Source organism: Kitasatospora sp. NPDC004240, from assembly GCF_053603215.1.
Genome location: NZ_JBSGFD010000025.1, coordinates 1 through 56567, shown reverse-complemented (window position 1 = coordinate 56567; position 56567 = coordinate 1). Strand labels below are relative to the sequence as shown.

At 73.3% G+C, this 56567-nt stretch carries 47 protein-coding genes, 2 tRNA genes and 4 pseudogenes (1 of these 53 running past the window's edge); 24 read left to right on the top strand and 29 right to left on the bottom strand.

Annotation, left to right across the window (positions count from 1 at the left end; all coding sequences use genetic code 11):
- The 4 genes from ACWEQL_RS09805 to ACWEQL_RS09790 form a co-directional block, all read right to left on the bottom strand.
- Positions 1-1374, bottom strand: the 5' portion of a protein-coding gene (locus ACWEQL_RS09805) for an AMP-binding protein (RefSeq protein ID WP_452149671.1). Its footprint begins 294 nt before the window's first position; the window shows 1374 of its 1668 coding nt (coding positions 1-1374); its start codon is at positions 1372-1374; its stop codon lies beyond the left edge, outside the window.
- A 139-nt stretch (positions 1375-1513) separates the two neighbouring features.
- Positions 1514-2458, bottom strand: a complete 945-nt coding sequence (locus ACWEQL_RS09800) for an acyl-CoA thioesterase (RefSeq protein WP_452149670.1) — start codon at positions 2456-2458, stop codon at positions 1514-1516.
- Positions 2455-2940 carry a cupin domain-containing protein gene (locus tag ACWEQL_RS09795; RefSeq protein ID WP_452149669.1) on the bottom strand — a complete coding sequence of 162 codons (486 nt, stop codon included), beginning with the start codon at positions 2938-2940 and terminating at the stop codon, positions 2455-2457. Before ACWEQL_RS09795 ends, ACWEQL_RS09800 begins: the two co-directional genes overlap by 4 nt.
- Before the next feature lie 2 nt (positions 2941-2942).
- Entirely contained in the window at positions 2943-3776 is an 834-nt protein-coding gene (locus ACWEQL_RS09790) for a fumarylacetoacetate hydrolase family protein (RefSeq protein WP_452149668.1), read from the bottom strand.
- 152 nt (positions 3777-3928) lie between these two features.
- Here ACWEQL_RS09790 and ACWEQL_RS09785 point away from each other — a divergent pair, with 152 nt between their 5' ends.
- A complete protein-coding gene (locus tag ACWEQL_RS09785) occupies positions 3929-4345 on the top strand; it encodes a RidA family protein (RefSeq protein WP_452149667.1) in 417 nt (138 codons plus the stop codon).
- Between the two features lie 84 nt (positions 4346-4429).
- Here the strand turns inward: ACWEQL_RS09785 and ACWEQL_RS09780 are convergent, their stop codons facing one another.
- Positions 4430-4915 (bottom strand): cupredoxin domain-containing protein, encoded by a 486-nt coding sequence (locus ACWEQL_RS09780; RefSeq protein WP_452149666.1) that lies wholly within the window; start codon positions 4913-4915, stop codon positions 4430-4432.
- 237 nt (positions 4916-5152) lie between these two features.
- On the opposite strand from ACWEQL_RS09780, the gene ACWEQL_RS09775 reads away from it, so the two are divergent.
- The 3 genes from ACWEQL_RS09775 to ACWEQL_RS09765 are packed head-to-tail and all read left to right on the top strand — an operon-like array spanning position 5153 to position 6585.
- Positions 5153-5332 (top strand): ribbon-helix-helix domain-containing protein, encoded by a 180-nt coding sequence (locus tag ACWEQL_RS09775; protein WP_452149665.1) that lies wholly within the window; start codon positions 5153-5155, stop codon positions 5330-5332.
- Positions 5322-5720, top strand: a complete 399-nt coding sequence (locus ACWEQL_RS09770; RefSeq protein ID WP_452149664.1) for a VOC family protein — start codon at positions 5322-5324, stop codon at positions 5718-5720. Before ACWEQL_RS09775 ends, ACWEQL_RS09770 begins: the two co-directional genes overlap by 11 nt.
- Entirely contained in the window at positions 5713-6585 is an 873-nt protein-coding gene (locus tag ACWEQL_RS09765; RefSeq protein ID WP_452149663.1) for a class I SAM-dependent methyltransferase, read from the top strand. The genes ACWEQL_RS09770 and ACWEQL_RS09765 overlap by 8 nt, the downstream gene beginning before the upstream one ends.
- Here ACWEQL_RS09765 and ACWEQL_RS09760 read toward each other — a convergent pair whose 3' ends face one another.
- Complete coding sequence (locus tag ACWEQL_RS09760) at positions 6586-7365, bottom strand: glyoxalase (RefSeq protein ID WP_452149662.1); 780 nt, start codon at positions 7363-7365, stop codon at positions 6586-6588. It lies immediately after the preceding gene.
- Between the two features lie 308 nt (positions 7366-7673).
- Here ACWEQL_RS09760 and ACWEQL_RS09755 point away from each other — a divergent pair, with 308 nt between their 5' ends.
- From ACWEQL_RS09755 to ACWEQL_RS09740, 4 genes are all read left to right on the top strand, one after another.
- Complete coding sequence (locus ACWEQL_RS09755) at positions 7674-9371, top strand: ATP-binding protein (RefSeq protein ID WP_452149661.1); 1698 nt, start codon at positions 7674-7676, stop codon at positions 9369-9371.
- Positions 9368-10045: a response regulator gene (locus ACWEQL_RS09750; RefSeq protein WP_452149660.1), complete on the top strand. Its 678-nt coding sequence runs from the start codon at positions 9368-9370 to the stop codon at positions 10043-10045. The genes ACWEQL_RS09755 and ACWEQL_RS09750 overlap by 4 nt, the downstream gene beginning before the upstream one ends.
- 252 nt (positions 10046-10297) lie before the next feature.
- Positions 10298-11134: an ABC transporter ATP-binding protein gene (locus ACWEQL_RS09745; protein ID WP_452149659.1), complete on the top strand. Its 837-nt coding sequence runs from the start codon at positions 10298-10300 to the stop codon at positions 11132-11134.
- A gap of 38 nt (positions 11135-11172) precedes the next feature.
- The gene (locus ACWEQL_RS09740) at positions 11173-13740 is read left to right on the top strand and encodes an ABC transporter permease (RefSeq protein WP_452149658.1); all 2568 of its coding nucleotides are present in this window, start codon (positions 11173-11175) and stop codon (positions 13738-13740) included.
- A gap of 67 nt (positions 13741-13807) precedes the next feature.
- On the opposite strand, the gene ACWEQL_RS09735 is transcribed toward ACWEQL_RS09740, so the two are convergent.
- Positions 13808-14290, bottom strand: coding sequence for a DUF6194 family protein (locus ACWEQL_RS09735; protein ID WP_452149657.1), 483 nt, complete (start codon positions 14288-14290; stop codon positions 13808-13810).
- A gap of 98 nt (positions 14291-14388) precedes the next feature.
- Between ACWEQL_RS09735 and ACWEQL_RS09730 the strand changes: the two genes are divergently transcribed.
- From ACWEQL_RS09730 to ACWEQL_RS09705, 6 genes and pseudogenes are all read left to right on the top strand, one after another.
- Entirely contained in the window at positions 14389-15111 is a 723-nt protein-coding gene (locus ACWEQL_RS09730) for a MerR family transcriptional regulator (protein ID WP_452149656.1), read from the top strand.
- Positions 15112-15334: 223 nt separating this feature from the next.
- Positions 15335-15405, top strand: a tRNA-Gln gene (locus ACWEQL_RS09725).
- A gap of 113 nt (positions 15406-15518) precedes the next feature.
- A tRNA-Tyr gene (locus ACWEQL_RS09720) sits at positions 15519-15598 on the top strand.
- 171 nt (positions 15599-15769) lie between these two features.
- Positions 15770-16186: pseudogene (locus ACWEQL_RS09715) on the top strand (hypothetical protein); the annotation flags it as partial.
- On the top strand, positions 16169-17476 hold the full coding sequence (rho, locus tag ACWEQL_RS09710) for a transcription termination factor Rho (protein WP_452149676.1): 1308 nt from the start codon (positions 16169-16171) through the stop codon (positions 17474-17476). The pseudogene ACWEQL_RS09715 and the gene rho, both read left to right, overlap by 18 nt.
- Before the next feature lie 487 nt (positions 17477-17963).
- Positions 17964-19115 carry an ATP-binding protein gene (locus ACWEQL_RS09705; protein ID WP_452149655.1) on the top strand — a complete coding sequence of 384 codons (1152 nt, stop codon included), beginning with the start codon at positions 17964-17966 and terminating at the stop codon, positions 19113-19115.
- 221 nt (positions 19116-19336) lie between these two features.
- On the opposite strand, the pseudogene ACWEQL_RS09700 reads toward ACWEQL_RS09705, so the two are convergent.
- From ACWEQL_RS09700 to ACWEQL_RS09680, 5 genes and pseudogenes are all read right to left on the bottom strand, one after another.
- A pseudogene (locus ACWEQL_RS09700) lies at positions 19337-19902 on the bottom strand (IS30 family transposase); the annotation flags it as partial.
- Positions 19903-19935: 33 nt separating this feature from the next.
- A pseudogene (locus ACWEQL_RS09695) lies at positions 19936-20040 on the bottom strand (hypothetical protein); the annotation flags it as partial.
- 262 nt (positions 20041-20302) lie between these two features.
- Complete coding sequence (locus ACWEQL_RS09690; RefSeq protein WP_452149654.1) at positions 20303-20962, bottom strand: hypothetical protein; 660 nt, start codon at positions 20960-20962, stop codon at positions 20303-20305.
- A 1664-nt stretch (positions 20963-22626) separates the two neighbouring features.
- Complete coding sequence (locus ACWEQL_RS09685; protein ID WP_452149653.1) at positions 22627-26715, bottom strand: tetratricopeptide repeat protein; 4089 nt, start codon at positions 26713-26715, stop codon at positions 22627-22629.
- Positions 26716-26744: 29 nt separating this feature from the next.
- The gene (locus tag ACWEQL_RS09680) at positions 26745-27116 is read right to left on the bottom strand and encodes a hypothetical protein (protein ID WP_452149652.1); all 372 of its coding nucleotides are present in this window, start codon (positions 27114-27116) and stop codon (positions 26745-26747) included.
- A 550-nt stretch (positions 27117-27666) separates the two neighbouring features.
- On the opposite strand from ACWEQL_RS09680, the gene ACWEQL_RS09675 reads away from it, so the two are divergent.
- Both ACWEQL_RS09675 and ACWEQL_RS09670 read left to right on the top strand, forming a co-directional pair.
- Positions 27667-28644: a phosphotransferase family protein gene (locus ACWEQL_RS09675; protein WP_452149651.1), complete on the top strand. Its 978-nt coding sequence runs from the start codon at positions 27667-27669 to the stop codon at positions 28642-28644.
- A gap of 287 nt (positions 28645-28931) precedes the next feature.
- Positions 28932-30257 carry a WD40 repeat domain-containing protein gene (locus tag ACWEQL_RS09670; RefSeq protein ID WP_452149650.1) on the top strand — a complete coding sequence of 442 codons (1326 nt, stop codon included), beginning with the start codon at positions 28932-28934 and terminating at the stop codon, positions 30255-30257.
- Between the two features lie 44 nt (positions 30258-30301).
- Here the strand turns inward: ACWEQL_RS09670 and ACWEQL_RS09665 are convergent, their stop codons facing one another.
- On the bottom strand, positions 30302-30499 hold the full coding sequence (locus ACWEQL_RS09665; RefSeq protein ID WP_452149649.1) for a hypothetical protein: 198 nt from the start codon (positions 30497-30499) through the stop codon (positions 30302-30304).
- A gap of 256 nt (positions 30500-30755) precedes the next feature.
- Here ACWEQL_RS09665 and ACWEQL_RS09660 point away from each other — a divergent pair, with 256 nt between their 5' ends.
- The 3 genes from ACWEQL_RS09660 (at position 30756) to ACWEQL_RS09650 (ending at position 32330) form a co-directional block, all read left to right on the top strand.
- Positions 30756-31148, top strand: coding sequence for a nuclear transport factor 2 family protein (locus tag ACWEQL_RS09660; RefSeq protein ID WP_452149648.1), 393 nt, complete (start codon positions 30756-30758; stop codon positions 31146-31148).
- Positions 31149-31315: 167 nt separating this feature from the next.
- Positions 31316-31825 (top strand): hypothetical protein, encoded by a 510-nt coding sequence (locus ACWEQL_RS09655; RefSeq protein ID WP_452149647.1) that lies wholly within the window; start codon positions 31316-31318, stop codon positions 31823-31825.
- 193 nt (positions 31826-32018) lie between these two features.
- Positions 32019-32330 carry a hypothetical protein gene (locus tag ACWEQL_RS09650; protein WP_452149646.1) on the top strand — a complete coding sequence of 104 codons (312 nt, stop codon included), beginning with the start codon at positions 32019-32021 and terminating at the stop codon, positions 32328-32330.
- Between the two features lie 18 nt (positions 32331-32348).
- Here the strand turns inward: ACWEQL_RS09650 and ACWEQL_RS09645 are convergent, their stop codons facing one another.
- Entirely contained in the window at positions 32349-33023 is a 675-nt protein-coding gene (locus tag ACWEQL_RS09645; RefSeq protein ID WP_452149675.1) for a lipoprotein, read from the bottom strand.
- A 258-nt stretch (positions 33024-33281) separates the two neighbouring features.
- Here ACWEQL_RS09645 and ACWEQL_RS09640 point away from each other — a divergent pair, with 258 nt between their 5' ends.
- Positions 33282-33860: a hypothetical protein gene (locus ACWEQL_RS09640; protein ID WP_452149679.1), complete on the top strand. Its 579-nt coding sequence runs from the start codon at positions 33282-33284 to the stop codon at positions 33858-33860.
- A 5-nt stretch (positions 33861-33865) separates the two neighbouring features.
- Here the strand turns inward: ACWEQL_RS09640 and ACWEQL_RS09635 are convergent.
- The 4 genes and pseudogenes from ACWEQL_RS09635 to ACWEQL_RS09620 form a co-directional block, all read right to left on the bottom strand.
- Positions 33866-34104: pseudogene (locus ACWEQL_RS09635) on the bottom strand (mycothiol transferase); the annotation flags it as partial.
- On the bottom strand, positions 34104-34886 hold the full coding sequence (locus tag ACWEQL_RS09630; protein ID WP_452149645.1) for a hypothetical protein: 783 nt from the start codon (positions 34884-34886) through the stop codon (positions 34104-34106). The pseudogene ACWEQL_RS09635 and the gene ACWEQL_RS09630, both read right to left, overlap by 1 nt.
- Positions 34887-35004: 118 nt before the next feature.
- Complete coding sequence (locus ACWEQL_RS09625) at positions 35005-35496, bottom strand: HIT family protein (RefSeq protein ID WP_452149644.1); 492 nt, start codon at positions 35494-35496, stop codon at positions 35005-35007.
- A 47-nt stretch (positions 35497-35543) separates the two neighbouring features.
- Positions 35544-36374 (bottom strand): sortase domain-containing protein, encoded by an 831-nt coding sequence (locus tag ACWEQL_RS09620; RefSeq protein WP_452149643.1) that lies wholly within the window; start codon positions 36372-36374, stop codon positions 35544-35546.
- A 281-nt stretch (positions 36375-36655) separates the two neighbouring features.
- Between ACWEQL_RS09620 and ACWEQL_RS09615 the strand changes: the two genes are divergently transcribed.
- Entirely contained in the window at positions 36656-37171 is a 516-nt protein-coding gene (locus ACWEQL_RS09615; RefSeq protein ID WP_452149642.1) for a hypothetical protein, read from the top strand.
- Positions 37172-37217: 46 nt separating this feature from the next.
- Here the strand turns inward: ACWEQL_RS09615 and ACWEQL_RS09610 are convergent, their stop codons facing one another.
- From ACWEQL_RS09610 to ACWEQL_RS09600, 3 genes are all read right to left on the bottom strand, one after another.
- Entirely contained in the window at positions 37218-37850 is a 633-nt protein-coding gene (locus ACWEQL_RS09610) for a hypothetical protein (protein WP_452149641.1), read from the bottom strand.
- A 144-nt stretch (positions 37851-37994) separates the two neighbouring features.
- Positions 37995-38582 carry a lytic polysaccharide monooxygenase auxiliary activity family 9 protein gene (locus ACWEQL_RS09605; RefSeq protein ID WP_452149640.1) on the bottom strand — a complete coding sequence of 196 codons (588 nt, stop codon included), beginning with the start codon at positions 38580-38582 and terminating at the stop codon, positions 37995-37997.
- Positions 38583-38797: 215 nt separating this feature from the next.
- Positions 38798-39982 (bottom strand): FAD-dependent monooxygenase, encoded by a 1185-nt coding sequence (locus tag ACWEQL_RS09600; RefSeq protein ID WP_452149639.1) that lies wholly within the window; start codon positions 39980-39982, stop codon positions 38798-38800.
- 520 nt (positions 39983-40502) lie between these two features.
- Here ACWEQL_RS09600 and ACWEQL_RS09595 point away from each other — a divergent pair.
- Entirely contained in the window at positions 40503-41273 is a 771-nt protein-coding gene (locus ACWEQL_RS09595) for a hypothetical protein (RefSeq protein ID WP_452149638.1), read from the top strand.
- Between the two features lie 49 nt (positions 41274-41322).
- Here ACWEQL_RS09595 and ACWEQL_RS09590 read toward each other — a convergent pair whose 3' ends face one another.
- From ACWEQL_RS09590 to ACWEQL_RS09575, 4 genes are all read right to left on the bottom strand, one after another.
- The gene (locus ACWEQL_RS09590) at positions 41323-42747 is read right to left on the bottom strand and encodes a GH1 family beta-glucosidase (protein WP_452149637.1); all 1425 of its coding nucleotides are present in this window, start codon (positions 42745-42747) and stop codon (positions 41323-41325) included.
- 220 nt (positions 42748-42967) lie between these two features.
- Entirely contained in the window at positions 42968-44080 is a 1113-nt protein-coding gene (locus tag ACWEQL_RS09585; protein ID WP_452149636.1) for a DUF1996 domain-containing protein, read from the bottom strand.
- Positions 44081-44180: 100 nt separating this feature from the next.
- Positions 44181-46370: a discoidin domain-containing protein gene (locus tag ACWEQL_RS09580; protein ID WP_452149635.1), complete on the bottom strand. Its 2190-nt coding sequence runs from the start codon at positions 46368-46370 to the stop codon at positions 44181-44183.
- Between the two features lie 278 nt (positions 46371-46648).
- On the bottom strand, positions 46649-48862 hold the full coding sequence (locus ACWEQL_RS09575; RefSeq protein ID WP_452149634.1) for a discoidin domain-containing protein: 2214 nt from the start codon (positions 48860-48862) through the stop codon (positions 46649-46651).
- A gap of 185 nt (positions 48863-49047) precedes the next feature.
- Here ACWEQL_RS09575 and ACWEQL_RS09570 point away from each other — a divergent pair, with 185 nt between their 5' ends.
- Complete coding sequence (locus ACWEQL_RS09570) at positions 49048-50064, top strand: LacI family DNA-binding transcriptional regulator (protein ID WP_452149633.1); 1017 nt, start codon at positions 49048-49050, stop codon at positions 50062-50064.
- Positions 50065-50252: 188 nt separating this feature from the next.
- Here the strand turns inward: ACWEQL_RS09570 and ACWEQL_RS09565 are convergent, their stop codons facing one another.
- From ACWEQL_RS09565 to ACWEQL_RS09550, 4 genes are all read right to left on the bottom strand, one after another.
- Positions 50253-51623: a GH1 family beta-glucosidase gene (locus ACWEQL_RS09565; RefSeq protein ID WP_452149632.1), complete on the bottom strand. Its 1371-nt coding sequence runs from the start codon at positions 51621-51623 to the stop codon at positions 50253-50255.
- Between the two features lie 124 nt (positions 51624-51747).
- Positions 51748-52587, bottom strand: coding sequence for a carbohydrate ABC transporter permease (locus ACWEQL_RS09560; protein ID WP_452149674.1), 840 nt, complete (start codon positions 52585-52587; stop codon positions 51748-51750).
- 37 nt (positions 52588-52624) lie between these two features.
- The gene (locus tag ACWEQL_RS09555; RefSeq protein WP_452149631.1) at positions 52625-53620 is read right to left on the bottom strand and encodes a carbohydrate ABC transporter permease; all 996 of its coding nucleotides are present in this window, start codon (positions 53618-53620) and stop codon (positions 52625-52627) included.
- 14 nt (positions 53621-53634) lie between these two features.
- Positions 53635-54945 (bottom strand): ABC transporter substrate-binding protein, encoded by a 1311-nt coding sequence (locus ACWEQL_RS09550; RefSeq protein ID WP_452149630.1) that lies wholly within the window; start codon positions 54943-54945, stop codon positions 53635-53637.
- Positions 54946-55092: 147 nt separating this feature from the next.
- On the opposite strand from ACWEQL_RS09550, the gene ACWEQL_RS09545 reads away from it, so the two are divergent.
- On the top strand, positions 55093-56436 hold the full coding sequence (locus ACWEQL_RS09545; RefSeq protein ID WP_452149629.1) for an ROK family protein: 1344 nt from the start codon (positions 55093-55095) through the stop codon (positions 56434-56436).
- Positions 56437-56567 lie beyond the last annotated feature (131 nt).

The window sequence follows — 56567 nt, the reverse complement described above, 5'->3', positions numbered from 1 at the left end:
GGCGATGTTGTACCCGGAGGAGACGATCATGTTGTCGGTACGGGTGCGGTAGTGGAAGTAGCCGTCCTCGTCGCGGACGTAGGTGTCGCCCGTGACGTTCCAGCCGTCGACGACGTAGTCCTCCTGCCGTCGGTCGTCGAGGTAGCGGCAGCCGACCGGGCCGATCACGGCCAGCCGTCCCTCCACGCCGGGGCCGGCCTCCCGGCCGTCCGGGTCGAGCACGGTGGCGCGGTAGCCGGGCACCGCCCGTCCGGTGGCGCCGGGGCGGATGTCGTCCCCGGCGGCCGAGATGAAGATGTGGATCAGCTCGGTGGCACCGATGCCGTCGATGACCTTGATCCCGGTCAGCTCGTGCAGCTCCCGCCACAGCTCGACGGGCATGTGCTCCCCGGCGCTGACCGCCACGCGCAGCCCGCGCAGCCGCTCCGCCTTCCCGGCCCGCAGCATCTGCCGGTACGCCGTCGGCGCGGTCGCGAGGGCGGTGACCCCCTGCTCGGCGATGAGGTCGGCGAGCCCGGCGGGCGTCACCGCCTCGGTCAGCAGCGCGCAGGCGCCGGCGCGCAGGGCGCAGACGATCAGGATGCCGAGACCGAAGGTGAAGGCGAACGGCGCGGTGCACGCCACGAGGTCGTCGGGCCTCAGCCCGAGCGTGTGCCGGCCGAAGGTGTTGTCGATGGAGAGCAGGTCGCGGTGGAAGTGCGTGGTGATCTTCGGTACGCCGGTGCTGCCGGAGGTCGGGCCGAACAGGGCGACGTCGTCGGCGGCGGTGTCCACCGCGGTGTACCGGTCCGGCTTGCCGGCCGCCCGGCGGATCAGGTCGTCGGGGCCGTCGCCGCCGTACGCCACGATCACCAGCTCGGGCAGGACGGCGTCGCGGACCGCCTCGACCTCCTCGGTGTAGCGGTGGTCGACCAGGGCGAGGGCCGGCCGGGTCTTCTCCGCGATCGGGCCGAGCTCGCGGGCGCGCAGTGCGGCCATGGTGGTCACCACGATCCCGCCGGCCTTGAGCACGCCGAGCCAGACGGCCACCGTCCACGGGTTGTTCGGTGAGCGCAGCAGCACCCGGTTGCCGGGGGTCAGCCGGAGGTCGTCGGTCAGCACGTGGGCGATCCGGTCGGCGCGGCCGCGCAACTCCTCGTACGTCCACACCTCGCCGGTGGGTGTGCGCAGGGCGGGGCGGTCGGGGCCGAGGCGGGCGGCGGGGACGTCGATCAGCTCGGTGGCGGCGTTCAGGCGCTCGGGGTAGCGCAGCGGCTCGGTGGTGAACTCCAGGACCGGCCACAGGCGGCGCGGGGGGAGGTGGTCGCGGGCGAAGGTGTCCGGGTAGGCGGAGGGCGACAGGTCGGCCCGGTCGGGTGGTACCGGCTGCTCCATCGGGGGGTTCCTTTCCGCTGGCGGGGAGGGGCCGTGCGGGGGCCGCCGCGGCCCGGGGGTGGCGGGCCGCGGGGCCGAGGGGGGCGGGGCGCTGTGAGGGCCCGCGGCGGTCGGGGTCCTGTGCCGCGGGTGCCGCGGTTCAGGTGCCGCGGATCAGCCCTTCCTGGACGACGGTGGCGAGGTGGACGTGGTCGGCGGTGAAGAAGCGCCCGACCGCGAGCCCGCGCCCGCCGTCCGCGGCGACGGCCTCCTGCGCGTAGAGCAGCCACCCGTCCACCGGTCCGGGCCGGTGGAACCACATCGCGTGGTCCAGGCTGGCGGTCACCAGCCCCGGCCGCGCCCAGTCGAGGCCGAGCACCCGAAGCACGGGCTCCAGCACCGTGTAGTCGCAGACGTACGCCAGCGCGGTGAGGTCGCGCTGCTCGTCGGTGAGGCCGTCCACGGGGCGCAGCGCGTCGAACGGCCGTACCCAGACCGCCTGGTGGGGCACGTGCTCGCCCTCGACGGTGAGGTAGACCGGCCCGGGGACGTGCCGCATGTCGAAGCCGCGCCCGCCGCTCCAGTACTCCCGGGACGCGTCGGTCATCGTCCCCCGGGGCGCGGTGGCGGCGAGGTACGCGGCGGAGCCGGCCAGTTCCTCGGGGCCGGGCAGGCCGGCGGGCGGCTTGGCGGCGTACGTCCCGCCCTCCTCGCCGGCGGCGAAGCTGGCCAGGCAGGTGTAGACGGGCTTGCCGTTCTGGAAGCCGCGGACCTGCCGGGTGGCGTAGCCGCGGCCGTCGCGCAGCAGCTCGACCTCGTAGCGGACCTCGGCGCCGATGTCGACGGGCCGCAGGAAGTAGGAGTGCATGGAGTGCAGCGTCTTGCCCTCGACCGAGCGGATGGCGGCGGCCGCGGCCTGGGCGACCATGTCGCCGCCGTAGGCCTTGGGCCAGGGGCAGGGCTGGGTGGTGGCGGTGAAGGCGCGGTCGAAGTGCTCGGGTTCGGCGGGGGTGAGGGTGACGGCGGCGGTGAAGACGGCCGAGGTCGGCGCGGTGCGGGCGTCGGGGGTGGTGCGGGCGTCGGAGGTGGCGTGCACGTCGGTCACGGCCGCTCCCGCCAGTCGCGCAGGTCGGCGTCGGCCACCTGGGGCAGGTTGACCACGATGTTCTCCGGGGTGCGGGTGGTGAGCCAGGTCAGCGGCCGGTTGCGGTCGAGGTTGCACTCGACGTGCGGCATGAACGGGGGGACGAACACCCAGTCGCCCTCCGCCAGGTCCACGTAGTCCCGGAAGCCCGCGCCGAAGTAGATCCGGGCCCGGCCGGACAGGACGTACCCGCCGGTCTCGGCCTCGCCGTGGTGGTGCGGCACCGAGCGGTAGCCCGACTCGTTGCTGACCTTGCCGAACCAGAGCCGGGTGGCCGGGGTGTGCTGGGCGGAGACGCCGGAGATCCGGGTGGCGCCGTCGGACTGGCCGGTGGCGCCGGTCTCCAGGCCGCCGCGGGTGACGACCGGGACGACCAGGCCGGCCTCGTTCGCGTACATCGCGTTGTCGCCGTCGAGGACGTACCGGGGGAGATCTGGTCCCATGCTCAGCTCCTGGGGTCGGTGAGGCGGATGCGGTTGCGCAGGGTGCCGATGCCGGGGATCTCGGTCTCCAGCAGGTCGCCGTCGGCGAGGTAGCGCGGCGGCGACATGCCCGCTCCCACACCGCCGGGGGTGCCGGTCAGCAGGACGTCGCCGGGGTGCAGGGTGGTGAAGGTGGAGACGTAGGCGAGCAGTTCGGCCGCGTCGAAGACGAGGGTGCGGGTGTCGCCGCGCTGGCGCTCGTCGCCGTTGACCCGGCAGAGCACCTCCACACCGGCGACCGGGTCGAGTTCGTCGGGGGTGACGACCACCGGCCCGAGCGGGGTGGTGCGGTCCCAGGCCTTGCCCTGGAACCACTGCGGGGTGCGGTGCTGCCAGTCGCGCACGCTGAGGTCGTTGGCGACGGTGTACCCGGCGATCGCACGCTCGGCCGTCGGCCGGTCCGCGCCGCTGAGCCGGGCGCCGACGACCACCGCGAGTTCGGCCTCCCAGTCCACGTGCAGGCCGGTCGGGAGGAGCAGGTCGTCCTCGGGGCCGGTCAGGGTGTCGGCGTACTTGGCGAAGAGCGTCGGGTGGGCCGGCCGTTCGCGGCCCATCTCGGCGATGTGGTCGCCGTAGTTGAGGCCGCAGCAGATGACCTTGCGCGGCGCCGGCAGCGGCAGCACGGTGGCCGCGTCCGGCAGGCGCTCGCCGGAGAGGTCCGCGAGGTCCGCGAGGCGCTCGGGGGCGGTGGTGGCCAGCAGCGCGGAGAGGTCGTCGGCCGGCAGCCGGCGCCAGTGGCCGTCGTCGAGGACGGCGGCGGTGCTGCGGCCTCGGTGGACCACGGTGGCGAGTCTCATCGGCGTCCTCCCAGGGGGCGGCCGGCAGGGAGCCGCGGGCCGGCGTGGTGCGCGGCCGAGCGGCGGTATAGCGAGATTTTCACGACCGTCGAAAACCGTCAATAGATGCGTTACGCTGCCTGCATCCCGCCCTCCCGAGGAGGTTCGCGCCCATGACCCCGATCCCGGTCAACCCGCCCTCGCTCCCCACGCCGAGCGGCTACTCCCACGGCACACTGAGCGGAAACACCCTGTACCTGGGCGGGCAGACGGCGCTCGACGCGCGGATGCGGATCGTGCCCGGGGGCATCGTCGAGCAGTTCCGGCAGGCGTTCGGCAACGTCCTGACCACCCTGCGCGCCGCCGGCGGGATCCCCGGGGACCTGGTCAGCGTGACGCTGTACCTGACCGACATCCCCGACTACCAGGCGCACGGCAAGGAGATCGGCGAGGTCTGGCGCGAGCTCGCGGGCCCGGTCTACCCGGCGATGGCCGGCATCGGCACCACCGCGCTCTGGCAGCCGGAGGCGATGATCGAGATCCTCGGCGTGGCCGTGATCCCCGACGAGCGCCTCGTCCGGCCCGCCTGACCTGCCCGGCCCGACGCGCCCCGCCTGACGTGCCAGGGCGCCCCGCCTTCGCGGCGGGGTGCCTTTGTCGCGGGCGCCGGTCGGTCACTGGACGGTGAGCGTGCCCGTCATGTTCGGGTGCACGTCGCAGTGGTAGTCGTACGGGCCGGGCGCGGACGGCGCGGTGATGGTGGCCGACCGGCCCTGCGACAGCAGGCCGGTGTCGAACGCCCCGGCCGGGTTGATCGCGGTGAGCGTGTGCCCGGCGCTGTCCTCGTTGGTCACCGTGATCTTCGTGCCCGGCGCGACGGTCAGGGTGCTGGGGTGGAACAGGAAGTCCTTGATCGTCACGGTCACGGCGGCGGCCGCCGCCGAGGGGGACCCGGTGGCGGTGGCCGTCGCGGTCGCCGTGGCGGTGGGCGAGGCCGTCGCCGTGGCCGCCGGGGTGGTCGCACTCGCGGTGGCGGTCCCCCCGGGGACCTCGGGCGCACTCCCGTCGTCGGAGCAGCCGGCGGCGCCGAGCAGCAGCACGGCCGCCGCGCAGGCGGTGAGGGCGGTCCGCCAGGGGCGGGACGACGAACGAGGGGTCACGATGCTCCTCCGGCTCTGCGGCTGGGGTGACTCGGTGGTCGCGGCGGCTCTCCTGCCGGGGTGGCTCCGCGGCTGGGTGGCCCTGACCCCGGGGCCCGGGCCGGGGCGACGCGCCCACGCTAGATCCTGCCGGGCCGCGGACGGCTGAGCCGGAACCGCGGGTCACCCGAACGGCGGCATCGACGGTCCGTCAGAACTCCCGCGCCGTTAGCCATCTAGGGTGCTAGCATCCTATTCATGGCTGCCGAGAGAAACGTGAAGCAGTTCAACGTCTACCTGCCCGTCGACCTCATCCGCGAGGTCAAGCACCACGCCGTCGACACCGAACGGTCGCTGTCCGCGATCGTCGGGACGGCCCTGGCCGAGTACCTCGAGCGGATGGAAACCGCCCGGAAGGAGAACCCCCATGGCGACTGACGGCATCGAGGGATTCCTCGTCGAGACCCGCAACTACGGCGCGACCGCCGCGTTCTGGAAGTCCCTCGGCTTCGAGAACGTCATGGCCACCGACCACGGCTCCGGACACTGGCGCCACCCCGCCGGCGGCCCCTACGTGTTCATCGTCGAGCAGCACGACCGCGAGCCGGTCACCCACCCCGTGCTCACCGTCGCCGACGCCGAGGCCTTCGCCCCCGCGCGCACGCCCGACTACACCCGGCCGTTCACCCAGACCCACTGGGGCGTGCGGCAGGCCCTGGTCAACGACCCCGACGGGCGGACCGTCGCCCTGCAGACCCCGTTCACCGGCAGCACGTTCACCGACAGCGCGCTCACCGACAGCACGGAGGGGCACCACCATGACTGACCCCGCGCACCCCGCGGCCGGCCACGAGCCCGACCACACCGCGGTCCGGGTCGCCCTGTGGCGCGCCCTGCACGTCCACGCCGACGCCGCGCCCCACGTCCTCGCCGACGAGGTCGGGCTGGAACTCGCCGACCCCGGACCGGACTGGCGCCGGCGTGGTGACATGACGATGCCGGGCGTCGACGGCGTGCGGGCCTCCATGGTCGCCCGCGCCCGCTTCGTCGAGGACCTCGTCGCCGACCGCGCCGACGCCGGCGCCACCCAGTACGTCATCCTCGGCGCCGGCCTGGACACCTTCGCCCAGCGCCGCCCCGACCTCGCCTCCCGGCTCACCGTCTTCGAGGTCGACCGGCCCGGTACCCAGGCCTGGAAGCGCCGGCGCCTGGCCGAACTCGGCCGCGGCCTCCCGTCCTGGCTGACCCTGGTGCCCGTCGACTTCGAGGCCGGCGACTCCTGGTGGGACCGCCTGGCCGAGGCCGGGTTCGATCCCTCGAAGCCGACCGTCGTCGCCTCCACCGGCGTCAGCATGTACCTCACCGAGCAGGCCAACACCGCCACGCTGCGCCAGGCGGCCGCGCTCGCCCCCGGCTCGGTGTTCGCCTTCACCTTCCTGATGCCGCTCGACCTGCTCGACGCGCACGAGCGCCGGGTCCAGGAGTTCTCGATGCGCGGCGCGGCCGCCTCGGGCACCCCCTTCCGCAGCCTCTACGCGCCCGGGGAGCTGTGCCGCGCCGCGCTGGACGCCGGTTTCGACCGGGCCACCCACGTCTCGCCCGGGGAGCTGGACCGCCGTTACTTCGCCGGCCGCGCCGACGGTCTGCGCCTGCGGGCCGGCGAACAGTTCCTCCTCGCCGAGGTCGGATGATCAGTCCGGTCGGCCTCCCGTCGCGTCGGCGAGCCAGGAGTCCAGGTCCGCCGCCGCGCGCGACTCCCCGGCCAGCCGCTGCCGCTCGGCGTCGGACAGCCGCCCGGTGAGGACGCGCAGCTCCTCGGCGAGGGCGGCGATCCGCTCCCGCTCGTCCAGGGCGGCGGACAGCTCGATCAGCGCCGCGACGGCCAGCGCCCGCTCGACGACGGGCGAGCCTTCGCCGTGCCGGCGCAGGGCCGAGGTCAGCGCCCGGAACGCGGCGCGGTCGTCGTTCTTGAACTCGCGCAGGATGCGGGCGTTGTCGAGTGCCCTGGCCAGCGGCGTGAGGTCCCTGGAGCCGCCGTACTCCAGTTCCATCGGCTCGTCGCGCTGGATGAAGATCAAACTGTTGCCGGACGGGTCGACCAGGGTGAACCGGCTCGCGCCGGGCCGGTACCGGGTGATCCTGGGGGTGCCGGAGGCCAGGACCTTGCCGTGGGTCCGGCGCATCGCCGCGGTGAACGCCGCGTGGTAGGCCGCGACGGCGTCCACCAGCACCAGGCAGGTGGTGCCGTTCGCGCCGGCCTCCAGATCCTTGGGCGGCCTGCCGAAATGGAGCGCGAAGCCGCTCCACTCCAGGACGAGGTACAGGTAGGGCCGGCGCATCTCGTACGTGACCTCGAATCCGAGCGCACGGTAGAAGCCGATCGTGTCGTCCGCAGAGAGGCAGGGCAGGACGGGGACGGTCGTCTCGTTGGGCCGGACCGTGAGTTCGTGGGCGTCCTTCGTGCTCGACACCGGTGTGCCTCCATCGCTCGTCAGGGCAGGGGACTCTGGCGGACCGTCAGGAAGGGAGTGCGTCCGCGAAGACCTCCGGAAGGCTAGACCGGATCGCGTTCCGGCGCACATGAGGCCGATTCCGGAGGGTGTCGGCCTGCGGGCGCGCGGGTCCGGCCGGGATGCCCGGCGGGGGCTTGTGGGCGCGGGTCCGGCCCGGGCGCCCGGTGTGGTCGGATCGGACCCGCGGTTCCTCTGCCTTTCGGTAGAGGAGCGGATCGGTCGTGAGGCGCACGCCGAGGGCGGCTTCCGTATCGATACTGGTCAACGTGTTCCGTACCGCCGCGTGCCGCCGTCCCGTCCGTGTCCGTCCGCTCCGCAGGTTCCCGGGCGGCCCTGCCCTGCGCGAGGCGGCGCTGACGACCGCGGTGACGCTGGCCGGGCTGGGCGTGTGGGCGGCGGTCGCGGGCCTGGATCTGCTCCCGCGGCCGTACCCGCCGCTGCCCGCCCTGGCCGCCGGGGCCGCGCTGTTCCCGCTGCGCCGCCGCCATCCGGTGGCCGTGCTGCTCGGCCTCGCCGCGCTCACCGGAGCGGCGTTCTGCGTCGGCCCGGTGACCGCGGCGGCCGCGTACACCGTCGCGCGGCGGACCGTCCGGGCGCGCCGTCGGGCCCGGCCGCTGGCCGCCGCCGCGGGCCTGCTCCTGCTGTGCGCCACGGTGTCCGCGCCCTGGCTCGGCCCGGGGACCGTGCCGTACGGGCTGGCGCTCGGCCTGCTCCTCACCCCGACCGCCGTGCTCATCCCCGGCCTGGTCGGCACGGCGTACGGGCAGCAGCGGCGCCTGGTGCGGGCCCTGCGCGAGCGCGGGGACGAGGCGGAGCGGGCGCGCCGCCTCGCCGACAGCGAGGCCCGCATCCACGAGCGCGCCAGGATCGCCGCCGAGATGCACGACCTGGTCGGGCACCGGCTCAGCCTCATCTCGCTGCACGCCGGCGGACTGGAGCTGGCCCTGGAACGGGCCGACCCGGAGCTGCGCGAGGAGGCCGTCCTGGTACGGGGGGCCACCCGCGACGCGATGCGCGAGCTGCGGCAGGCCCTCGGCGTGCTCGGTCCGCTCGGCCGCGACACCGGCCCCGAGGCGCTCACCGACGCCACCGGCACCCGCGCCGACATCGAGACCCTGGTCGCCGGGTCCCGGGACGGCGGCATCGCCGTACGCCTCGACTGGACGGGGCCCGACCTCGACACCCGCCCGGCCGGCGTCCGCCGGGCCGTGCACCGGGTGGTCCGCGAGGCGCTGACCAACGTGCACCGCTACGCCGGTACGGCCCACGTCACCGTGACCGTGGCGCACGGCGGCGACACGGTCCGGGTCGCCGTCCGCAACGGCGCCCCGGCCGTCGGGACGACCCCGCCTGTCGCTGGCACGACCCCGTTCGGCCCGGTGGGCACCGGCCGCGGACTCACCGGCCTCGGCGAACGGGTGGGGCTGCTCGGCGGGACGTTCACCGCCGGCCCGCTGCCGTCCGGCGGCTTCGAGGTGGACGCGAGCGTCCCCGCCGATCCCGGCGACACCCCCACCCCCGCCCGGGCCATCCCGCCGCCTCCCGGCGCCGCCGACGGGGTGGTCCCCGCCCCCGAACCCCCCGCCGCGCAGACCCTCTCCCTCGCCCTCGGACTGGTGGCACTGAGCGCGCTGATGGCCCTCGGGGCCGCCTTCGCCTACGCCACCGCCCCACGGAGCGACGCCGGACCGCGCCCGCTGCCCCGGGTCGGCGCGACCTACGGCGACGTGACGGCGGCCGGCATCCAGGACAACGCGGCCGTGCGGGCCGCGGCCACCAGCCGTGAACCACCGCGCCCCGCCGGCACGGTGGGCTGCGTCTACCCGTTCAACGGCGCCACCGAGGCCCGCCCCGGCGGCCTGACCATCGCCCGCTACTGCTTCGACGCCGCCCAGCGGCTCATCGCCGTCGACCGCTTCACCGTCCCGTCGATCCGGGACGCCGCACCCTGGGAGTCCCCGTGACCGAGCCCGCCCGGCCGATCCGTGTCCTGCTCGCCGACGACGAGACGATGATCCGGCACGGAGTGCGCCTGATCCTCCGGCACGCCGACGGCATCGAGGTCGTCGGCGAGGCCCCGAACGGCCGGGAGGCCGTCGACCTGGCCACCGCCCACCACCCCGACGTGGTGCTGCTCGACATCCGCATGCCGGTCTGCGACGGGCTGGCCGCCATCGCCCCGCTGCTCGCCCTCGACCCCGCGCCGCGCGTGGTCATGCTGACGACCTTCGGCGACGACGACAACGTCGTCCGTGCCCTGCGCGCGGGCGCCGCCGGGTTCCTGCTGAAGGACGAGGGCCCGCAGGAACTGATCAGCGCGGTCCGGGCGGCCGCCGCCGGGGACGCCGTGCTCTCCCCGGGCGTCACCGGCGCGGTGATCACCCGGATGCTCGGCGCCGGCGACCCGCCCGAGGTGGGTCGCGCGCTGGCGGACGAGCGGATCGCCCGGCTCACCGGCCGGGAGCGGGAGGTCCTGGCGATGCTCGGCGAGGGCCTGTCCAACCAGGACATCGCGGCCCGGCTCGGCATCGGCACCGGCACGGTGAAGACCCATGTCGGCGCCATCCTGGAGAAGACCGGCTCGGCCGGCCGCGTCCAGGCCGCGGTGCTGGCCCACCGGGCGGGCCTCGTCGGCTGACGGGCCGTCCGCCCCGCCGCTTCTCCGCCACGTTCGCCGCCATGTTCTCTGTCACGTTCTCTGTCACGAGGTGGAGCCACCCGGCCGGGGCCTCTGCCGTTCGGCAGAGCCCGGCGGGGCGCCGCTGGCCTTCCGGCAGAGGCCAAGTACCGCCTACGGGACGACGTTTCCGCAGTTCAGGGCCGTGAGGATGGAGACGTCCACCGGCTCGCCGAACTCCTCGCGGGCCGCCGCACACCAGGCGGAGCAGCCATGTCACAGACGTTCCCTTCCCCGAGTCCCACGGCGACCGGGCCCACCACGGCTACCGGGCCGACCGCCATCGGGCCCACCGCGCCCGCCCCCGTCGTCGAGCCCGCCGCCCGGGCGTCCGCCCTCACCAGGACGTACGGGCGGGGCGACACCCGAGTCACCGCCCTGGACGCGGTGGACGTGGAGTTCGCGCGCGGCCGGTTCACCGCCGTCATGGGGCCCTCCGGCTCCGGCAAGTCCACCCTGATGCACTGCATGGCCGGCCTCGACCCGGTCACCTCCGGCTCGGCCCGCATCGGCGGCGTCGAGCTGTCCACCCTGAACGACCGGCAGCTCACCCGGCTGCGCCGGGAGAAGGTCGGCTTCGTCTTCCAGGGCTTCAACCTGCTGCCGACCCTCACCGCCCTGGAGAACATCACCCTGCCCCTGAGGCTCGCCGGACGCCGGCCCGACCCGGCGTGGCTGGACACCGTCGTCGCCACCGTCGGGCTCGGGGGTCGCCTCGCCCACCGCCCCGCCGAGCTCTCCGGCGGTCAGCAGCAGCGGGTCGCCGTCGCCCGTGCCCTGGTCTCCCGGCCCGAGATCGTGTTTGCCGACGAGCCGACCGGCAACCTCGACTCCCGCTCCGGCGCCGAGATCCTCGGTTTCCTGGGCGAGTCGGTCCGCGAACTGGGCCAGACCGTGGTGATGGTCACCCACGACCCGGTTGCCGCGGCCCACGCCGACCGGGTGGTCTTCCTCGCCGACGGCCGCCCGGTCGACGAACTGCACCGGCCGACCTCCGGCGCAGTCCTGGAGCGCATGCTCGCCTTCGAGGCCCGGGGCCGGACCTCCTGACCTGCCCGGCCCGCCCGCCCTCCCACCGAAAGCCCACCATGCTGCGAACAGCCCTGCGCAACGTGCTCGCCCACAAGGCCCGCCTGGCCATGACCACCCTCGCGGTCTGCCTCGGGGTCGCCTTCATCTCCGGCTCGCTCGTCTTCGCCGACTCCACCACCGCCGCCTACCGCGCCTCCATGGCGAGGAACTACACCGGCATCGCGGTCACCGTCGAGCCGAAGTACGTCCCCGGCGCCCCCGCCGACCAGCGCGACAGCGTCCTCGACGACGCGTTCGTGGCCCGGCTGGCCGCCGTCCCCGGAGTCGCCGCCGCCCGCCCGGCCGTCGACGGCTCGGTCACCCTGGCCGCCAAGGACGGCACCCCGATGCGCGCCGACAACGCCATGGGCAAGCTGGCCGCCGCGTACCTCCCCGGCCCCGACGGCAAGGACGCCCGCCACCCGCTGACGGCCGGTCACGCCCCGCGCACGGGGGACGAGGTGGCCCTCGACCGCGGCACGGCGACCGCCGGAGGGTACGCCCTCGGGGACACCGTCACCCTCGCCGTCGACGGGCCCGTCCGGCGGATGCGGCTGGTCGGACTGGTCTCCACCGAGGACACCCGGGTCACCTCCGGCGGCACCCTCGCGGTGTTCGACCGGGCCACCGCCCAGGAGTTGTTCGCCACCCCCGGCCACTACACCGGGATCGACCTCTCCGCCGCACCGGGCACCGACCAGTTCGACCTCGCCCGCCGCGTCGAGGCGTCGCTGCCGGCCGACCGCGCCGAGGTGACCACGGCGAGCGCCAAGGCCGCCCAGCAGTCCGTCTTCATCGACAGCAGGACCCGCGGCCACGCCCGGCTGCCCCTGGTCCTCGCCGCGGTCTCGCTGTTCATCGGCTCATTCCTGATCATCAACACCTTCACCATGCTGATCACCCGCCGCTCCCGGGAGATCGCGCTGCTGCGGGCCGTCGGTGCCACCCGCCGGCAGGTGGTCGGCTCGGTCCTCGCCGAGGCGGCCCTGGTCGGCCTGATCGCCTCCGCCGTCGGATTCGCCCTCGGCCTCGGGGTCGCCACCCTGCTGCCCGCCCTGCTCGGCACCGCCGACGACACCCTGCCCCGCGGCCCGCTGGTGATCGGCCCCGCCGCGGTGCTCGCCTCCTTGGCCGTCGGCATCGGCGTCACCGTCCTCGCGGCATGGCTGCCCTCCCGCCGGGCCGCCCGGATCGCTCCCGTCGAGGCCATGCGCACCGCCGAGCAGCCTCCCGCCGCCGGGCCGTCCCGCCTGCGGAGCGCGGCCGGTGCGGCGGCGCTCCTGCTGGGCGCCGGCCTGCTGGTCTCGCTCAGCGACGCGAAGGACGCCTCGGACGGCAACCTGCGGACCGCCGTGCTCGGGTGCGGACTTCTCGTGACCGGGCTGATCATGCTGGCCCCGGTGCTGGCCGGGCCGGTGATCCGCCTCGCCGGACGCCTCACGGCCCGCACCGGAGTGGTGGGCGGCCTCGCGCGCGACAACGCCCTGCGCGACCCCCGCCGGAGCGCCGCCACCGCCGTCGCCCTGATGCTCAGCACCGCCCTGGTTTCCGGACTCGCCGCCATCGACCACTCCTCCGGCCTGGCCCTGGAGTCCCAGGCCGCCGCCGGCCTGAGCGCCGACTACGTGATCAGCACCCGCAACACCACCACCGCCATCGACCCGGCCGCCGTCCGGCGCGTCTCCGCCCTCCCTGGCGTGACGACCGCCTCCGCCGTCGCCGACTCCACCATCTCCACCGGCGCCCTCGCCCGCCACGTCTCCGGCGTCGACCCACGGACCGTCGGCGCCGTCATGAAGCTCCGCTTCACCAGCGGCTCCGCCACCGACATCGGCCCGGGCCGGATCGCGGTCTCCAGCAGCTTCGCCCAGGAGCACCGGCTCGCCGTCGGCGGACGCCTCGACGCGAGCATCGGCCCCGGCCAGGGTGAGCGCGACCACCCGTACACCGTCGTCGGGATCTACCAGGACAACCCCACCGCCCAGGACGTGCTCGCCCACCGGGCCGACGTCCAGCAGCACGGCTTCCTGCGCGACTCCGTCCAACGCCTCCTCGTCACCACCGACCACCGCGCCACCGGCCCGGAGCAGGCGAAGCGTCTGCGCGCCGCCGTCGACGACAGCCCCCTGCTGAAGGTCCAGGACCGCGCCCAACTGGTCCGCGAACAGGCGGGCGTGGCCGGTGACCTGGTCACCCTGGTGATGGGCCTGCTCGCCATCGGCGTCGTCATCTCCGCCCTCGGCATGATCAACACGCTCGCCATGTCCGTCACCGAACGGACCCGCGAGATCGGCGTGCTGCGCGCCATCGGCATGGACCGCGCCGCCGTCCGCGGCATGATCCGCCGTGAATCCCTCACCGTCGCCGTCTACGGCACCCTGCTCGGCCTCGCCGCCGGCCTCTTCGGAGCCTGGCGCGTCAGCGGCCTCGCCAACGGAGCCATACCCCAGTACACCTTCACCCTCCCCTGGAGCACCCTCTCCCTCGTCATCGCCCTCTCCCTCCTCACCGGCGCCGCCGCGGCAACCCTCCCCGCCCACCGCGCCGCCACCCTCAGCCCCCTCCACGCCGTCGCCACCACCTGACCGGCCCGGCCACGGGCTCCCCGGGGCCCGGGAGCGCCCATGGCCACGCCCTCACGGGTCAGTACACCTAGGCCCCGGCGCGGCGCTCATGACGTGAGCGGGCCGCGCCGTGGGCCGCGCGCAGCAGGTCACGGACGGCGCCCCCGGTGCGCGGGCCCGGGTTGACCACCGCGAGCCAGCCGACCGTGCCGTAGACGGGGTGGGCGAGGACGGCGTCGGCCGTGGCGGGGGCGACCTCGGACGTGGCCGCCTCCCGCGGGGCGTGCCCCGTCCAGCGGACGAACGCGTCCCTCCCGGCGGCGATGTTCACCCGGAAGGCGTCCGGGCGGTCCAGCCGGGAGCTCACGTCCCCGGGGTAGTCCTTGGTGACGATCGTCGCGAACGGCTGGACGCCACTCGGGGCGACGCCGTCCGGGGCGACGCCGTCCGGGGCGTAGGAGAAGAAGGTGTCGCCCCAGCTGATCTCCGGCGAACCGTCGCCGGGAACCGGGCTGAGAACGTGGACGCCGCCGAGCCCGGTCACGAAGTCGATGATCTCGTCTACTGTCATGTGTTCCAGCGTGGCATTGAAGTGTTTGTGGAGACTTCGGCGCCGAAACCACCGGGAACCAAGGGGGTGTGAGGATGCCAGGTCTCCAAACAGCGGCCATGCGGACCATCGACGTCGCACGACGCGCCGGATGCTCCGTCCAGCAGGTGCGCAACCTCGAACGCGACGGCGTTCTCCCACCCGCGACACGTACGGCCACCGGGTACCGGGTCTACGGCGAACCGCACCTGCGCGGCGCGCTGGCCTACCGCGCCCTCGCGGCGGGCACCGGCCCGACCGAGGCGAAACGGATCGTCCGCGCCGCACACGCCTTCCCCGCCTCGCAGGACGTCCTGGTCCTGCTCGACGCCGCGCACGCCCGCCTCCACACCGAACGCGCGGAACTACGGCTGGCCGAGGAGGCCGCCCGGGCGATCTCCGGCGAGCCGATCGACGACATCCGCCCGTCCGACACGATGACAGTCTCCGAACTCGCCGACGCGCTGGGCGTCCGCCCCTCGACCCTGCGCCACTGGCACGCGGAGGGCCTGGTCGTACCCGACCGCGACCCGGTACGCGGCGCCCGCCGGTACGCACCCGACCAGGTCCGGGACGCGCGGATCGTCCACCAGCTGCGCCGGGCCGGCTACCGCGTCGAGCCCCTGCGGGCCCTACTGCCGCAGCTGCGCGACGCGCGCGGAACGGAGCAGGTCACCACCGCACTGGCGGCGCGCCGCACGGGCCTCGCGGCCCGCTCCAGGGCCCTCCTCGACGGGGCCGCCGAGCTGAGCGCACTGCTGGCACTGTCGGCGGCCGGGTCGGCGGACGGCGGCTCCGAATAATCGGTTGTCCGGCCCGACGGGCCTGCGGCAGAGTGTGCACATCGACACCGCACGCGGAACAGGGAGGAGAGCACGGTGAACGCCACGACCAGCCAGCCGTATCAGGCCCTCTCCCGCTATCAGCGTCACAGGGGATGTCCCGCAGCACGGTGACCGGTTGACCGGTCGAGCCGCCCGCGGGGGAGTCCCCGTACGGGCGGCTCTTTCGCATGCCGCCCCGCAGTGCCGGATGGTGCAACGGCAGCACGCCTGACTCTGGATCAGGAGATCGGGGTTCGAATCCTCGCCCGGCAGCACGGTACCGATCGCGGTACCCGAAGCGTCGACCGGAAGCTCACCGCGCCCCCGGGCCCACCCTCCGCGTTCGATCGGCGCACCCTCCGCACAACACACACGGTTCACCACAGGGGCGAGCTGGGCACCGGAGAGCCCAAGGGCCTGTAAAGCCCCCGCTTCGGCTGTGACGGTTCGACTCCGTCCTCGCCCACCCGAACCCCGATCGCCAAAACCACAGCGGCGTCGGCCTTCACCCTGCTCCGGCCGCTCGGCGCCCGCCATCCAGGATGCCGGATGGGCCGCTACGGCTCCATCCGACCTGGGCCGCTGAACCGGAGGATCCCGCCGAATCCCAAGGGCGCGATCGACAGGCCCTGCTATCATGGTCGGCAACGGAGCACTCCACTCCCTCCCGCGAACTGATCGCGGTCGAGAAATCGGCAGACGCACTTCCTGCCAGCGGAGACCGCACCGCAGATCACAGCGACACCGGCTTTCGGCGTCGCACCATGCGCAGGCCCAGGTCGCGTGGCGACACCGCGCCGACCATGCCGCAGCCGGCCCTGCCGGGACACCGACCCGTTCCGGCACGCCTGGAGCTGCACGGCCCACCTGGCCCTGCCGCCCTTCGACACCACCTCCAGGGGAGGACCCTCTCGTGAGCACCACGACCGAACCATCGACCACATCCCGAACCGCCCTGCGGGAACCGGCCACCGGCCACCCCGCGCTGGACGGCCTGCTGCGCGCCGAGCTCCACCAACTCGCCTCCACCCTCGGCATCCCGGGCGCCGCACGGCTTCGCAAGGGCGAGCTCGTCGATGCGATCACCGCCCAACGCGCCACCGCCCCTCCGGCCACGAACCCCCGGGCCGCCGGCGACGCCGGTCCCCGCACCTCACCGGACGTACCGTCACGGCGGACACCGGCCGGCCGCCGCTCGCGCCAGGCCGCGTCGACCCCGACGAGCGACCTCGTTCCGGCCGCCGGCGTGCTGGACATCCGCAACGACCACGCCTTCCTGCGCACCTCCGGCTACCAGGCCGGGCCGGAGGACCTGTACGTGTCCATGGCCCAGGTGCGCACCTTCGGCCTGCGCCCCGGCGACGTACTGACCGGAGCCATCGGAGCCCACCGCAACGGCGACCGCCGCCCGGCCCTGGCCCACATCGACACCGTCAACGGCCGAGCCGCCCGCCAGGCCCACGACCGCCCCGAGTTCACCAAGCTGACGCCGCTCCACCCGCAGCAGCGGCTGCGCCTGGAAACCGACCCGGGGCAGCTGAACGGCCGCATCATCGACCTGGTCGCCCCGATCGGCAAGGGCCAACGCGCTCTGATCGTCGCGCCGCCGAAGACCGGCAAGACGATGATCGTGCAGGCCATCGCGGACGCGATCACCCGAAACCACCCCGAGGCCCACCTGATGGTCGTCCTGGTCGACGAACGTCCGGAGGAGGTCACCGACATGCAGCGCTCGGTCAAGGGCGAGGTCATCTCCTCGACCTTCGACCGGCCCGCCCGCGACCACATCACCGTCGCCGAACTCGCCATCGAGCGCGCCAAGCGCCTGGTGGAACTCGGGCACGACGTGGTCGTGCTGCTCGACTCGATCACCCGGCTCGCCCGCGCCTACAACACCGCAGCCCCCGCCTCCGGCCGCATCCTCACCGGCGGCCTCGACTCCGCGGCGATCCACCGGCCGAAGAAGTTCTTCGGCGCCGCACGCAACATCGAGAACGGCGGCTCCCTGACCATCGTGGCCACCGCCCTGGTCGACACCGGCTCCCGCATGGACGACCTGATCTTCGAAGAGTTCAAGAGCACCGGCAACATGGAGCTGCGCCTGGACCGCAGGCTCGCGGACAAGCGCATCTTCCCCGCCGTCGACATCCAGGCCTCCGGCACCCGCCGCGAGGAACTCCTCCTCGGCCCCGCCTGCACCTCCGCAACCTGGACACTGCGCCGCGTGCTCAACGGCCTGGACACCCAGCAGGCGATGGAACTGCTCCAGGACCGGCTGAAGAAGACCATGAGCAACACCGAGTTCCTCCGCCAGGTGACCGCGACCCGGCCCCATGCCGGTTGACCGCTTCAGGTCGCTCCACCAACAGCGTCAGCGCCGGCTCCGCCGACGAACGCGTCAGGACGATGCCGATGCCCGCTCTCCTCGGCCGCATCGTACGGGGCCGCGCACGACCCGGTACGCCCCGGCCGTCGGTCTCGGTCCGACCGCCCTGGCTGGAGCGTCGCCGAGTGGAGGCAGTACGGGGGAGTAGTGATCGCCCAGGCGGCTGCGGAGCCGGCCGGTTCACTCGTCATCCACGACCACACCGGGCCGACGCGAAGAATTCTTGAAATTCGTGCCCCCGCAGCCGCCCGAAACGGTGCCACGGACGGCGCCCAGAGGGCCGCGGCGGCATTGCGGGAGCAGTGCGCACCGGCTCCCGGCCGGGTGCTCCCGATTGCCCCTCAGGAGCCCGTCGGTGACCTCGCCAAACTTGCTCTGACCTGGTGTTCTTTCGGAAATCTCCTAGGCTGGGGGAGCTTTGTCGAACACCCTCGGAGGGGGCATCATGAGCGAGGAAGCCAAGGCGTACGACGCCAGCACGATCGTGGTTCTGGAGGGCTTGGAGGCGGTTCGGAAGCGGCCGGGGATGTACATCGGATCAGTCGGTGAACGAGGCCTCCACCACCTGGTGTTCGAGGCCACCGAGCCGGCGCTGGACGAGATCCTCGGCGGCACCGCCAGCCATGTCGAGATCACCCTCACCGCCGACGGCGACGTCCGCATCGCCGACGACGGCACGGGCCTCCCGGTCGAGCACGCGGGCCACGGCGACGGCCCTTCACTGGAGAGCCGGTTGACCGTCCTCTGCTGCGGGGCAGAGCCTGCCAACCGGCGCTCGCTGTTCGGCGGCTACTCCGGCGTGGGACTGGCCGTCGTCAACGCGCTGTCGGACCGGCTGACAGCCGAGGTGCGAGGTGAGGGTGCCCACTGGGTCCTGGAGTACGAGCGAGGCGTCGCCGTCACGCCGCGCACCCACACCGGACCAGTCGGCGGCAGTGGGACCGCGATCACCTTCCGGCCTGACGCCGAAATCTTCCAGACGCTGGAGTTCTCGTTCGACACGCTGGCCGAGCGCTTCAGGGAACTGGCTTTCCTGAACCGAGAGTTGGACATCACCCTGATCGATGACCGCGACCCCGCGGTGCCCAGGGTCGTCCGCCTCCGCTTCCCTAACGGACCGAAGGACCACATCGCCGAGCAGAGCGCCCCCCTCCACCTGGACGTGATCGGCTTCGAACGCGAGTACCCCGAAATGGAGGGGACCATCGAGGTGGCCCTTCGCTGGTGCGACTCCCACGAGGAGCGAATCGCAAGCTACGCCAACAGCCGGCCGACCACCGGCGGCGGCACACACGAGCTCGGCTTCCGCGACGGCCTGGCCTCCGCGGTCAACGCCTACGCCCGGGAGCAACAGCTGCTCACCCTCTCCGACCCCGACCTCGCCCCCACCCAACTCGGCGCGGGCCTGGCGGCGGTCGTGTCGGTGAAACTCGATCATCCCGAGTTCGAGGGGGCCACCCGCGACCGACTGGGCAACGGCCCCGTCCGCGCCTGCGTCGCCGAGGCCGTCCGCGAGCACCTGACCGCCTGGCTCCACGCCAACCCGGCGCAGGCGGCCGCCGTCCTCGCCCGGATCTCGATGACCACCCGCCACTGACGGCATCACACCGCAGAGACCGAAGCCCAGGCGGGGATGGCCCCGGCCTGGGCGCTTTGGCGGGCACGGACGGTCTTCCCTGCATCGAACCCCCTGGTCGCCGCAGGCATCGTGTCGGCCGGTCCGGACGGGCCGGGAATCGATCAGGCCCGCGCTCGGCTCGGCGTTGCCCCGTTGCCCCGTTGCCCCGTCGCCCCGTCGGCCTGATGGCGATCGCGGACGTCCCAGGTGAGCGAGCGCACCAGGTGGCCGGGCAGGGTCTGCACGGTCTTCACGAGGGAGTCGCGCACGTGCTCGGCGGTGCGGCCGCCCGGCAGGTGCAGGAGCATCACATAGCGGGTGGCGCGCTCGACCAGCGTGCCGATCGCGAGCCGCCGTCCTTGCCGATGATCAGGTCGCCCTCCCAGTGGCCGGCCACGGCCCGGGCCTCCGCCTCGGTGGGGCGTTCACTGATCATGACCATCGGGGTGGCGAATCCGGGCCGGCGGCAGGCGCCCTGCCGGTTCGGCTTGCGCCGGGCTCTTCCGGTTCGCAGGGCGGCGGCCAGCTCGCGGCGCAACTCTCCGCGGCCCTGGATGGAGAGGGCCTGGTAGGCCGTCTCGTGGACCACGTGCATCTCCGGCCGCTCGGGGATGAAGTCCCGCAACTGCGGGTTCCGGCCGATCTTGCCGGGCTTGGGACGCGGCCTGCGGGCCTCGGCACGGGCGTGGGCGGCGTGGGGCCGGTAGTGCCGCCGGCTGCGGGGATTCACCGTGCTGTTGCGGCGTATCTCCCGGCTGACTGAGCTGCCCCGAGTTTCGTGGAGTCCGCGATCGTGTGATCAAGCGGTCTGCGGGACTTGCTCCAGTTGCGTCCAGTACGTCTGCTCGTATTCGTCGGGCGGGACGTAGCCCAGGGCGGAGTGGAGTCGTTCACCGTTGTACCACGCGACCCGCTGGAAGACGGCCCGCTCGACCTCGTCGAAGTCCCGCTACGGTCCCTGATGTTCGATCAGTTCGGCCTTGAAGGTACCGTTCAGGGCCCCATCCTCACAGTCGTGCGAATCGGCGACGGAGCCCACGGACGCCGACGCGCCGGCCGCGAGGGCCACGAGGACGACCGGGCCCAGGCCCCAGGACACTGCTCGGACGTCCTGCGGTGCGCCCGGCGCGGGACGGGGTGCCTCCGAGGGTTCGCGGACACCCATCTCACGGCGCCTTGTCGGCCGGCACGACGGTCACGGTGCCAAGCGGCTGCGGCGGTGTGATGGTGAACTTCACCGTCCGGGCCGGGCAGTCGGGCGTGGCCAGGGTGATCACCGTCGGGGCGGCTGCGCTGCCGCCGGTCTGCAGGGCCTGGAGGGTGTGAGCGGTGCAGCCGAGAGCCTTCTGGCCTGCGTCGTCGAGCGTCAGCGTCACCAGGCGGGGCAACTGTACGGTCTCCTTCGGCCTAGGAGCGAGGCCGAGTAGCGTGACCCCTCCGGCGATCATGAGCATCGAGGCGATCGCCGCGACCAGCGCCTGGCGGTACCGGCGGCCTACCACGTCGGTCGCCTTCAGTCGGTAGGCGTCGCGCCGAATGGCCTCCCGCCGTGATACCTGGTCCAGCCACACCGCCAGGCTGGTCTCCTCGGCCTCGGCCGCCCGCGCCTTGCCCGAGGCCAGGAGTTGCTTGTCGGTGGCGTTGGCGCGCGTCTCCTGGGCGCGGCGCCGGAGGACTTCGCTGTCCGGCGCTGCCGCTGCCGCCACTTCGGCTGCGGTGGCCACAGCCTCGGCCTGCTGGGCGTCTGCGTCGGCGGCGTTGGCCGCGCCGCAGGACTGCTTCGCCTTGAGATCCTTCTCGGCGGCGGCGGTACGCACCTTCTGCAAGTTCTCGTTGAGCTCCGTGAAGGTCGTGTAAGGCTGCCCCGGGATCCGGCTCAGCTTGAGGCCCCGGACCTTCGAGTCTTCCAGGGGGACGGGTGCGAGGACTCGCGCGAAGGCGAGAACTCCGACGAGGGCGCCGATCGCGGCCAGTAGGACGCCGAAGGTGAGCTTGCCCGCATCGAAGCCGGCGTCGCCGCGCCCGCATTGGGGACCAGCTGGGTGACGGTCCTCAGGTATTGGTGAAAGCTGTCGAGGGACGCGACGTCGAGCTCGTCCATGGCCGGGGCGTCCTCCGGGGCCGAGTTCGAGCGCATCGGGACCACGGGGATGCCACGGCATCGGACGTGGACGCGCCGCCCGTCGGCCCAGCGCACCTCCAGATTGAACGTGAGCGGCATGACCCACCGTGCCCTTCCGAGTTCCCGTGGTGGCTCCCAACAGCTCGGTTCTAGCCGGTTCCCGGAGGGCGACGCGTGGCGGCGCGGCGTTCGAGTGGCCCGTCGCAGAGCGCCGCTGCACCGCCAGCCGGGCCCGCCGCAGAGCGCCGCTGCACCGCCAGCCGGGCCCGCCGCCGGCCCGCAGTCCCGCCGTGCGGGCCTCGGCCGCTGGGGGAGCGTGTGCCCGTCTTGCCCTTGGTCCCGGAGCTCACGTTCCTGCGGTCCTTCGTCGGCTGCCCGGCTGCGCCGGGTCCCGCCCCCAGGCCCTACCAGCCGCCCCTTCACCGCCGGTGCTGGCGTCCGTCCACCCGGCGCCCGCCGCCGGTATCCGACCGCCGCCCGCCCAGGTTCCGACCGGTCGCCCGGCTGCGACCTCGTCCCGCCCGGCCGCCTGGCCGTGGCCCCGGCCCGGGCTGCTGCCCGGCCCGCATCACGGCGGTGGCGCCGTCCTCCCGCCGTCCTCGTCCGGTCTCGGCCGCGGTTCCGTCCTCGGGCCCGGCCAGCCGCTGCTGCCGAGCACACCCGCAGGACCCGGGCCCGTCTCGTCGGCTCGTCGTCGCCTGGCCGCCGGGCTGCGCCGCCCGCCGCCGGCCCTGCCACCCCCCGGGCCCGCCCCGGTCCCCGCCCTGCTGCGCTGTCGGGCTGCCGGCTCCCGGGGGCGGGGACAACGTTCGCTCACCTGTCGGCCGCCCCGACCCCGGCCTCGCGCCGCCCGCCGGACCTCTGCCGCCAACCCCGTACCGTCCACCGCCACACGCCCTGACCCCCGGTACGGTCACCAAGAGCCCGGCGAGCCGCGCCGCCGGGGCCCGCCCGGCGCCGCCAGCCACGGCTCAGTGGTGCGCGCCGCCCACCCGTCACAACTCACGGCATGCCGACCCTGTCCAGCACTTCCGGCTCCTGGAGCTCATTCCATCCGGATCGACCAGCCGGCCAGCCCTGCCGGGCCTCCCGACGGCCGGGCCGGTTTCCGCTCGTCGGCCGGCCGCCGTCCCGGGCCACCGCTGTTGGGCCGCCACTACCCCGACCCTGCCGCGGTCCTCAACGTCTCCGTCGCCCCGTCTTCTGGCCGTCCCGCCCCGCGGACCGGCCTCCTCGCGCGCCATCCGCGACCACCCGCGCAGACGCGGCATCGCGACCCGCTACGAGAAGACCGCCGCCATCTACCTGGCCGGGCTCCACATCGCAGGCATCTTCCTCTGGTCCGCCCGGTGATCCAAACGAAACTGCCTAGCGGGCGTGGTCCCCGGCTCCGTTGGCTTCGTTCTTCCAGTGTGCAAGGACTTGGCGGGCCTTGAGAGTGTAGGGGTGGTCCGCTCCATAGACCCGCAGCAGACTCGCCAGCTGTACTTGCATCACCGCGGCGGCACCTTCGGCGTCGCCTGCACTTCCTCGCCACCGGGCGAACTTGTGTCGGGTGTTCAGTGTGTCCAGGTGGTCTTCGCCCAGCACCCGCACCTGATCGGCGTGCAGGCCTTCCAGGTCTCTGACAGCAGTTGCGGGATCACCTGCCTCGCCCCGACAGTGCGCGAGGCTGCTACGAACCAACATGGTTACTCGATGGTCCGGGCCGAGCACGCGTGACTTAATGACGAGAAGGTCCTCGAGCACTGTAACCGCCTCGGACCAGGCCTCCGCCCTCTGCAGCCAGAGGGCGGTGTCGGCCAAGGCGTCTCGGGCGTCGATGTGGTCGGACCCCAGCACGCGGACGCGACCCGCGTGGAGGTCCCGGTAGGCCACGGCGGCCCCGGCCGCGTCACCGGCTTCCCCGCGCGCGTTGGCGAGCCCTTCGCACACCTCGAGGGTGTCGGGGTGATCGGGGCCGTTGAGCCGGAGCAGCTTGGCATGGAGGTCCCCGTAGACAGCAGCCGCGCCTGTCGCGTCGCCGGCGTTCCTGAGACACGAGGCCACGAACCCCTGAGTGGTCAGAGTATCGGGATGGGCCGGGCCAAGGAGGCGAGACTGCGCGTCGAGCAGTTCACCGAAGGCGGCAGCCGCTCCTTGGTCGTCACATGCCTTCACACGCCAGAAGGCGAGGTTCATTCGGGAGTGAAGGGTGTCGGGGTGGTCGGGACCCAGCACCCGCAGCCGGTCGGCCAGGACGCCCTGCATGGCGGCGGCCGCCCCTGTGTGGTCTCCGGAGTTCCCGTGCCAGTAGGCGAGGTTGTTGCGGGCGCTCAAGGTGCTGGGGTGATCGGGGCCCATGACATTCTGCTGGCTGACGCAGAGTTCCTCGAAGCGCAGGACCGCACCATCGACATCCCCGGCATCTCCCAGTGACGAGCCGAGGCGGCCCAGCGCTGCGAGGGTGCCAGGGTGGTCGGGGCCGTTGATCCGGACCCTGTCGGCGAGGAGCTCCTCGAAAGCGGCAGCCGCGCCCGCGGCGTCCCCCGCTTCCTGCCGAGCCGCGGCGAGATTGTGTCGGGCGGCGAGGGTGTGGGAGTGGTCGGGCCCGCGCACACGAAGCTGGGAGGTGACCACTCGCTCGAACGCGGCGACCGCCCCGGCGGCATTGCCGGAGGCGCTGATTGACCAGGCGAGTCGGTTGCACACGGAGATGGTGTCGGGGTGGTCGGGGCCGTTGACCCGGGTCTGGTCCGCAAGGAGTTTCTCGAAAGCGGCAGCTGCGCCTGCGGCGTCCCCCGCTTCCTGCCGAGCTGCGGCGAGATTGTTCCGGGCGGCGAGGGTGTCGGGATGGTCCGCTCCCAGGACGCGCAGCATGTCAGGAAGGAGCTCCTCGAAGGAGGCGATTGCCGCCCCCGGATCCCCCGCCTCCCCGCGGAAAATGGCGAGGCTGTTCCGGGTAATGAGTGTGTCGGGATGGTCGGCGCCGAGAACTCTCACATGGTTCAGGACCAGCTCCCTGAGGGCGGTGACCGCTCCAGCGGGATCACCGAGCTTTCCCCGCCAATGAGCGAGCTGGTTGCGGGTGCTGAGTGTGTCGGGATGGTCTGGCCCGAGCACCCGCAGCATGTCGGGTAGGAGCGCCTCAAGGTCGGCAACTGCTCCGGAGGCGTCCCCTGAGTCCCCACGTGAGCCCGCCAGACCGTGACGGGCGGCCAGGGTTTTTGGATCGTCCTGGCCATGGACCCGAAGCCGGTCCGCGAACAGTGCGTCGAACTCGGTTACAGCACGCTCGGCATCGCCGAGCTTGCCGCGCCATCGAGCGAGGCTTCCGCGAGTGGCCAATGTATGGGGGTGGTCGGGCCCCAACAGCCGCACCAGGTCGGGAAGCAGGCCTTCGAACGCGGCGAGCGCCCCGGCAGCGTCACCCGATTGCCCCTGCCAGAGAGCCAGATTGTGGCGGACCGTAAGGAGCTCGAGATGGTCCCCGTCCACTATGCGCAGCAGATCCTGGTGGAGTTCCTGGTATGCGGCAACTGCGCCTGTCGGGTCACCGGCCTCACCGCGACTGAAGGCGAGGTTGTTGCGCACGGTCCAGACGATCTCGTGGTCAGGATCGAACACGCGTGTCACATCGTGGAGGAGTTCTTCGTAGGCGGTGACCGCACCGGAGTGGTCGCCGGTCTTGCTTCGCCACAGGGTGAGGTTGTTGCGGGTGGACAGGGTGTGGAAGTGGTCGCGGCCGTGGACCCGCAACATGTCGACGAGCAGGTCGGAATGGCTGGCGACCGCGCCTGCGATGTTGCCGGAAGCGCCCTCACAGGTGGCGAGGTGGATGCGGGCGGTCAGCGTGTCGTGGTGGTCCGGTCCCAGGTGGCGCTCAGCGTCCTCGGCCACTTGCCGGAAGTAGTCGCGGGCGGCCACTGCTCGGCCGCTCTGCTCAAGGCTGTGGCCATGGCGGCCGAGCAGCGGGTGGATGGTGTCGGGGCGGTACAGGGCCTTGCCGGCGTGGTTGATCAGCACGGTGGCGTTGGTGCGCAGGGTATTGGCGAGGACGGTGTCATGGTCGACGTCGGGCCAGGACACGAGCAGCGCGTCGGCCACGGTCCGGGCGAGTTCGTGGCGTCGGTCGGGGCTGAGCGAGTCGAGGGTGGCGCGCTGGATGAGCTGATGGACTCGGACGGCGTGGTGTGCGGTCCTGGGCGTGAAGTCGATCAGGCTCAGCCGGTGAAGGGTGTACAGGGCGTCGACAGCCTGCTCTGCGGTCACCTCGGCGGGTTCGGAGCCGCTGTCCTTATAGAGGCCCACATGGGCCAGAGCCGGCGGGCCGGTGAACACGCTGCTCGGAATGCCACTGGGAGCGAGAGCGGAGGCGAGTTGGAGCAGTGGCCGTGCCAGTCCCCGGGGCTGCATCTGGTCGGCACGCTCCATGGAGAGCGACCAGGCGGCAGCCACCGAGATGGGGTAGTTGTCGACTTGCGCGGATTCGGGGAAGAGGTCGGCCAGGGAGCGGGCACGATCGGCGAGCCGGGTGCGGTAGTCGGCGATGTCGAGGCCGGCGGCGTCGACCAAGTAGGCGGAGGCCTGCGACAGAGCCAGCGGGAGGTGTCCCAGATCGGCGGCCAGGAGCTGGAGATCCTCGGCCGCGTCGCTGCGCTCGGCGGGCGCCATGGCGTCGCGGAGATAGGCAATGGCCTGATCGACGGTGAACATGCCGACGGGTACGAGACGTCGGCCTCTGATGAGTGAGGCGTCGCGGCGTCGGGTGGTTACCAGGATCTGGGAGTCGGGGGCGTCCGGCGGCCAAAGACCTGTGAGGTCCCTGGGGTCGGCGACGTCGTCCAGAATGACCAACCACCGTAAGGACCGGCCCGGCTTGAGGTGAAGCCAGTCCAGGAACTCGTGAGCCGCCCGCTCGCTGTCGTCCGAGTCGGCGCCGAGCAGACGGGCGGCCGCCCAGGCGTACGCATCGACGACGCCTTGGCGGGCGGAGGCGTTCACCCAGATCGCCAGGTCCAGGCGGCCGCCCTTCCACAGGCGGTTGGCGTGGTCGGCGGCGACCTGAGTCTTGCCCGCCCCTCCGGTTCCCGCCAGAACGATGGCCCCCGGGTTCGCAAGGGCCTCCCGGAGTTCGAGGTCGTCCCTCCTGCGGTCCTGGAAGTAGCTGGCACGGGGCGGCACGTTGATCCGGAGGGGTAGCGGCACGGGCTTCCGCCGTTCCTGCATGATGACTCCGGAGACGGCCACGGAGTTGCGGCCGATCGCAACGGCGTTGCCGGTGCGCGAGAGCAGAAACGGGCGGACCTCGTCCGGGGCCGGCCCGTGAAAGCCCGTCACGGCGCGCCCGCCAGCTTCGGCCCGGGCATCGCCGGACTCGACGACCTGTACCGTCGGCTGCGGATCGCCGCTCTCCGGCCGTTGCGACTCCCGCGGCACGGCCGAGCGACTGCGCCACCACTCCCTGGCCTTCTTCACGGCCGTCCCCCGTTTGGCGGTTGTGTGGTTCAGCTGTGGTCGATGCCGGTCACGGCCGTGCTTCCCTGCCCGGTGGCCGTAGCGTTCCCGGTCCGCTCCGCCCGGGAGCCCCCGCCGCCCGAGCCGTTCGGGCGGCGCACGCCGGTCCTGGCCACTCCACCATCGGCCGCCTCAGCCGCGCCGGTGCGGACGGCCGTATCGATCGAGCCGAACCCCGACGCCGCGGACCGATGCTGGAGAACGCCCCAGACCAAGGCGACAATACCCGCCGCGCCCTGAACCGACGCACCGACCAGCTGCCCGGTGTCCGGGCCGTCCATCAACCAGAACACGGGAGTCGAGGCGATTCCCACCACCGCCACCACGATCACCGCGACGGTCCATCCACGTGACAACGTCATCCCCCTCCCCGTCAGGCCTGTCCCAGACCCGCGAGCACCCACCCCGGTGCGCCAGTGATTCCCCGGTGATAGCACCTCTACTCGTCCAGGCAGTGCCCATGAGCGAAAATCGTGGTCACGAGGGTCGGTTCGTGGCACCGGCCGAGCGGTTCCAGCCTCATCCGACCACCGCCGGTTCCCTCGCCGGGTTTCTGAGCTCTCGTGGGCCGGGCCTCCGAGCTCGATGTACTGCTGCTGGCACACTCGGCAATGTGTCGCACCAGAACGGGGTCGCTCTCATGGGCTGATGGCAGCTCAGCTTCGGTGATGAAGGCGCCGAGCAGTTGGTCCGGCCCTTCACGGGGTGGAGCTTGACATGGAGCAGCCGTGTCTCCCACCGCGGGTCGCCCGGGCGGAGACCGGCGCGGCCGTCAGCCGTTGAAGCCCGCCCCGCGCCCTGGGCGCGGACGGTCCTGCTCGCCCGACTTCCCCACCCACCACCTGCACGCTGGCTTGCGGACAGGCCCGTAAGGGTTCGCGCGTGCCGCCGTCCGGATGATGAGGTGGCACGGTGACCGATCATGATGAGGCGGCGACTGTCCGACCGTTGACGCTGGCCTGGGTACGCCGGCACCTGGAGGCCGGCGAGCGGATCGTCGCAGCCGAGGCACTGCACGGCGGCGCCACCGCCGACGTGCGCAGGCTGACCATCGGCACGCGGGACGGCGGCACCCGGCACCTGGTGCTGCGCTCCTTCGTCGACCCGACCCGGCAGGGGCCCACCGAGGACCTCCTGCACAGGGAGGCCCACGCCCTGACCACGCTCACCGGCACCACCGTACCGGCTCCCGGACTCGTCGCCGTCGATCCGACCGCCACGCACTGCGAGTACCCCTCGCTCCTCATGACCCACCTGCCGGGCCGCACGGTCCTCGACGACGAGGGGCTGGAGACGCGCCTGCCCCTGCTGGCCCGTCAACTCGTGGCGCTCCACGCGCTGCGGCCGGCCGTCCGGCCCCGGAAGTACGTGGCACTGACGACCGCCGACACGGTCGTGACCCCCGAACACGCCGACACCGCGGTCTGGGCCGCCGCGATCGACGTGATCCGCAAACCCGCGCCGCGCTACGAAGGACGGTTCCTGCACCGGGACTTCCAGCCCGGCAACGTACTGTTCGACCCGCCGCCCGAGAACCCGGCCGATCCCGCCGACACCCGCCCCCGGATCACCGGTGTCGTCGACTGGGCGGCGGCCTCCTGGGGCCCGGCGGACCTCGACGTGGCACACTGCGCCACCAACCTCGCACTGCTGCACGGCCCGGCATGGGGCCTGCGCTTCACCGAGGCCTACCAGGAGGCCGGCGGGACGCTGGCCGCAGCCGCGGACGAGCGGCTGTACTGGCAGGTCCGGGAGCCACTGGCGTTCTCGGAGGAAGTGCCGTGGGTGACACAGCCATGGCGGGAGGCAGGACGGACCGAACTGACGACACGAGCCGTGGAGCAACGACTGGACGCCTATCTCACCTCCCTGATGGACATGCCGGGCTGAACCAAGACGGTCCGGGGCACAGCCCCGACCGCATCGCTTCCGGCCGACATGCGCGGACGGGTGTGGATACGGTGTCCGCATCGCCGACCCGGCAGCATGTCGATCACTTTCACTGCGTGGCCGCGCGTCGGTGGAGACGACTGGTACCAGCGGTCGGGTTCGGTGACCGACGCGGACCGGGGCGTCGGCGTCGTCCTGCGGTGACGGGCCGGGGTGGGCCTGCCGTGACCGTCCGGGGCCTGCGGGCGGGACGGCTGGTGACGGTGGGTCCGAGTAGGCTGCCGATCATGAAGGGTGATCTGACGTACGAGGCAGCCTGGGCCGAATCCGCTTCGGCGGAGGAACGGTTGACGCACCCCGGGTTCCTGGTGAACGCGGATCCGGAGCAGATCGTGCCGCTGCTCGACGATGATCTGCCCGGTGAGCCCCGACAGGCTGCACGTGCGTACGCCGCTGCGGCTCGGCTGCACGCCGGGTACTCGGTGGCCGTGCGCCGGCAGGCGCTGGCCCTGTGCGCCGCGCGCAACTACGCCCCGGAGCTTGCCGCGCGAATCATCGAGGTACCGGTGCCCGGGGAGCCCGCCGCGCAGTGGGGCGTCGACTGGGTCACCGGCCGGGAGAATTGCCGGTTCCGCCACGCCGTGACCGGCCGGGGTTCGACGGTGCACGCGGTGGCGGCCGCCGTGGGGGACGGCGGGGCGCTGGCCGTCACCGGATCCCAGGACGGCGAAGTCGTGTTGCGGGACCTGGCTTCCGGCGAGCTGGTCGGCGAGCCGCTGCGCGGGCACGAGGGCAGGGTCCTGGCGGTGGCGACCGCGGTCGTCGGAGGTCGCACGGTGGTGGTCACTGGCGGCGAGGACGGATGCGTCCGCGTGTGGGATCCGGCAGCGGGCGAGCAGCTCGGCGAGCCGCTGCGCGGGCACGAGGGAGAGGTGTGGTCGGTGGCGACCGCGGTCGTCGACGGCCGCACCGTGGCGGTCACCGGCGGCGGCGACGGCTGGGTCCGGGTGTGGGACCTGGCCCCCGGCAAGGAGCTCGGCGCCATCGGGGCCCCTGTCCTCGGCCACGTCACCGCGGTGTGGGCGCTGACGGCGGCCGTGGTGGACGGCCGCCTGATGGTCGTCAGCGGTGACGCGTGGGGCTCGGCGAGGTCCTGGAACGTCGGCGACCCCTTCACGGGCAGCGGTGAGGACACGCTGGGCACGCCGGAACCGTCGAACGTCCGGCCCGAGTGCAGCATGCTCGACTGGACGGTGCTGCCCCTGGTCGAGGACGGCGCGGTGGTCGCGACCCTGGTGGTGGACGGTCGCGCCCTGGGCGTCGCCGCGGACGACTCGGGCACGGTCCGGCTGGGGCCGCTGTGGGAACCGTCCGTCCCGCTCCGGGGCCTGAGCGGCCAGGTGTGCGCCACGACGTCCGTCACGGTCGCCGGACGCACCCTGCTCGTCACCGGGAGCACGGACGGCACGGTCCGGTTGTGGGACGTGGCCGACGGGAGCCGGGTCGGACCGCCGCTGGTGTTCCCGTTCGCGATCGGGGCGTTGGGCGCGGCGCCGGAGGGCGGGCTGCTGGTGGCGTTCGGTTCGGAACTCGCCCTGCTGTCCCCCCGCTGACCGGCGCCCGGCGGCGCGCAGTCGGCGGGCCCGCTGCGCACGGGTCAGGACGGCGGGGAGACGAGGTCGTGGGCCCAGGTCTGCAGGATGAGGGGGCGGCCCTTGCCGGGGAACTCCTTCGGCTCGTCGTCGGTGAGGCGGAAGCCGAGCGCCCGGGCGACGGCGATGCCGGGGGCGTTGTCGGCCTCGATCATCAGGAGCACGCGGGGCAGTTCCAGGACCTCGTGGCGGGCCTGTAACACCCCCGCTTCGGCTGTGACGGTTCGACTCCGTCCTCGCCCACCCTTCCCCTCCTCCTTCCCTTCCCGGCACTGCGTCGGCGCCTTGCGCCGGGCACCCTGGGCGGGACCCCGCCACCCGGCGGTCGCACATGCCCGGGGCGGTGTCCGTGGGCGATCACCGCCGGACGGGGGCTGCCCGCGGTCTGGACATCCCGCCTCCCTCCCTCCATACTCGCGGGCACACCTATTCAAATTTGCGACTACAGAGGAGCCCTTCGTGCACTCCTTCCGCCAGGCCGTCGAGGACCGCGACGAGGAGGCCATTGCCGCCCTGCTCGCCGAGAACGTCGTCTTCACCAGCCCCGTCGCCTTCAAGCCCTACCCGGGGAAGGCGATCACCGCGGCGATCCTGCGCGGAGTGATGCGCGTCTTCGAGGACTTCACCTACGTCCGCGAGATCGCCGCCCCGGACGGTCGCGACCACGCCTTCGTCTTCACCGCCACCGTCGCCGGCCGGCAGATCCACGGCTGCGACTTCCTGCACTTCGACGAGGACGGCCTCATCGACGAGTTCACCGTGATGGTCCGCCCGCTGTCCGCCGCCCAGGCCCTGTCCGAGGCGATGGGCGCCCAGTTCGACCGGATAGCGGCCGAGGCGGCGGCCGGGTGAACGACGTGGGTGCCGCCGTCATCGGTACCCGCGATGTCCGACCGGCCGCCACCACCCCGCAGCGGCGCCGGGAGCCGCGCCCGCTCCCTGAGCGCCATGACCCCGCGACCCGCGGGCCCGTACCATCGGGGCGGCGCAGGTGGACACGAGGGCAGGTGAAGGCAGGGGTGGAAGGCAGGCCGACGGGCCGGTTCACCGATCCCGGGGTCAGGGTGCACGAGTTCGCCGACGAGGTGCTCGTCCGCTGTCCGGCGTGCGGTGGATGCGCGCTCGTCCTCGCGCGGCTGGGGGAGTGCGAGCACCGCTGGATCGGCGGACGCGAGTACACGCGCCGCCGGCTGCGGTGCGGCTGCGGGTACGTCCGGGACGAGTTCCAGGACTGCCGGGGTTTCGGTGGTCCCGTCGACCCCTACTTCCGGCTGCCGCTCCGGCTCGTCGCGGACTGCTGCGGCGGAAGGCGGCTGTGGGCGTACAACCTCGCCCATCTCGACCTGCTGGAGGGCTACATCGGGGCGACGCTGCGCGAGCGCGCGGCCGTCCCGGGATCGATGAGCATGGTGGAACGGCTTCCGGCCTGGATGAAGTCGGCCAAGCACCGGGACGAGCTCCTGCGGACCATCCGTCGGCTACGCGCCTCGGTACCACCCGGGCACGCGAGGCGGGAGCAGGGTACGTGAGCTGCGATCAGGGGCACATGGGCTGGGATCAGGGCACCCGCATGGTCACCGCCGCCGTGCAGGTGCGCAGCACCGGGCGGTCCCGATGCGGATGAGGGTCCGCCGGCCTGGGCGGCGGACCCGGGACCGTCCTGACAGGATGGAGGGCGCCGGCCGTCACCGACCGCCGGAGGGACGCTCCCGGAGGGCGACGATGATCGTTTCGGTGCTGGTCAGGCGGCTCCGCCCCGGAGTGACGTTCGAGCAGTTCAAGGAGGCCTGGCTCGCGGAGCCCCACCACTTCGGGCGACCCGTCCGCGTGTCGCACGCGCTCCGGCTGGACGACCCGCGCGAAGTCGTCTCGTACGCCGTCATCGACGCCTCGCGCGAGGAGGTCGAGGCGGTGCTCGCCGGCGTGTCCGTCGCCGCCGGCGAGCGCGCCCGGCACGATCGCGTCGAGGCCCTGATCGAGGAGACGGTGGTCAAGGGCGTCTACGAGGTCGTGGACACCACGGAGCTCTCCTGAGCCCGGCCCCGGGTACGGCTACTCCCCGGGCTTCAGGGTGTCCCGGGCCAGGAACAGTGCGGGGAGCATCTGGGTGTGCTCCTCGCTGTCGAGTCCGCCGAGGCGCAGCAGGACCGGGCCCTGCGGGGTGACGACCACCAACGCGCGCTCCTCCCTGTCCTCGTCGAGGAGCTTGCTGTGCGTGGTGTACGAGACCTCGACGGCGTCGAACTGGTTGGCCTTGACCTCACGGAACTCGCTCTTGAGGATCGAGGGGTCCGCGGCGATGAAGTCCTTGGCGATCCGGTTCGCGTCGTCGCTGCCCGGCTTGCCCGTCCAGACCTGGAGGAAGCCGATCACGCCGGCCGGCTTGGCGTCGACCTCGCAGACGACGGTGAGCGGGCCCCGGGTGGCCAGCGGGCCGAGTGCGGCGGCCGAGTCGGCGGACACCGGCTTCGGCTTCCAGTCCTTCGCGACCTCGAAGGTGACCGGCAATCGGCACGCCGTCCCGGGCCCCCCGATCCGGCCCGCCGACTGCGCCACGGGCGCGGGCGCGGTGGCGGTCGCCGTACCGCCCGCGCCTGCCGTACCGCCCGCACCCGTCGAGGCCGCCGCAGTACCCGCCGACGCCGTACCCGCCGCCGCGGACGTGGCCGCCGGGGTGGCCGTACCGCTCGCACCACCCGCCGACGAACAGCCCGCCAGAACCCCCACCGCCACAACGGCGCTCAGCACGCCGCGCCCCACTGACCCTTGCACGTACGACTTCCTTCGTGATCGACGAAACGGGAACGGACGATACGTGGCCCCGACCACGGCCGGCAACTGCTTTGCCTTCACGACCGGCGTGCTCAGCAGTGGTCCTCGACGTAGAACATCCGCAGTCCCGCCCGGAACCTATGAGTGGAGGGAACCCCGGATCCGGCGCGGACCGGTCTCGACGAAGATCATCCGGGGTCCTATGCTGGGGCGATGTCTGACAGCACTCCGGCTCTGCTCTTCGTCGTCGGCCCGGCCGCCGTGGGGAAGATGACCGTGGGCGCGGCGATCGCCGAGCGCACGGGGTTCAAGCTCTTCCACAACCACCTGACCATCGAGCCGTTGCTGCGGCTGTTCCCGTACGAGTCGCCGCAGTTCCAGCGGCTCAACCACGCCTTCCGTGAGCAGATCTTCGCGGAGGCCGCCGGGAGCGACCTGCCCGGTGTGGTGTTCACCCTCGTCTGGGACTTCGACGACCCCGAGGACGCGGCGCTGGTCGAGCGGTACTCGGCGCCGTTCCGCGAGCGCGGGGCGCAGGTGCTGTTCCTGGAGCTGTCGGCCGACCAGGACGTCCGGCTGGTGCGCAACGCCGGTGAGTCCCGGCTGGCGGAGAAGGCGTCCAAGCGGGACTTGGAGTGGTCGAACCACAACCTGGTCAGCATGGACGCCCGGTACCGCCTCAACTCGGCCGACGACTTCGCCCACATTCCCGAGTCGCACCTGCGGATCGACAACACGCACCTGGAGCCCGGCGAGGTCGCCGAGCGCGCCGTGGCGCACTTCGGGCTCTGACGGCCCGCCGGTCGCCGGGCTGACGCCCCGTCGGTGAGCTCGCGCAGGATGTCCGTGCGGCCCGCGTGCCGCGCGGTGTCCTCGATCATGTGGATCAGCACCCAGCGCATCGACACGTGGTGCCGTTCCAGGAGGTGCCGAGGTCGTCGAGGCCGTCGAGCTTCCACAGGACGGCGTCCCGGTGCCGGTCGAGGCTGATGTGCGGGCTCTCCTTCTCGCCCCCGGTGCGGGGCACGGTTCGCATCACCCGCCGGCCGTAGCAGCGGGCGCCGACGACCCGGTCGAGGCGCCGAGGGGGGTGGCGTCGGTGAGACGGGTCCAGCGCCGGAGCGTCTCCCCGTGGGAGCCGGCCGCCGTCGCCCCGGCCACCTCCGCCGCGTCGGCCGGGCCGGCGGGCGTCCCGTCGCGGGTCAGGAGCGTCAGCGGCCACTCGGGGCCGGCGGGAGCGCCGTCGCCGTCGAAGGCGTGCCACTCCCACGGGCCGTCGAAGCGCAGGGCCCGCCCCGCGGCGTCGGCCACCTCGTCGCCCGGCCGCAGGAATCCGTACGGCCGGAACAGCAGCTCGAAGGTGAACGGTATGCCGTCGCCCGGGTGGATCTCGAAGCACGGGCCCTCGTCCTCGCTGCCCTCGGGGACCTCGCGGTCGGACACCCCCCGGGGCAGCACCTCGACGCGCAGCTCCGGGCGGGGCAGCCAGCCGGTGTCCCACGGGGGGTCGAAGCGGTCGACCTCGGTGACGTGGACCACGGTCGGTGGTACGCCGAGCAGGCACGGGTCACCCGCCTCCAGCCTCTCCGGCGGCGGGTCGGTGCGGAACAGCTCCGTCTCGGCCCATTCCCGGGTGCGCAGGTCGACGCTCAGGGCCACGACACCGTTCCAGTGGGAGGCGCTGTCGGGGTCCGGCCGCCACCACGGCCAGACCACCCCCAGGTGATCCCAGGTCACGCCCCGCTCGACCCGGGCCGGGGTGAACGGGCAGGCGACGGAGAGCACGTCGCCCACCCGGAAGTCCTCGTGCTGCGTCATGGGGTCAGGCTAGGACCCGGCCGAACGGCGTCGGTCACCCGGCTCCGATTCCGGCCGCGGCCGGGGCCGTGACTCCGGCTCCGGCCGCGGTTCCGGACCCGGCTCCGACGCGGGACGGTCATGGGGCGAGCCGGTCCAGTTCCTCGCCGATCGCCGTCCGCAGGGCCCCGTGCCGCGGGCCGAGCGCGTGCCGCTCGTCGCTCCACCGCTCGCGCGGGTACAGCCACACGGGCCGGCCCGCCAGCTCGGCCGGCTCCCAGTCGAACCGCGGCCAGACGTGCGCGTGCAGGAACGGGTCGGTGTTCCCGAGGATCTCCAGGTTGACCCGCCGGAAGGCCGGATCCAGCCGCGCGCAGGCGCGCTCGACGGCCTCGCCAAGCCTGTCCATGTCGGACAGGAACGCCAGCCGTGCGGTTCGCGGGAGCTCCGACAGCCGCCGGACCGTGGGGTCGTCCACCAGCAGCACGGAGTACCCGGGCAGGAACTGGGTGTCCCCGATCACCGCGAACCCGGCCTCCAGCCTCCGGAGCACCGTCGGGTTGGTGCCGCGGAGCGCGTTGCCGATCCGGTCCCGCCGCCAGTCGTCCGCCTTGCTCGTCTCGTCCGTCATGACCGGCGACCCTACACACGGCCCGCCGGGCGCCGGCGCCGGCGCCGTCAGCCGGTCGCGGGGCGGGTGGCGCGCAGCATGCCGACCTTGTCGATGCGGTGCTCGGGGTTGCCGTTGGCGTCCCGCCAGCGGTTGCCCACGGCGTTGTCCTCGGGTGTGGCGCAGGTCGAGATGGTGATCATCGGACTGACCGCCGGGGCGCCCGGACGGCCGGGGACGGCCGCGCGCTGCTGCGCGAGGGAGGCCGGGGAGCGGAACGAGGTGCTCCGGGTCTCGGTGATCACGTACTCGTACGCGGTGCCGCCCAGGGTGACGACCACGGTGTCCCCCTCGCGGACGGAGGGCAGCTCCCGCAGCGGGCCGCCGGCGGAGAGCCGGTGCGCGGTGACCAGGTAGTTGCCCACCTCGCCCGGGCCGATGCCGCCCTGCTCGCCGTAGGGGCTGGCGGCCACCCCGCGGTCCTGGATCCGGGTGCCGGCGGCGTCGTCCGTGGTGCCCTGGTAGGGGACCACCTTCAGCCCCGACACCCCGATGGACGGGATGGCGAGCACCGCGGCCTCGGTCCGGGCGGCCGTACGGTCGGGGGCGGACGGCGAGGCGGCCGCCGGGCCGGTCGAGGGGCTCGCTGCCGGGCCGGTCGAGGGGCTCGCCGCCGGGCCGGTGGTCGGGGACGCGGTCGGGGTGGGCGTGGTGGCCGGCGAGAGTGAGGGCGTGGGGGTGGCGGTCGTCGCGCCGGCGCTCACGGACGGCGACGAGGTGGCCGGGCGCTCGGCCGTCCCGGCGCCGCTCGGGGCGCCGCTCGGGGCGCCCGAGCAGCCCACGACGACGGCGAGGGCCGCCGCGGTCAGCGAGGCGGCGAGGATCTTCGGTACGGGCACTTCGGGTGACGACTTCCTGCGCGGGGTGACTGGTTCCCCCCGGAGCTGCCATGGTGCCTCGCCGCCGGTCCCCGACGGCGGGCCCCGGGGCCCGCGGCGGCCAAGCGTTCGCTTCTCGTTATCTTCCCAGGTCCACGACCCGCCCGCCCGGGCACCCACCGCGACGGGCCTGACACGCTCGGGTCCCGGCAGGGCGCCCGCGGGGGCCGGTGTCACGACCCGGGGAATGTGAGTACCCGTACTCATGCCCCCATCGGGCGGCGTCGGGGAGGCTCGATGCCATGTTCGACCACATGATCGAGAGGGTCGCCATGCGGGTGGGAACCGGGACCGGGACCGTACGTCCGGACCGGACGGCCGTGTCCGTCCGGCTGATGCGGGCCGGCGCGGTGTTCTGGGCGATCGCGCCGCTGTACGTGCTGGTGGCACGGCCGAGCCTGCGGCATCCGCTGCCGCCGCGGGAGCAGTGGGGCGCCGCCGAGGCGGAGAGCGCCCAGCTGGACGACCTCGTGGTGACGGTCGGCGCCGTGATGATCCTCGTCGTGGCGGGGCTGGCCGGCTGGGCCTGGGCGGTCTCGGCCCGCCGGCTGCGCCGGGGCCCGGGGCGGGCCCCCGTCCGTACGGTGCTCACGCCGCTGGTCACCGCCCTGGTGGCGGTCTACGGTGTCGACGCGATCTTCCCCGACCCGTTCGGTGTGCGGGCCCTCGCCGTGCTCGTGCCACTGCTCGCGGTCAGCCTGGCCGCCCTGGTGATCACCCTCGCGCCCGAACGGGGGCACGCCACCGGGACGGCGTGAGCGGCGCGTTTCGCACAGGCGATGGTGCTCTCCGATGACGTCGCCCTCAGGTGAAGGTGATCGCGGCTCCGGTCGCGATCGAGAGTTTCGCCGCCTGGAGGAGTTGCAGGCAGACATACGATTCGACGCCGTAGCGCTGCCACCCCTCCGTGGCGGGCTCCTCGGCGTCGGCGGCCTCGAAGACCTCCTCGGAGTGCGGATCGAGGTCCTCGGGCAGACCGAGGGCTTCGGCGAGCCGACGGGTTTCCGCCAGAAGTCGCACCGAGGAACCGAGATGGCCGCCCGGTGCGCTGTCGGCGACGATGACGTGGGCGAAGTCCACGGGGACGTAGTGACCCGCGTGGTCCGAATGATGGATCAGATGGTCGAACGGCCCTGGGGTTTCGCCGGGAGGAGTCCCCTGGACCGTGCCGAGGAGCAGGTCGGCGGTCGCACGGCGGTTCTCGTCCAGCGGCTCGGGCAGGCGGCCGCTCTCCGCGAGGTGAACGGCGAGTCGGCGAACGGCGTGCAGGCCCGAGTAGCCCCACGACTCGAACACCGTGCGCTCGACCCCGGGGCGGTCGGGCCCGGTCCACGGGTGCGCTCCCGCGCGCTCCAGCAGCTCGCCGATCCCGGCACGGACGACGTCGGCGTCGTCCTCGACGTCGGCGAGCTCGCCGACCACGATGTTCAGGCCCATGGCCCGATCCTGCCAGGTTCGATCGGTCGGCCGTTCGGCGTGGTGCCCGGGCGCGCCACCGGGGCCGCGTGACCGAGGCCCGCCCTGCCGCCCCGGGGCGTGCCCGCCGGCCCCTCTCCGGGGCCGGCGGGCACGGTGGGGCGGTCAGAACTGGACGTCGGTGCAGGAGTAGAAGGCGTTGGCGGTGTCGGCGATCTCCCAGACCGCGACGACCACGTGGTGCCCGGTGCGGCCCGTGGGGAGGGTCGCGGTGTGGGTGGTGGTCGCGGCGGGCTGGCGGCCGCCGTAGTCGACGGTCAGGAACGGGACCAGGTCCAGGTTGGCGCGGGTGATCTTCTGGGTCGCGTCGTACCCGGGCTTGGTGAGGTAGTACTTGAAGTTCGTGGTCGCGTGGCGGGCCTCGATCTCCCAGGTGAAGGTCCGCTGCTGGCCCGCCGTCACCTTGGTGGTCGGCCAGGCGCCGTTGCGCGGGTTGTCCAGCGGCGCCCAGCGCGCGTCGGCGCCGGCGCAGATGGTCCCATCGGCCGGTCCGCGGCTCGGGAAGCCCTTGGGGCCCTCGACGCTCTGGGGTTCCCAGCGGATGTCGCCGCAGTTCTTGACGACGTTCGCGCCGCAGAGCGCGGCGCGGCTCGGCGGGAGGTTGATGAAGCCGTGCGACTGGGCCGGGACGGCCATCGCCAGTGGGACGGCGAGGGCGGCGACGGCCGCGCCGATGAAGTGACGTTTGCGCATGGTGCTCCTCCGTGGGGGTGGATGGAGAGTGCGCCGGGCGCAGGACGGGCGCGTGGGGGTGCGCCGACCGAGACGGGTACTGTCATGCCTGCGCCAGGTTGGTGCCCACACCGTAGGCAACGCCGACCCCGGCCGTCAATGGTCTGGACCAGTACGTGAGAGATGGGTCGGAGGATCCGGCAAGTCCCGTCGCTCGCGGGTCATTTGACCGATAATCAGTTCTCCGGCAGCCGGGTGTCCCAGTCCAGCAGCCGCAGCAGCTCCTCATCGACCCGCGGGGCCGGGCGCGCCGAGTCACGGGGGGCGCCCGCCGCAGCAGTCCCGGGGCCCCCGGGGGTGCGGCTCGCGGTGAGCTGGGCGCTCACCGCCATGTTCTGCTCGGCCCGGGGCCGCCGGTGCGCCTCGTACCGGGTCAGCGCCGCGTCCGTCGTCGGCGCGTCGCGCAGCGCCTTGGCCAGGACGACGGCGTCCTCCAGGGCCATCGAGGCGCCCTGGCCGGTGGCCGGCGAGGCGGCGTGGGCGGCGTCGCCGATCAGCACCGTGCGCCGGGTGCGCCAGCGGGTGCCGGGGTTCAGGTGCAGCGCGTTGGTCACCATGAGTGCGTCGCCGGTGCCCGCGACGATGTCCGCGACGGGCGTGCGGTCGGGGCGCAGCAGCGGTTCCAGGTACGCGCGCCATTCGGCGGGCGTGGTGCCGGCGGCCTCCTCGGCGTCGACCGGCGGGCCGGGGACCCGGGCGAACCAGTAGGTCTCGCCGGTCGGCGAGACCAGGTAGCCGAAGGCGGTGCCGCTGCCGCGCACCATGGTGATGTGCTCGGGCCCGGCGGAGGGCGGCGGCTCGGCGGTGCTGTACCCGTAGAAGACGCGCTGACCCGCGTACGCCGGCCCGGGCGCGTCCGGGTCGAGCCGGGCGCGTACGGCGGAGTGCAGTCCGTCGGCCCCGACGAGGAGGTCACCGGTGGCCGAACTCCCGTCCGCGAAGTGAGCGGTGACGCCGGTGTCGGTCTCGGTGAGGTCGGTCAGCCGGGCGGAGTGCCGGACGGCGATGCCGCGTGCCCGGGCCTCGGCCCGGAGCGTGGCGCCGAGTTCGGCGCGGCGCAGGCAGCGGTAGCGGCTCAGCGGACGGTCGTGCTCGCCCAGGGGGAGGGCGGCGAGCTCGTTGCCGGCCGGGTCGAGGACGTTCATGGCGGTGACCGGGAAGCCGAGTTCGGCGACCGGCCCGGCGGCGTCGAACCCGGCGAGGGCGCGCATGCCGTTGCTGGCCAGGGTCAGGAAGGCGCCGATGTCCGCCCCGGTGTCCGGGTGCGCCTCGTGGACGGTGGCCTCGAAGCCCGCCTTGTGCAGGGCCAGCGCGGCCGCCGGCCCGGCGATCCCGCCGCCGATGATCACGATTCGCGTCACCCGGCACCCCCAGCGTGTCCGTTCCGTCACCGACCGTCCCATCCTCGCAGACTCGGGCCCGCGAGCGGTGAAGTACCGCGCGGACGTGCCCGGTTCGGCCGGAATCCGTGCCCCGCCGGTCGGTGGCGGCGTACGGACTTGACGGTTCTCGCCGATGCCCCGACGGGGGCTTGCCGGGTGGCCGCGGGCGCTGGTGGGGTAGACGGCCGAGGGTCTCTCTTTCGGATCAGGGCGGATCAGCGGGCGTTGTTGGAGTGCGTGCATCGGCGGTGCGGAGGTGGGGGCACCTCCCGGCCGAAGGCTGGGGGAGTGCGTGCTCCGGCGGCGTCCGCCTGGCGTGATCCGAAAGAGAGACCCTAAGTCGGACGGCACCCCGCCCGCACCACGACGAGCAGGAAGGCCAGTGCCGTTGAGAAGCGAGCCGCCCCGACCGGGGTCCCCGTCGTACCTCTTCGCGCGCCCGGCCGGGGACGGCGGGAGGTCGGACGCCGGGAGGCCGGGCACCGCGAGGTTCGACCCGGTGCTCGCGGACCGGGTGGCGGAGGCGGTCCTGCTGGCCGGTCTGCCGGTGGCCTTCGGCGGTCGGGGGCCGGGCGTCTGGGTGCGCGCGGCGGAACCGGACGGTGACCGGACCAGGGGCGAGGGGCTGGTCGTCGACTGGCTGCCGTCGCCGCGGCTGGCCGGCGCGGCGAGGATGGACGGCCCCGGCGGCGTGGCGTTCTCGGCCCGGCGGGTGGTGACGGTGGCCATGGCGAACGCGCTGGCCGAGTTCCTGCCGGCCTTCGGCCTGGAGGTGGCGCCGGACGCCACCGGGCGCGAGACGCGGATCGTGGCCGCGCACGGTGAGGGTCTGCGGATCCCGCGCGAGCTGCCGCGGTCTCCGGAGCCGCCGGAGTCGGGGGACCCGTCCGGCCCCGGCCCGGTGGCGGAGCCGGACCCGGTGATCGTCGAGGCCGTCCGGCGCAGCGCCAGGCTCGCCGGGCTGCCGCTGGCCGCCCACCCGGGCGCCGCCGGGATCCACCTCAGCCCCGACCGGGAGAGCACGGGCGCCGACCTCACCGGCCCTGCCGGTGCCGCCGGGGCCGTCGAGCTGACCTGGAGTCCCTCCCGCCCGCTGTCCGCCCTGGCCGGTACGGACCCGGCCGCGGCGGCCGCCCGTTCCTCGGTGGACGCGGCGCTGCGGCACGCCCTCGGGACGGTGCTGGGGGCCTGCGGCACCCGGGTGCGCTGGCTCCACAGCGCCGGCCGGCTACGCGCCTTCGGCGAATCGGTGCCGGCGATCCGGCACTGAGGCCGGGCCGGTGCCCGGAGCCGGTGCCGGTGCGTGGGCCGGCGATCCGTCACCGCACCCGGGACCCCCCGCGGACCCGCCGGGCGGTGTCGCGCAGCCAGAGCGCGCTGCGCTTGGGGATGCGCGCCTGGGTGGCGTAGTCGACCCGCACCAGGCCGAAGCGCTGGTCGTAGCCGTACGCCCACTCGAAGTTGTCCAGCAGCGACCAGGCGAAGTAGCCGCGGACGTCGGCGCCGGCCTCCCGGGCCTCGGCGACGGCGGCGAGGTGGGCGGCGAGGTAGGCGGTGCGCTCGGTGTCCTCGACGAAGCCGGTGTCGTCCGGCTGGTCCGGGTAGGCGGCGCCGCTCTCGGTGACGACCATCGGGACGCCGGGGTGGTCGCGGGAGATGCGCAGCAGCAGGGCCGTGAGGTCGTGCGGCATCACCTCCCAGCCGAGGCCGGTGACCGGCAGGCCGCCGTGCGGGAGGTTGCGGGTGACGGGGTGGCCGTCCGCGTCGTGGGCCGCCCCGGAGGGGTCGGTGCCGGAGGAGCGCATCGAGCGGTAGTAGTTGACGCCCAGGGTGTCGATCGGGCTGGCGATGATCTCCAGGTCCCCGTCGCGGACCGGCTGTTCGATGCCGCGCCGGTCGAGGTCGGCGAGGAGGTCCGGCGGGTAGTGGCCGCGCAGCACGGGGTCGAGGTAGAGGCGGAAGCCGAAGGCGTCGGCGCGCCGGGCGGCCTCGCGGTCGGCGTCGCTGTCGGTGGCCGGGCCGCTGGTGCCGAGCAGGTGGGTGACCGCGAGGTTCAGCGGTCGGCGGGCGGCGGCGCGCAGCTGCCGGACGGCCAGGCCGTGGGCGAGGTGGAGGTGGTGGACCGCTCGCACGCCCTCGGCGAGCGAGCGGTGGCCGGGGGCGTGGACGCCCTCGACGTGGCCGAGGACGGCCGAGCAGAACGGCTCGTTGAGGGTGGTCCAGTGCTCCACCCGGTCGCCCAGGCGGTCGTGGACGAGCCCGGCGTACTCGGCGAAGCGGTACGCGGTGTCCCGGTGGGGCCAGCCGCCGGCGTCCTGGAGCTCCTGCGGCAGGTCCCAGTGGTAGAGGGTGAGCCAGGGGGTGACGCCCCGGGCGAGCAGCCGGTCCACCAGCCGGTCGTAGAAGTCGAGGCCGACGGGGTTGGCCGGGCCGCGCCCGCCGGGCTGGACCCTCGGCCAGGACACCGAGAAGCGGTAGGTGTCCAGGCCGAGTCCGGCGATGAGGTCGACGTCCTCGGGCATCCGGCGGTAGTGGTCGCAGGCGGTGTCGCCGGTGTCCCCGTTGTCGACGGCGCCGGGGACGCGGCAGAAGGTGTCCCAGATCGACGGGGTCCGCCCGTCCTCGGCCGTGGCGCCCTCGATCTGGAACGCGGAGGTGGCGGCGCCGAACCGGAAGTCCGGCGGCAGGCGGTCGATCAGCGCGTCGTGGCGGGGGTCGTACGTGAGGGCGGGCGGGCGTGTCATGGCGGGTTCGCGGTCCTCGGGAGGGCGGCTGCGGCGGATGTGACGCAGGTGACGGGAGTGGAGGTGGCGGGAGTGGGGTACCGGCCGGTAGGGTGCGGCGGTCCGGCCGTCGGGAGGGGACGGCCGGGCCGCCTTCCAGCCCGTACGGAGCCCGTACGACCGGGCCGCCTCGGCGCGCCCACGGGTCCTACGGGCCCTGAGCGCCCCTACCGGCGAGGGCCTACGGCAGCCGGCCGTCCGCGCCCAGCACGCGACCGCGCTCGGGACGGTTCTGGTCGTAGCCGTGGGCGTCGCACTGGAGGCCGCCGACGACGCAGTGGTCCACCAGGGCCTTGAGGGTGCGCTCGTCCCACGCGTTCAGGAAGTCGTAGTGGAACGAGAACCCGCGCCCGCTGGCCAGCCGGACCCGCGACATGTCGCCGCTCACCGGGAAGGCCATCTTGAACTCGATCATCGGCAGCGCCACCGGGTGCGAGGGCGGGCAGACGTCGTCGTTGGTGCCGGGCTTGACCACCGGGTAGGCCATGTGGCCGCGGTGGTCGGGGGTGTCCAGGTACTTGCCGTCCCAGCAACTCGGCGCCTGCATCCGCAGGTTGAGCTGGGTGCCGGCCGGGCAGTGGGCGGGGAAGTCGGAGTTCTTGAAGCTGTCGCCGCACTCCCAGCCCTCGACCCAGCCGTCGTGCGCGCGGAACTGCTGCTCCGACTGCGCCGGGTCGCCGACCACGAAGCGCAGGCCCTTGGGGAAGGGCCGCACGCTGGTGTAGTCGGTGACGCCCGACTTGTAGTAGATCACCTGCGGCCCGACCGGCAGCACCTTGCGGTCGCCGTCGTACAGCGAGGGCATCCAGTACGCCGAGGCGTCGGCCGGCGCCGTGCAGGTGCTCGCCCCGCCGCTCAGCGAACCCGTCGTGGAGCGGGCGTCGGTGGAGGTGTTGCCCATGAAGGTGTGGTCGTGCGAGGCGCCCGGGCGGCCCGGGTACACGATCGGGTCGTCCGGCGCGGTGTGGCTGACCGCGCAGTTGGCCTGGAACTCGTGGAAGTACGCCGGCGCGGGCTTCTCCCAGGACGGGGTGACCCCGGTGACCGGCGGCACCGCGGGGATGTAGCCGTCACCGTCCGGGTCGTCCCCGGTGGGCAGCTGCGCCACCGCGGCGGCGTGCCCGGCGTGCCCGGCGTGGTCGGACGCCGCCGGGACGGCCGCCCCGGCAGGGGCGGGGGCGGGGACGGGAGCGGGGGCCGCCGAGGCGTCGGCGAAGGTGCCGACGCCCAGCGCCGTACCGCCGAGGGCGGCGGCGAGTAAGGCGGCGGCCAGGGTGTTTCCTCGGAACGTCATGGTGCTCTCCTCACGGGGAGTGCGGACGGGTGGGGTGCCGGGGTGCCGGCGGCGGGCCGTGGGGCGCCCGCCGCCGGCGGGGATCCGGTGGCGCGGAGGCTCAGCCGTAGATGCCGAGCTCGTGGACCGAGTAGCCCCAGCCGGTGCCGCGGGCGGTCAGCCGGAGCCGTACGTAGCGGGCGCTGGCCGCCGCGTCGATCGTGTCCACGTTCCCGTCGCCGGCGGTGACGGAGTGGATGCCGCGCCAGGTGGAGCCGTCGTCGGAGACCTGCACCTCGTAGGCGCGGGCGTAGGCCGGGTCCCAGACGATCTGCAGCGTGCGGAAGGACTTCACCGCGCCCAGGTCGACCTGGAGCCACTGCGGGTCGCTCCAGTCGCTGGCCCAGCGGGTGGCGGCGTTGCCGTCGGTGGCCAGCGCGGGGGTGCACGGGCAGTCGCCGTACGAGGCCTGGAAGGAGGAGGCGGTGGTGGGCCGGTTCAGGGCGAGGTCGGTGCCGGCGACCGGCGGCGCGGTGACCCGGACCGACTTCGCCTCGATGCCCGCGTTGCCGTGGCCGTCCTCGGCCTGGAGGTAGACCTTCCACACCCCGAGCTTCTCGGGCGCGGTGACCGCGAAGTCCCCGTTGCCCAGCCGCCGCCACCGCGCCTCGACCAGCCGCTTGTCGCCGTCGGCGTAGTTGCCGGAGAGGTAGACCTTGTACGTCACCGGGTCGCCGTCGGGGTCGCGGACGTCGGCGTGCACGGTGAACTCGCCGCCCGCCGGCGCGTTCCCGGACGGGGTGACGCTCATCCCGGTGATCACGGGCGGGGTGTTGTCGCCGGCGGTGGAGCCGGTGTACGCCCGCTTCACCGCGTAGTACGACAGCCGCTTCAGGCCGTCCGGCAGCAGGTTGAACCAGACACCGCCGAAGTCGTGCTCGGTGCCGTAGTGGAACACCGTCGCGCCCAGCGCCACGCCCCGGTGCCCGGTGACGCAGTCCCAGGCCCGGGTGTAGCCCTCGGCCTTCTGCACGTCGGTCGGCTCGTCGGGGATCCCGTTGGCGTCCTCGGGCATCTCCCACTCACCGGTCGGACCGGTCTCGGTGATGATGTACGGCTTGGTGTACCCGCCCTGCTCCCAGTCCCGGCGCACCCCGCACACGTCGCCGTAGGAGTTCATCGAGTACAGGTCGAGGTCGGGGGCGTTGCGCTTGTAGTACGGCCAGGCGCCGGTCCAAGCGTCGGTGGAGGTGACCGGGTGGTCCGGGTCGAGGCTGTGGATCCGCTTCGCCACCTCGTTGACGAAGGAGGTGTAGGCGTCGCGCTGCGCCTCCAGTTCGGCGCCGCCGTAGCAGTTCTGCAGGCCGAGCACGGACTCGTTGCCGACGTTCCACATCAGGGTGGCGGGGTGCGCCTTGTACGCCTCGACCCAGCGGGAGAACTCGGTGAGCGCGTTCGCCTTGTAGGCGGCGTCGGTCACGTAGTTGACGCAGCCTCCGGAGCCCGGGCCGCCGCCCGGCTGGAGCCAGAATCCGTTGATCACCTTGATGTCGTTGGCGGCGGCCGCGTCCAGCAGCGGCAGGGTGGCGCCGTCGGTGCCCCAGGTGCGGACGGTGTTGACGCCCATGGAGTGCACGTCGGGCAGGTAGCGCGGGGCGTCGGCGATCGCCGGGCCCCAGGTGACGCCCTTGACCTGGTACGGCCGGCCGCCGACGGTCAGCTGCCAGTCGCCCTGGCCGCCGGTGACCCGGACGGCGCCGCGGGCGGGCGGCGGGGTGCCGCCCTCGGAGCCGTACACCTGGAACTCCCACAGCGAGTAGCCGTAGCCGCCGGGGCGCTGGGTGCCGTACATCCGCACGTAGCGGCCGGAGCCGGAGACGGCGAGGTCGTCGGTGCCGCCGTCGCCGTCGGTGACGGCCTTGAGGGTGCGCCAGTCGGCGCCGTTGTCGGAGACCTGGATCTCGTAGCCCCGCCCGTACGCGGCCTCCCAGCGCAGCACCACGCGGCTGAGGTCGGCGGTGCGGCCGAGGTCGACCTGGATCCACTGGGGGTCGCGCCACTCGCTGGCCCAGCGGGTGCCGGTGAGGTCGCCGTCGACGGCGGCGGAGGCGGGGAAGGCGGTGCCCTCGGTGGTCGAGGCGGTGGCGGGCCGGCCCTGGGAGAGCAGGGTCTCGGCGGCGGGGGCGGCCGAGGCGGGGGCGGCCGTGGTGAGGGTGAGCGACCCGGCGAGCAGTGCGCCGAGGGTCATGAGGGAGGCGGCGGTCCGGACGCGCCCGCGGGCGCGTCCGGGGACGGCGGGAGTGGGGGGCATGGCGGCTCCTGATCGAACGGTCGGGGTTGTCCAGGTGCTGCGGTGGTGCTGGGGGGAGCGGCCCCGGGCCCTTCCGGGCAGCGCAGGGGGTCGGGGCCCGTCGGTCGGATCCTCCAGGAACCCAGGAACCCAGGAACCCAGGAATCCGGGAATCCGGGGATCCGGGGATCCGGGGATCCGGGGGACGGGCCCCAGGGGGGTGCTGCCCGGAAGGGGGTTTCGGGGGCCGGCCCCCGCCGTGGGGGACGGGGGCCGGGGTCGGTCCGCTCAGATCGCCGTCACGGGAAGGAGACGACGGTCGACGGGATCGTGGCGGTGCCCTCGGTGGGGGCGCCGGTGGAGTTGATCACGTGGTCGAACTGGCCGTTGCCGCCCAGCGACACGGTGAGCAGGCTGTGGAACTTCACGCCCGGCTTCACCGGGGCCTTGAAGCCGTGCTCCTGGCGGATGTTCGGGTCCACGTTGTAGTAGCAGTAGCTGCCCAGGCCCCAGCCCTCGTGGGTGTTGACCGAGTCGTCCACCCGGTAGGCGGCGTAGCCGCGGGTGGCGCCGTTCTGGATGGCGGCCTGGTTGGGGGCGTCGTAGGCCTTCTCGTTCTGGAAGAAGATCGTGCGCCCGCGCTCGCCGTACCACTCCACGTCGTACTTGTTGAAGTGCTCCACGAACAGGCCGGTGGCCAGGACGTCGTCGCCGTTGACACGGACGCCGTAGTCGGCGCGGTTGGTCTCCCAGCCGACGCCCTCGCCGTGGTCGGCGCGCCAGACCCAGGTGTGGTCGACGATGGTGTCGTCGTTGTTGATCACCATGCTGGTGGTGGCCTTGCCGGGGCCGGCCCCGCCGACGCGGATGTAGACGTCCTGCACGGTGGTCGGGTTCGCCGAGTGGTCGGCGGAGGCGTTCGCCGGGCCGACCTCCAGCAGGGTGGGCGAGTTGACCTGGCCGGCGTCGATCAGGAAGCCGGCCAGCCGGACGCCGTCCACGTCGCCGACCCGCATCGCGGTCACGCCGTTGTCGGGGACGACGGTGGCCAGGCCCAGGCCGAGCACGATGGTGCCGGGGCGGTTGATCTCGATCGTCCGGTCGACGTGGTACACGCCGGGCGTGAACAGCAGGTGCAGGCCCTGGGCGACGGCCGCGTTGATGGTGGCGGCGCCGGTGCCGGGGCGGACCACGTAGAAGCGGTTCAGCGGGATCGACTCGCCCTGCGGGGTGCCCTCCCAGCTGGTGCCGCGGGCGTTGACCCGCTTGGCGGGGGCGAACACCTTGAGCTCGCCGCCGTCCTGGTACAGGAAGGGCTTCTCGCGCGAGACGGGGGTGGTGTCCAGCGTGGTGTAGCGGGGCTCGGGGAACCCGGTCGCCGGGGCGCCCTCGGTGCCGGAGAAGACCTGGTTCCAGACGCTGTTGGAGAAGCCGCCGATCGAGCTGTCCCGGGTGTACCACTGCTGCTGCGAGTAGTTGCCCACCTGGCCGTCGATCCTGCTGTCGGCGATGTAGCCGCCGCTGGCCCAGCCGTAGCCGCTGGGGGCGAGGTTGAGCCCGCCCTTGACGTGCATCCGGCGGAAGGACGAGGCCTGGGAGACCGCCCAGCGGTCGGTGCCGTTGACGGGGTTGAGCGCCAGGTTCTCGGCGGAGCGCCAGAAGTTCTGGGTGGCGTTGCCGTTGAACCAGCCGGCGTCCACGGTCACGTCGCCGTTGATCAGGGTGTCGTCGGGCTTCAGGCCGAGGCCGGCGATCTGGGTGTAGAAGCCGATCTGGGCGTTGAGGCCCTGGTAGGTGCCCGGCTTGAACAGGAAGGCGTGGCGGCCGGTGCCGAACTGCGCCGACTCCTGCTCCCGGAACACCGCGTCCAGCTTGCCCTGGAGGTCGGGGGTGGACGGGTCGACGATGTGCACGTTCGGGCCGAGGTCGCCGCCGCCCGGCAGCTGCGGCACGTTGCCGTCGGTGGAGCCGAAGACCTGGAACTCCCAGAGCGAGATGCCGTACCCGGTGGCCCGGGTGACGCCCTGGAGGCGGACGTAGCGGGCGGTGCCGTTGACGGCGACCGACTCGTTGCCGCCCGGGCTGTTCGCGGTGGAGTACGCGGTGGTCCAGTCCGTGCCGTTGAGTGAGATCTCGATCCGGTACGCCTTGGCGTACGCGGCCTCCCAGCGCAGGTCGACCCGGCTGAGGGCGGCGGGGGTGCCCAGGTCGACCTGGAGCCACTGGTTGTCGGAGAAGGCGCTGGACCAGCGGGTGCCGAGGTCGCCGTCGACCGCGCCGGTGGCGGCGGTGCCGGCCCATTCGGCGCTGGAGGCGGTGACGGGCTTGCCCTGGGAGAGCAGGACGGGCGCGGCGTGGGCCTCGGTGGTGGGGGCGAGGGCGAGCAGCGTGCCGACCAGGGTGGTGACCAGGGCGCCGGCGGTGGTGCGCCGGGTGACGCGGGCGGTACCGGTGGCCGCGGCCGGCGTGGGGGCCGGGCGGCGGAAGGCAGGCGGTATCCCGACTGCGGACATGTGGGGGCTCCTTGCGTTACAGGGAGGAAACGAGGGAGAGCGCTCTCCCGAAACCTTGCCCGGCGGCCGGCGTGACGGTCAAGGCGTCGGGCGGACCTTTTCTTTCGACTTTCCTTAAGTGTGTGAGCAGCTCGTGGAGGGGAGCGCTCCCACCGGCACCCGCAGACAAGTCATAGGGTGCAGGAATGGCCACAAGGGGACCGACACTGGAGGACGTCGCACGCGAGGCGGGGGTGTCGCGCGCGACCGTGTCACGGGTGGTGAACGGCATCCGCAACGTGGATCCGGAGATCCAGGAGGCCGTGCGCGGCGCCATCGAACGTACCGGCTACGCGCCCAACCGGGCGGCCCGCTCCCTGGTGACCCGGCGCACGGGCGCGGTGGCGCTGGTCATCTCGGGGGCGGGCGACAGCTTCGCCGCGCGGGTGTTCACCGACCCGTTCTTCGGCCGGGTGGTCGAGGGCGTGCTGGAGTACCTGCGCGCCCGGCAGGTGCAGCCGGTGCTGCTGTTCGCGGAGTCCGGGCCGGCCCGCACCCAGGTGGTGGAGTACCTGCGCCAGGGCGGCGCGGACGGTGCCCTGGTGGTGTCGCTCCAGGCCGAGGACCCGCTGCCGGGGCTGCTGGTGGCGGCGCGGATCCCGGTGGTGACGTTCGGACGGCCCGCCGGCGGGGCGCCGACGGGCTGGGTGGATCTCGACCAGGTGGCCGGCGCCGCGCTGGCCGCCGGTCACCTGCTGGCCCGCGGCCGGCGACGGCTCGCGGTGATCGGCGCGCCGGCCTCGGCCCCCGCCGCGGCGCAGCGGCTGGCCGGGTTCCTGGACGCGGCGGCGGCCGCGGGCGTGACCGGGGTGCCGGTGGAGGAGGGCCTCTTCACGGTGGAGAGCGGGGCCCGGGCGATGGAGCGGCTGCTGCGCGGGCATCCGGAGGTGGACGGCGTGTTCGCGGCCAACGACCTGATGGCGCAGGGCGCCTGCCAGTACCTGCGCGAGCACGGGCGGGCGGTGCCGGCGGAGGTGGCGGTGGTGGGGTTCGACGACTCCAGCGCCGCGCCGGCCTGCCGGCCGCCGCTGACCACGGTCCGCCAGCCGGTGGAGCGGATGGCGGCGGCCATGGCGCGGCTGCTGACCGACCGGCTGGAGGACGGGCGGGAGGACGCCCCGGTGCTCTTCCAGCCGGAGCTGGTGGTCCGCGGCTCCACCTGACCGTTCCGTGGCTCCACCTGACCGTTCCGTGGCGGCTCGGCCCCCGTACGCCTGACGGCCCGTAGGAGAGGCCGCCGCACGGAGGGCGTGCCCGACCGACCCCCGGCGAGGTCGGTCGGGCACCGGGAGGGTGGTTCAGCGGGCGGGCTCAGCGGGCGGGGTTCGGCAGCCGGGCCCGCCGGCCGGGCTCAGCCGGCGGCGCCGCGGTGCGCCCGGATGATCTCCGCGTACCGGTGGCCGCTGCCCTTGAGGGTGCGCCGCTGGGTCGCGTAGTCCACGTGGACGAGGCCGAAGCGCTTGTCGTAGCCGTACGCCCACTCGAAGTTGTCCAGCAGCGACCAGGCGTAGTACCCGGCGAGCGGGGCGCCCTTGCGGACCGCCCGGGCGCAGGCGGCCAGGTGCTCCTCCAGGTAGCGGGTGCGCTCCGGGTCGTGGACGCTGCCGTCGGCGCGGACCGTGTCGGGGTACGCGGAGCCGTTCTCGGTGACGTAGATGCGGCGGACGCCGTAGTCGTCGGTCAGGCGCATCAGCATGCCCTCCAGCCCGTCGGCGTCGACCGGCCAGTCCATCCCGGAGCGCGGCACACCGGGCACGGCGACCTCCCGGGCGTACGGCACCGGGCCGTCCGGGTCGTCCTCGACGACCATCGGGAAGTAGTAGTTGAGGCCGTGCCAGTCGGTGGGGGTGGCCATCACGTCGAGGTCGCCGGGGCGCTCCGGCAGCTCGACGCCGTACAGCTCCCGCATGTCGGCGGGGAAGCCGCGCCCGTACACCGGGTCGAGCCACCAGCGGTTGCTGTGGCCGTCCATGCGGGCGGCGGCGGCGACGTCCTCGGGCCGGGTGCTGGCGGGGGCGACGGTGGAGTGGTTGGTGACCAGGCCGATCCGGGCGCCGGGGGCGGCGGCCCGGACGGCCTGGGTGGTGAGGCCGTGGGCGAGCAGCAGGTGGTAGGAGGCGCGGACCGCGGCGGTGAGGTCGCTCAGGCCGGGGGCCATCCGGCCCTCCAGGTGGCCGATCCAGCCGGAGCAGAGCGGCTCGTTGAGGGTGGCCCAGCTGGTGACGCGGTCGCCGAGGCGGTCGGCGACCACGCTCGCGTACGCGGCGAGGTGCTCGGCGGTGTCGCGCTCGGTCCAGCCGCCGCGGTCCTGGAGGGCCTGCGGCAGGTCCCAGTGGTAGAGGGTGATGGAGGGGGCGATGCCGGCGGCGAGCAGGCCGTCGACCAGGCGGTCGTAGAAGTCGAGGCCGGCCGGGTTGAGCGGGCCGTCGCCGCCGGGGAAGACCCGGGGCCAGGCGATGGACATCCGGTAGCCGTCGGTGCCGAGGCGGCGCATCAGCTCCACGTCCTCGGGCCAGCGGTGGTAGTGGTCGCAGGCGGTGTCGCCGTGGTCGGCGTTGTCCACGGCGCCGGGGGTGCGGGAAAAGGTGTCCCAGATGGACGGGGCGCGGCCGTCCTCGGCCACGGCCCCCTCGATCTGGTAGGCGGAGGTCGCGGTGCCCCAGGTGAAGTCGGCCGGGAAGGCGGCCAGGTCGAGTGCGCGGGTGTCGGCGGATTCGGACACGGGGGACCTCTCGGAGTCGGTCGCGGAAGCGTTCGGTGGTGGGGTGGGCGGGGTCACCCGACGGCGCGCGGCGCGGCCGTGCGGCCGTGCGCGGCGCGCGGTCGGGTGACGGTGGGTGGCGCGGTCACTTGACGGCGCCGGCGGTCAGGCCGGTGACCAGGTAGCGCTGGAGCAGCAGGAATCCGGCGACGACGGGCACGCTCACCACGAGGGAGGCGGCCATCACCTGGTTCCAGTAGACGTCGTTCTGGGTGGAGTAGCCCTGGAGTCCGACCGCGAGGGTGCGGGTGGTCTCGTTGGTCATGACCGAGGCGAACAGCACCTCGCCCCAGGCGGTCATGAAGGCGTAGACGGCGACCGCGACGATCCCGGGCACGGCGGCCGGGACGATCACCCGGAACAGCGCGCCGAGCGGCCCGCAGCCGTCGACCTTGGCGGCCTCGTCGAGGTCGCGCGGGATCGAGTCGAAGTACCCGATGAGCATCCAGATCGAGAACGGCAGCGAGAACGTCAGATAGGTGAGGATCAGCCCGCCGCGCGAGCCGAACAGCGCGATGCCGGTGGCGTTGCCGATGTTGACGTAGATGAGGAACAGCGGCAGCAGGAAGAGGATGCCGGGGAACATCTGCGTCGACAGCACGGTGACGGTGAACAGCTGCCGGCCGCGGAACCCGTACCGGCTGACGGCGTACGCGGCGAACACCGCGATGACCACCGAGCAGACGGTCGCCAGGCCCGAGACCACCAGCGAGTTGACGAAGTAGTCGGCGAGCGGGACGGTGTCCCAGATGTCCAGGTACGGCCGGACGGTGAGCGTGGACGGCAGCCAGTGGAACTCGCCGGTCACGTCCTCCAGCGGCTTGAGCGAGCTGGAGATCATCACGTAGACCGGCAGCAGCACGAAGACGGACAGCACGGTCAGGAAGATCCGCCGGCTCCACAGGAAGGACCGCGGCGGGGCCATCGGCGAGCGGGCGCCGTCGGCCCCGGTGGTCGAGGTGTCAGCCACGGGCGGCCTTCCTTCCCCGGTTGGTGAGCAGCAGGTAGACGCCCGTGACCAGGAGCAGGAAGAGCAGCAGCAGCACGGACATCGCCGAGCCGGTGCCGAAGTTCCAGGTCTGGAACGAGGACTGGTAGATGTGCAGCGAGATCAGGTCCGCGGCCTCGGGGGCCGCCTTGCCGAAGAGCACGAACGGCGTGTTGAAGTCGTTGAAGGTCCACAGGAAGAGGACCAGGACCAGGACCTGGTTGACCGGGCGCAGCGAGGGCATCGTGATGTGCCGGATCTGCTTCCAGACGCCGGCGCCGTCCAGGGCGGCCGCCTCGTACATGTCGCGCGGGATGTTCTGCAGCCCGGCCATCAGGGTGAGGAAGGCGAACGGCCAGCCCTTCCAGACCGAGACGGTGAGCAGTGCCCAGAAGCTGTTGTCGCCGATCAGCCAGAAGGCGGGGCTGTCGCCGATGCCGAGCTGGTCGTGCAGCACGTGGTTCACCAGGCCGTTGTCGCGCTGGAACATGAACGCCCAGGTGATGACGGCGGCGTAGACGGGCAGCGCGTACGGGACGAGGAAGAGCGTGCGCAGCAGGCCGCGGCCGCGGAAGTTCTCCTGGAGGTAGATCGCCGCGGCGGTGCCGATCAGCCAGCACAGGCCGACCGAGCAGACGGTGAACAGGCAGGTGGTGAGGAACGACCGGAGCAGGGCCTCGCCCACGGGGGCGTTGAAGTCGACGGCCAGCTCGAAGTTGTCCAGGCCCGCCCAGGGAGCGGTGTCCCAGTCGGCGATGTAGAACTGGGTGAGCTCCTTGAAGCTCATGACGATGCCCATGGCCATCGGCACGAGGTGGACGAGGAGTTCGAGGACGAGGGCGGGCAGCAGGAGCAGGTACGGCAGCGCGGTGCGGCGCAGCCGCCCGGAGGGGCGCGGTGCAGGCGCCCCTCCGGTACGGCCGGGCCGTGCCGTCCGCCCGCCGGGGGCAGGGGTGACGGTGGTGGTCATCTGGTGGTCCGGACCTACTTCTTGGGCATCTGCTGCTGGGCCTTTTCGAGCTTGGCCCGAACGGTCTCGGTGGTGACCGGGCGTCCGGCGGCGGCCTCGGCGAAGAGGTCCTTGACCGCGGTGCCGACGACGGTCTCGAACTGGGACTCCTCGGGCACCTGCGGCAGGGCGGCGGCGCTGGTGGCGAGGGTCTGGCGCAGCACGGTCAGCGAGGGGGTGTTGAACACCGGGTCCTGCTGGGCGGCCTTGACCGGCGGGATGGAGCCGTAGGTCTGGTTGAGGATCTTCTGCTCCGCGTCGCCGGTCATGAACTTGACGAACTTGGCGGCGCCGTCGAGGTTCTTGGTGTTCTTGAAGACGGCGATGTTGATGCCGGCGACCATCGAGTTGGTCGCGTTGCCCTGGCCGGGGGTGCCGGAGGGCACGGGGGCCGGGGCGACGCCCCAGTCCTCGTCGGCCATGCCCTGGGACTTGAAGGTGGCGGAGGCGGTCTGCCACAGGACCATGGCGGTGCGGTTCTTGGCGAAGTCGCTGAGCGACTGGTTCTGCGCGTACTCGGCGTTGCCGGGCGCGACGATCTTGTGCTCGGCCATCAGGTCGACGTACTGCTTGACGGCCGCGACCGCGCCCTCGGAGGTGAAGTTCGGCTTCCCGTCGGAGGTGAAGAAGTCGGCGCCGTGCTGCTTGCCGAGGACGAAGACCTGGTGGATGTTGTTGGAGAGGTTGGAGCCCTCGACGCCGATGGCGGCCTTGCCGTCGCCGGTGAGCTTCTTGCCGGTGGCGACCAGCTCGTCCCAGGTGGCCGGCGGCTTCTCTATGCCGGCGTCCTTGAACATCTTCTTGTTGTAGTAGAGGGCGTAGGCCATCGAGTACAGCGGGACGGCGGCCGGGTCCTTGCCCTGGACGCCGGTGGAGCCGAGCGCGGACTCGACGAAGCGGTCGCGGCCGCCGATCCTGTCGAAGTTCTTGGCGTCCCAGGGCAGCAGGGCGCCGGTGGCCTGGAGCGAGGCGCTCCAGGTGTTGCCGATGTTGAGGACGTCGGGGCCCTGTCCGGAGGTGGTGGCGGTGAGGATCCGGTTGAGCAGGTCGCTCCAGGGCACCACCTCCAGCTTGACCTTGATGCCGGTCTCCTTCTCGAACTTGTCGAGCTCCGGCTGCAGCACCTGCTTGTCGACCTCCAGGCTGGCGCCCTGGTTGGTGGCCCAGTAGGTGAGGGTCTTGGGCTGGGAGCTGCCCGGGCCGCCGCCGCTGCTGCAGGCGGTGGCGGTGAGGACGAGGGCGAGGCTGGCGGCACCGGACACGGCGGCGGCTCTGAATGTGCGCATGGCTCCTCAGGACCCTTTCGGGGATTGGTGGGGAGGCCGGAGGGCGGGGGTTGCGAGCGGCTGCGGCCCCCGGCTTGCCCTTCCGGCTTAATTTAGGATGTGAGTTAAACCGCAAGGGAAGTTCGCGTCAAGGCCCCCGGTGGGGGTATGTTGCGTTCAGGGACTTCAGGAACAGGGGGCAGAGTGCAAGCGAGAAGTGGCCGCACGGTGCGTGACCTGCGGCGCGAGAACCGCACCGCGGTTCTGCAACGGTTGTATTTCGACGGGCCGCTCAGCCGCCTGACGCTCGGCCCGGCGACCGGGCTGAGCTCGGGCTCGGTCAGCAACGTGGTGGCCGAGCTGGTGGCCGAGGGCCTGGTGGAGGAGGCCGGCAGCGTCGACTCCGCCGGCGGCCGGCCCAGGATCCTGCTGCGGGTCACCCCCGGGGCCGGATGCATGATCGGCGTGGACGTGGGCGAGACCCGGATCCGGATCGAGCTCTTCGACCTCGCGCTCACCGAGCTCGCCCGCGTGGAGAAGCCGCTCCAGGTCGGCGGGGCCCGTGCCCACGAGCGCTACGAGGTCGGCGTCGTCGTCGGCCACGTCCGCGACGGCATCGCCGAGGTGCTGCGCGCCGCCGACGTGCCCGCCGAGCGGCTGCTCGGCGTCGGCGTCGGCGTGCCCGGCATCGTCGCCCGCACCGACGCGGACGGCGCCGTGGTGCACGGCCAGACCATCGGCTGGGACGGCGTCCCGCTGGAGAAGATGCTGCGGGGGACGGGCATCCTGCCCGACAGCGTGCCGTACTACATCGACAACGGCGCCATGACCCTCGGGCAGGCGGAGATGTGGTTCGGCGCCGGGCGCGGCGCCCGCAACGCGGTCTTCGTGCTCTTCGGCTCCGGCGTCGGCGCCAGCGTCATCAACGAGGACATGGGCCCGGGCCGCGCCATCGAATGGGGCCACCTGACCGTCCGGGTGCGCGGACGCCGCTGCCGCTGCGGCACCCTCGGCTGCCTGGAGGCGTACGCCGGCGCCGAGGCGCTGCTGGAACGCTGGCAGGAGGCCGGCGGCACCCCGCCCGAGGGCGCCGACGAGGAGACCGCGCTCACCGCGATGCTCGCCGCCGCCTACCCGGCCGCCGAGGACACCGCGCCGGACAGCACCGCCCGCGCCGTCCTGGAGGAGACCGCCGAGTACCTGGGCGCCGGCTTCGCCGACCTGATCAACCTCTTCCAGCCGGAGCGCATCCTGGTCGGCGGCTGGGCCGGCCTCCAGCTCGGCGCGCGCTTCCTCGACGCCGTCAAGGAGTACGCCACCTCCTACGCGCTGCGCTACCCGGCCAGCCGCACCAGCATCGACCTCGGCAGGCTCGGGCCCGAGGCGGTCACGGTCGGCGCCGCGATCCTCCCGCTCGCCGACTTCTTCGCCCGCGGCGGCCGCCGGGCGGTCCAGGAGGACGCCCCCGCGCCCGCCTGGCAGACGGCCCTCCAGGACCGCGTCACCTCATGAGCGAGGCGCTGGGGCCCCCCCGGGGGGGGGCGGCCCGCGCGGCGCTACCGGGGCCGGGGGGGGGCCGGCCCCCGGCGGAAAACACATCTGTTGTGGTGCGCGGCCGCCCCGGGGGCCGGGCCCCCCGCGCC

Coding starts and splice junctions, on each gene's coding strand:
- ACWEQL_RS09795 (WP_452149669.1), bottom strand. CDS start 2,940: ATGGGACCAGATCTCCCCCGGTACGTCCTCGACGGCGACAACGCGATG.
- ACWEQL_RS09790 (WP_452149668.1), bottom strand. CDS start 3,776: ATGAGACTCGCCACCGTGGTCCACCGAGGCCGCAGCACCGCCGCCGTC.
- ACWEQL_RS09785 (WP_452149667.1), top strand. CDS start 3,929: ATGACCCCGATCCCGGTCAACCCGCCCTCGCTCCCCACGCCGAGCGGC.
- ACWEQL_RS09775 (WP_452149665.1), top strand. CDS start 5,153: ATGGCTGCCGAGAGAAACGTGAAGCAGTTCAACGTCTACCTGCCCGTC.
- ACWEQL_RS09770 (WP_452149664.1), top strand. CDS start 5,322: ATGGCGACTGACGGCATCGAGGGATTCCTCGTCGAGACCCGCAACTAC.
- ACWEQL_RS09765 (WP_452149663.1), top strand. CDS start 5,713: ATGACTGACCCCGCGCACCCCGCGGCCGGCCACGAGCCCGACCACACC.
- ACWEQL_RS09745 (WP_452149659.1), top strand. CDS start 10,298: ATGTCACAGACGTTCCCTTCCCCGAGTCCCACGGCGACCGGGCCCACC.
- ACWEQL_RS09740 (WP_452149658.1), top strand. CDS start 11,173: ATGCTGCGAACAGCCCTGCGCAACGTGCTCGCCCACAAGGCCCGCCTG.
- ACWEQL_RS09735 (WP_452149657.1), bottom strand. CDS start 14,290: ATGACAGTAGACGAGATCATCGACTTCGTGACCGGGCTCGGCGGCGTC.
- ACWEQL_RS09730 (WP_452149656.1), top strand. CDS start 14,389: ATGCGGACCATCGACGTCGCACGACGCGCCGGATGCTCCGTCCAGCAG.
- ACWEQL_RS09705 (WP_452149655.1), top strand. CDS start 17,964: ATGAGCGAGGAAGCCAAGGCGTACGACGCCAGCACGATCGTGGTTCTG.
- ACWEQL_RS09680 (WP_452149652.1), bottom strand. CDS start 27,116: ATGACGTTGTCACGTGGATGGACCGTCGCGGTGATCGTGGTGGCGGTG.
- ACWEQL_RS09670 (WP_452149650.1), top strand. CDS start 28,932: ATGAAGGGTGATCTGACGTACGAGGCAGCCTGGGCCGAATCCGCTTCG.
- ACWEQL_RS09650 (WP_452149646.1), top strand. CDS start 32,019: ATGATCGTTTCGGTGCTGGTCAGGCGGCTCCGCCCCGGAGTGACGTTC.
- ACWEQL_RS09640 (WP_452149679.1), top strand. CDS start 33,282: ATGTCTGACAGCACTCCGGCTCTGCTCTTCGTCGTCGGCCCGGCCGCC.
- ACWEQL_RS09630 (WP_452149645.1), bottom strand. CDS start 34,886: ATGACGCAGCACGAGGACTTCCGGGTGGGCGACGTGCTCTCCGTCGCC.
- ACWEQL_RS09625 (WP_452149644.1), bottom strand. CDS start 35,496: ATGACGGACGAGACGAGCAAGGCGGACGACTGGCGGCGGGACCGGATC.
- ACWEQL_RS09615 (WP_452149642.1), top strand. CDS start 36,656: ATGTTCGACCACATGATCGAGAGGGTCGCCATGCGGGTGGGAACCGGG.
- ACWEQL_RS09610 (WP_452149641.1), bottom strand. CDS start 37,850: ATGGGCCTGAACATCGTGGTCGGCGAGCTCGCCGACGTCGAGGACGAC.
- ACWEQL_RS09605 (WP_452149640.1), bottom strand. CDS start 38,582: ATGCGCAAACGTCACTTCATCGGCGCGGCCGTCGCCGCCCTCGCCGTC.
- ACWEQL_RS09590 (WP_452149637.1), bottom strand. CDS start 42,747: ATGACACGCCCGCCCGCCCTCACGTACGACCCCCGCCACGACGCGCTG.
- ACWEQL_RS09585 (WP_452149636.1), bottom strand. CDS start 44,080: ATGACGTTCCGAGGAAACACCCTGGCCGCCGCCTTACTCGCCGCCGCC.
- ACWEQL_RS09580 (WP_452149635.1), bottom strand. CDS start 46,370: ATGCCCCCCACTCCCGCCGTCCCCGGACGCGCCCGCGGGCGCGTCCGG.
- ACWEQL_RS09575 (WP_452149634.1), bottom strand. CDS start 48,862: ATGTCCGCAGTCGGGATACCGCCTGCCTTCCGCCGCCCGGCCCCCACG.
- ACWEQL_RS09570 (WP_452149633.1), top strand. CDS start 49,048: ATGGCCACAAGGGGACCGACACTGGAGGACGTCGCACGCGAGGCGGGG.
- ACWEQL_RS09560 (WP_452149674.1), bottom strand. CDS start 52,587: ATGGCCCCGCCGCGGTCCTTCCTGTGGAGCCGGCGGATCTTCCTGACC.
- ACWEQL_RS09555 (WP_452149631.1), bottom strand. CDS start 53,620: ATGACCACCACCGTCACCCCTGCCCCCGGCGGGCGGACGGCACGGCCC.
- ACWEQL_RS09550 (WP_452149630.1), bottom strand. CDS start 54,945: ATGCGCACATTCAGAGCCGCCGCCGTGTCCGGTGCCGCCAGCCTCGCC.
- ACWEQL_RS09545 (WP_452149629.1), top strand. CDS start 55,093: ATGTTGCGTTCAGGGACTTCAGGAACAGGGGGCAGAGTGCAAGCGAGA.